Origin of the sequence: Pseudomonas sp. AB6 (genome assembly GCF_034314105.1) — a bacterium.
Lineage (GTDB): Bacteria > Pseudomonadota > Gammaproteobacteria > Pseudomonadales > Pseudomonadaceae > Aquipseudomonas.
In genome coordinates, this window is the sequence record NZ_JAVIWJ010000001.1 from 1,000,034 (window position 1) to 1,050,692 (window position 50,659).

A 50,659-nucleotide genomic window follows, 5' to 3' on the forward strand; every position below is an offset into this window, starting at 1 on the left:
AGTTGCTGCGCGAGCGGGTGCTTGCGCAATGATCGTACGCAACAGCGGCACTCAGCCGGTTGTTATCGAACAGGACGTAGTGCTTGCGCGGCAGCTGGTGCGTAAGTTGGCGCAAGATTGCGCAATGCGTTTGATCGACTTGACCAAAATGGTCACGGCGGTGAGTGAGTTGGCACGAAACACCATGGTGCATGGCGGCGGTGGGGACATGGAATGGCAGATTTTGGAGGACGGCTTGCGTACCGGCCTTCGTATAACATTCCGTGACGAAGGGCCGGGAATCCCCGACCTCAAGCTGGCTATGACCGATGGCTGGACTTCCGGCAACGGATTGGGCTTGGGGTTGACCGGGGCCAAGCGCTTGGTTGACGAGTTCGAGCTGGACACTACGCCGGGTGCAGGCACCCGGGTAACGATTACCCGATGGACCTAAACCTGCGCAGTTGTTTGACCGAGGTTCTGCTGGTGGAAGACAGCAGCCAGGTAGGTTTTGCCCGACGTACCGCACAGAAACTCGCTGAGCAGATTGGCTTTGATGCCACTGAGGCCGGGCGGGTTGCCCTGGTAGTTACGGAGTTGGCTAGCAATCTGCTCAAACATGCTGGCAGCGGCGAGCTACACCTGCGGATCTTACCCAGAGATCCTCATCAAGGGTTAGAGGTGCTGGCTATTGATCGCGGTCCCGGCTTCGATCTGCAAGCATGTCTGGCTGATGGATATTCCACCGGTGGCACTCAAGGCATTGGCCTTGGCGCTGTTTCCCGTCAGGCAGATGTGTTCGACGTTTATTCGGACTCCCGTGGCGCGGTCTTGTTAGCGCGTTTTTTCCGGCGTCTGGACAAGGCTGCAGATTATCGTATTGGCGTCAGTCAGCATTCATTACATAACGATTCTGCGTGTGGGGATGTGTGGGCGTTATCGTTTAAAGGGCCACGCATCAGCGCGTTGATTATCGACGGACTGGGTCACGGTGAGGACGCTCAAGTCGCAGGTTTTGCAGGTGCGTCTTCTTTTGCCCAGAATCCATTGGCTGACCCATTATTCTCGCTTGAAGATATGCACCACGCCATGCAAGGCACACGGGGTGGCGCCGTGGCCGTCGCCCAGTTCGATCAGGCCGACCAGAGGTTGCGGTTTGTGGGCATCGGTAATATCAGCGCCAGTATTGTCAGTGCGGAAAAATCCCGTGGGATGGCATCGCATCCCGGCATCGTTGGCCTGCGATACCGCAAAGCGCAGGTGTTTGAGTTTTCTGATGTCAGCGGGCATCTGTTGATCATGCACAGCGATGGCTTGCAGTCGCGCTGGAATCTCAGGGATTATCCCGGCTTGATGCTTCGTCATCCTGCGATTATTGCGGCTTTGCTACACCGCGATTACTGCCGCGGCCGAGACGACATCACGGTTTTGGTAGTTGCATTGGAGAACCCTCATGTCTGAAACCACGCCTATAGACAACAATGAAGCGATTCTGGAACTTCAACGATTACGCATTGAAGTGACGGCATTGCGTTCCGAACTGAATGAAACCAATCAGGGAGTGCTCGCCCTTTATGCTGAGCTGGACACTCAGGCGCAAGACTTGCGTCAGGCGTCGGATCTAAAGAGTCGTTTCCTCTCTTACATGAGCCATGAATTCAGAACCCCGTTAGGCTCGATTCTTAGCATTGCCAGCCTGCTGGCAGACGAGCTTGATGGCCCGCTTAGTCCCGAGCAACACAAGCAGGTCGGGTTTGTCAGCGCTTCGGCACGAGAGCTGAGTGACATGGTCGACGACTTGCTGGACTTGGCCAAAATTGAGGCCGGGCGCATTACTATTTCCCCGGCCTGGTTCGACATGCTCGATCTCTTTGCAGCCTTGAGAGGCATGTTTCGGCCCATCGTAGATAGAACTTCTGTAGACCTCGTTTTTGAGGAGCCGGTGGGCATGCCTCGGCTCTATACCGATGACAAAAAGCTTGCGCAGATCCTGCGTAACTTCATTTCCAATTCCCTCAAATTCACTGAGCGTGGTGAGGTGCGGGTGTCGACGCGGATGGAAAGCGAGACGCAGGTCCGATTTGCGGTCACCGATACCGGGATTGGCATTCCTGCTGAACTTCACAGTGCACTGTTCGAAGACTTCTCCCAACTCGACTCGCCGTTGCAAAAGCGTTTGCGTGGCACTGGCCTGGGGCTTTCTCTATGCAAGCGGTTTGCCGCGCTGCTTGGTGGCCATGTAGGTGTGGAAAGCCAGCCGGGCATAGGTTCTACATTCTTTGTGATCATCCCATTGGCGGTTGCCTTGGAGTCAAGCGATGGCACGTGAAATCAAGCTGCTCATCGTCGATGACAACGCGGCCACCCGCTACGCGTTGCGTCGGCGCATGGAACGCCATGGTTTTGTGGTGCTTGAGGCTGGGACCGGTACTGAAGGCCTTGCGCTAATTGCTTCTGAGGCGCCGGATGCATTGATACTCGACGTCAATCTGCCGGACATGAGTGGATTCGATATCGTCCGCCAGCTGCGCTCTGAGCCGCGCACGGCGCTATTGCCAGTGGTGCACGTGTCGGCCGCATCTGTGCAGACCGGCGACATCATTACGGGGCTCGAAGCGGGCGCGGATGCCTATCTGATTCATCCCATTGATCCCGATGTGCTGCTAGCGACGGTACGGACTTTACTGCGGGTGCGCGACACCGAGTATGCGCTACGGGAAAGCGAGGCGCGGTTCCGAGAGATTTTTGTCAACGTCTCAGCGCCGATTGCGGTGCTCGACGCCCAATTGCACATCTACGAATGCAACCATGCGTTCGCCCAGATCATTCAGCAGAACGCACCCGAGACGAGCATTCTTGACTGCTTTGCCGACGATCAAATAGCAATTGTTCAGGAGCTTTGTGAAGGCTTGGCCGCAGGTGAGCGTTGGAAAGGCACGTTAGGCATGCGTGTGAAAGGCGAAGTGCGGGAGACAGAATGGCAAATTTCACCCTATCGTGCCCCGGGCCTTAGCCTGGTATTTGTCGAAGACGTCACTGAGCATCGCCAGCGCGAGCGGTCGCACCTTGCCCAATTAAACACTGTCAACACGCAATTGGCTTACGAAGTCGCCGAACGTGTGCGTACCGAAGCACAATTGCTGCAAGTGCAGAAAATGGATGCCATTGGCAAATTGACCGGGGGTATCGCTCACGATTTCAACAATTTGCTCACGGGTATTATCACCGGCTTGGAACTGATCATAAGTCGAACTGAGCAAGCTAATCCAGCCAAGGTGATGCGCTATGCCGATGCCGCGCTGACCTCTGCGATGAGTGCCGCTGCACTGACTCATCGCCTGCTCGCTTTTGCCCGGCAACAACCGCTGGACACGCGTCCAATTGATATTAACGAGCATGTTCGCTCGCTTGAGGATCTGCTTCGACGCACCATTGGCAAGCGGATCACGTTGACCTTGGCGCTGACAGCGAAGTCGGCGGTGGCGTTAGCCGATGCCAGCCAATTGGAAAGCGCGTTGCTGAACCTGGTCATCAATGCCCGGGATGCGTTGCCGGACGGCGGCAACATCAGTATCACGACGTTTGCCGCACATGCTCAGGGTGATCCGAAGTTGGCGGACGGTGCTTACGTAGCGCTGACGGTTAAAGATGATGGTGTCGGTATTGATCACAGTGTGATCGACAAAGTGTTTGATCCGTTTTTCACGACCAAACCGATTGGCGAAGGCACAGGGCTAGGACTGTCTACAATTTATGGTTTCGCCCGGCAATCGGGCGGCGATGCCAATATTCGCAGTATTGCCGGCCGTGGCACTGAGGTGACGTTGATGATTCCGGCGGGAATCAACATAAGCGTGATGCCGGTGGAGCCCTCGACCGCAGGCGCGCGAGGCGCCGGTGAACATATTCTTATCGTCGAAGATACTGCCTCAGTTCGAATGTTTGTTAATGAGGTACTGGTTGACACCGGTTACCGTTGTACTCAGGTCGGTGATATTGAAAGCGCGCTGACATTGCTCATGAATGACAGTTCGATCGAGTTGCTATTGACCGACGTAGGATTGCCGCACATGAACGGGCGAGAGTTGGCCAACATTGCCCGTGGCTGGCGCCCCTCATTGCCGGTAGTCTTCATGACCGGCTACGCCGAAAACGCAGTCAACCGGCAGAGTTTTCTTGGCGAGAAGATGGACATGATCATCAAACCGTTTCAGCTCAGCGAGCTGCTCAATAAAGTTCGTAAAATGCTCGACGCTTGAAGTTGTAATGCGTCGCTAGGATTGCCGCGGGATGCACTTATCGATTGCCAGGGAAATTATTTTCCCGGGTTTGGAGGCGATATTAGTGGCTTGCCCATCCCTTTGCTTGCCGTTACGAGCCTCGCTGATTAGCGCAGGTATTAAGTGACCTTCAGGCAGATTTTTCCAGAAGCGCACAGGCAGATGCCCCTGCAAGACTTTAGGATTCAAGCGCGCCGGGTTGAAGATATGGCTGTAATACGTCAGCCATAAGTCGCCGCTGGGATCGTCGATGTTTTGCGCCAAATGCTGCCACCCAAGCGGGCAGCATCGGTGGCGAATCAACTGCTGGCCATCGAAATAAACTCCGTCCTGTGGCGTTGCAATCATCCAGCGCTGTTGTCCCATTCGACCGACAAAATGCGTACTGGCGCTGTGCAAGATGTCATGTGCCGGTTCGTGCCAAGCAACGTACTCAGGTAGTTCAACGGGTTCAATGGATAACGGACTTACGGGATTGTCGTCCCTATCAACCTGATACGGCACGGCGACAAAACGCAAAAATGCATGCAGGTGGTGCGCTTCTCGCTCAACTGTTTTAATCCGACGATGTAATTCGCTGCCCAATTTATCGCCCGCTAACATTGCCGTTCGATCCCCGTGACTGACCCGCCATAAAACTTCATACAGCAAGCTCCAGCGCTGCTCGCCACGGTAGCGCGCGGCGTTTTCCAAGAGCCCGATCAACGCCAAGGGGATACGCGCCAGAAAGGGGCCTTGATGCTCAGGAATCGGTTCATCGGTGGCAAAAAGATCGGCTGCGCTGTGCAGCGCCCAACTGACGCGGGCGGGATCGATTTGATGGCTGAGCAACCAGCGGGCTTGCCGTCGCCATGTGCTGAACACATCGTCGCAATCGAGGCTGATCATCCCCACAAGCCCATTTGTTGAGGTTGTGGCCGATCCTGCAATTGCTGACGCAACGACTGGCTGCTGCTATCGGCCTGGCTGGGATGGTAATCGCAGGTGATAAAAAAGGGCTTGGCTTTGGCCAGCACACAGCGCAGGCGGGCGAGGTCTTCGTAACGAATGCGACGCTGGCGACGAAGCTCTACCAGGCGTTTGGTGGTGCGAATCCCGATGCCTGGGATGCGCGCGATCATCGCGGGCTCAGCCCGGTTCAAGTCCAGTGGAAAGACCTCACGGTTAGCCAACGCCCATGCCAACTTTGGGTCGATGTCCAACGCTAGATCGCCGGGCCCTTGAAAAAGTTCGCCGGCGGTGAAACCGTAAGCACGTAGCAAAAAGTCAGCCTGATACAAACGGTGTTCGCGCATCAGCGGTGGGGCGGCCAACGGCACGCTCTTAGGGCTGTTGGGTATTGGACTGAATGCTGAGTAATAAACGCGACGCAGGCGGAAGTTGCCGTAAAGCGACTCAGCACTGTGCAGGATTGTTCTGTCGTCCGTGTCATCGGCTCCGACAATCATCTGCGTGCTTTGCCCGGCAGGAGCGAAACGTGGTGCGCGCGGTTCATTGCGCACCGTTTGTTCGCCGGTATAGATCGTCTGCATGGCGCGCTTAATCGACTCAACGTCTTTTTCCGGTGCCAAGGCCTTAAGGCCCAGATCGGTGGGTAATTCAATGTTGACGCTTAACCGATCCGCATACCGCCCGGCTTCTTCGATCAATAATGGATCGGCGTCGGGGATAGTCTTCAGGTGAATGTATCCACGAAACTCGTGCTCTTCGCGCAGCAACTTGGCGACCCGAATCAACTGTTCCATGGTGTAGTCCGCTGAGCGAATTATTCCGGAACTCAAGAATAAACCGCTCACGCAGTTGCGTCGGTAAAAGTCCAGGGTCAACGTCACCACTTCCTCGGGGGTGAAACGAGCACGGGGTACATCACTGGAACGGCGGTTGACGCAGTATTGACAGTCGTACAAGCAGAAATTGGTTAGCAGGATTTTCAGCAGCGAGACACAACGGCCATCTGGCGTATAGCTGTGGCAGATGCCCATGCCATTGGTGGCTCCGAGCCCGGACTTGCCCTGCGAACTGCGCTTGGGCGCGCCGCTGCTGGCACAAGAAGCATCGTACTTGGCAGCGTCAGCAAGGATGCTCAACTTTTCGATGAGATGCATGATGGGCTCTTATACTGGTTTTATATACAGTACAAGGTCGCGACATATCCCTCAAGGGGCGCAAGGGGAGGGATAGATACCGATCGTCTGATGCGTCGCGTTCCAGGACCTGCTTGCCTGCGGCCTTAGCAGTCACTGGGAGTCAAAAGTTCGGCGCCTTCTCGGGCAGATCACAACACGACGGGAGGCTTCCGTTCAGGGCGCTTTCATTAAAGCCGAACAAGCGGTTTTGTAGGATTCATGCTGGTATTTGTTCAACGACGCAGCGAGCTTGAAGTCGTGTTTCTTATGCTGCGAACTGACCGTCTGCGGTGATACCAAGGTCACGGTGCACTGATCTAGCAACTGCAAAATGCCTTCGATTTTGAACGTGGTGGGACCACCCGCGAATTCGCCTTTTTTGCTGCGCTTCTTGATTGCCAGGTGCTCAATGCCATTGTCACGAATGAACGCTTTGACCAGCCCTGCAAATGCTTTCACGTTCGATGACTCTTCATCGTCCTCAAGGGCAATTTTTTTGGTAGACAGAGGCAGGTGTTCGAGGGTGTTGTCGCGCAATATAGCGACAGCGAAAATCGCTTCGCTGCCTTTGATTTCAATGCCGCAAATTTTCATGTGGGGACTGCTCGAAGAGAAGGCCGCTATTTTCTTCTCTTTCTCCCGCAATGGCTAACTGATAAAAATCCCACGTGCCATGCCGGACGCGGCGACGAGGATAACAATGATCAGCCCCACTTGGATGTGGCTGATCCTCGAGTAGAGCATCGCTCGGTGGGTATCGATGTGCGCGCCCACTTTAAACGCGTTACGCCATTTGATCAGCGCCACCATCGGTGCGATTTCCAGCAAGATTATCGCCACAAAGGCAGCCATTTTCAGATGAAATAACGGTTGGTGAAGATAGTAGAACGTGCCTTTTTCAAATCCCCCGAAAGCACGTAAAGCTCCCGTCACAAGGAGCGTTGCAGCAGCGATACCCCAGAAATTATCCGCCACAAATACGTCCCGAAGCTTAGACGGGTTGGTCCTGCTCAAGCGCCGTAGAGAACGCCCGCGACTCAGTACTGCCCCGAGTGCAACCCCATATGCCAAGAGATGCAATGTTGCCAGGAACCATTTGAAGAGCATGGTTTTTCAACTCCATTCATTAACAAAAAGTACATCACCCCTCGAAGAGTGGGTAACTGAGTAGTAGCTCACCGTGTAAGTTTTTGCCCGATCCAAGTCCCACCAAGCATAGATTTTCCGACGCTGTTGGATGACAAATCAAACCGTTTGAAAGTTCATCCTTTGCTTGATCCGTGTAACCACTGTTCAAAGATAGATGCCCGACGTCTGTATGCAGGACCGCCCTGAAGGCCAGACGGGTGCGCAGTACGTAGCGCCCCACCTTCAGAGGCAGCGCTAGTCAGGTGGTAAGACAACTATTCTTTGGCCTGAATTCCGATCTGTTGCATGCTGAGGTTTTTTTCGTCTTTGTACAGTACCGCAACCTGAGGGGCCGGACCGCTTTTGCCCGTTTCCATCCACCTGCGCATACGGCCCGCGTCGGCGAAATGAGTGTATTTGCCGAAGGCGTCCAAAATCACGACGGATACCTGACGATTGGCCATGGTTGTCAGCAACACTAAGCAGTGGCCGGCTTGATTGGTGAACCCGGTTTTGGTGAGTTTAATGTCCCAATTGGATTTTTTAATCAGATGATCGGTGTTGTTGAACACCAGGCTGTAAGTCGGTTTGTGGAACGTGACGGTTTTATCGGGAGTAGTGCTCAGTTCACTCAACATCGGATATTGACGCGCGGCGAGTGCTAACTTGCTGAGGTCGCGCGCAGTGGAAACGTTATAGACCGATAACCCGGTAGGCTCTACATAGACCGTGTGCTTCATGCCCAAGGATTTGGCTTTGGCGTTCATCGCGATGATAAAGGCGTTGTAGCCACCTGGATAGCTGTGGGCCAAGCTCGCTGCGGCACGATTTTCCGATGACATCAACGCGATTAACAGCATGTTTTTGCGGTCAAGCTCGCTGCCAAGTTTGACGCGAGAAAACACACCTTTCATTTCCTTGGTATCGACAATGGACACCGGAATCATTTCATTCATGGGCAGCTTGGCATCAAGCACTACCATTGCCGTCATCAATTTGGTGACTGAAGCGATAGGTACGACCACATCAGGATTGTTGGCAAACAGCACTTTGTTGGTTTTCAAGTCGACCACCATGGCGCTTCCGGAAGCCAGATGAAGTTGTGATGGATCGCGTTCAAATGGAGCGGGTTCGTTTGCTGAAGCACTGTGGCAGAGTGCGGCGCCTGTACATACAAATAATAGGCTCAGAATAGAATGACGAATTTTCACGAGCAAGGCTCACTAATAATGGATATGCCGTTTAGCACGGGGTTTTCAATAAAATCCGTTGCAGTTTATGAGCAGCTCCTTGCGCTGTCGATATGTGTTGTGAGTTCAACAGTACTTAAAAGCAGCTATGCGCTTTTATAGACGAAAAATCTACAATTGCCGAACGGATTAGCAATATCCGTGGTGTCTGAAGAGCGCAGCGATTAGCATCCTTCGCCATTGGTACCAACGTGATCTCAACGATTCAGGAGTCAGGCTATGCCCAAGGGGCTTATCAGCAAGGATTACGTAGTACTGGTGACAGTCGCGGCGGTGGTTGCGGTACTTTTGCTCGGGATTGGCGCTTTTCAAAAAACCACTGACTGGGCTGGCTGGATTCAGGCCATTGGCCTCATTGTTGGTTTAATGATGGCCATCACTGTCCCGGCGATTCAGAAAAAGCAGCACGCGGGCACGGAGCACATACAAATGCGTGAGCGCGAAATAGGCTTTTCACGTCGGATGCAATACCTGTGCGCCGAATTAACCGAGTTATTAATAAAGATCAACGTCAATTTGGTTCACTTGCGGGCAACGGATCGGCATCGGCTGCAACACACCCTTCAGGACTACTTGCATCGCTTGTTTGAGTCTCACAAGCAAGATTTAAACGATGACCGCGTGGTGATTGCTCACGAACTGCGGCAAGTGGTCAACGAATTGGTTGATGAGCTTGAAAGTGGTCGGGCGGATCGTGGGGTGTTGATGAACCTGGACAAGCGTTTGCAGAAGTTGGTGCATAAGACTCAAGTTAACGCAACGATGGCGGAGCGGCTCTGATAAGGGTGCTTTTTTACGCAAAAAAAACCCGCATCAGGGATGCGGGTAAGGGATGTGCGGAGCAACGCACGATACAGGGGGCAACGTAATCGTTGAAAACCGGTTTGGAACGACAAACCTCTCAGGCGCTCAGTCGGTGTGCTTCAAACTTGGCTGACAACGCTTGCGCTGCTGTCAGTGATTTAAAAGGACCGTAGATGGGCTCACCGTTCTGCACCAAGTACCAGCAGACTAGCAAACCAAGCTCTCTCAGCGAGGCGGGTACTGCGCTGCCAATGACTGACATAATTTGGACCTGGTTCATAAGTGCCTCCATCAATCTATGGGGCTACTCTACGGCGCCATCGCTGGGAGCGATAATCACCGCTCTTGATAGTCAACATTGACGGTAAAGACATCTTTCATTTAAACCAACAGACGTCGCAAGGTCGATCAATCGACCACTTGATCGAGCATGTTCATGACTTCGTGTTCGCTGATGATCCCTTTTTCCACCAGATTTTGTGCAAGCAATGACAAGAATTTTGCGTTGCGGTGACCTTCGAGGCTCTTAAGTTCGGTGAGTGCGCAATACACTTTGTTCGATGTGCACAAACCCGCCGCGCGGTAGGGGTGCTGGGTAGGCATATGGGAAGTCCTTATTGTTATTGAAGGTGAAAGATCATTGGTCTTAATGAACCACTGACTTGAACCGTAATGTGTGACTTTTTTGACCGGTTCAGAATTCACTGCACGATTAGAATAATGACTGACTCCTGTCTACGCGCTGTCTTGGCAACGACCTCCATCAAGTAAATTTGGACGCAAAAAAAGCCCCGCCCTTTGAGGGGCGGGGTCAGAAACAGAGCCGTTAGTCGCGGTCGTAGCCACGGCCGTAATAACCATGCGGATGACCATAATACCCGCGGGGTGGACTGTAATATTCAGGGCGATAATAACCAGGGCCACGCTCTATAACGACCGGTTGGTAGTAGACCCGAGGCGGTGGAGCTTCGTAATAAACCGGCTGCGGCGCATAAACCGGTTGTGGTTGGACATAGACAGTCCGCGGTTGAGAGGCGACGACGCTACCCACTACAGCACCAACAACTGCGCCTACCGCAAGACCCGGACCCCAACCACCACCACCATGGGCTGACGCCTGGGTAGCGATAGCGAGGGCACCTATTAACAGGGCAACCTTGGGGATTTGACGAATCATGACTATTCCTCGACTTTCAATCCCGTTGTCGCGAGCTTGCATTACTCTCAAGCACTGCCACGGGATACTTCTAAGACAGTGGTTTCGTAGTAATCTGCGAAACGCGTGAGTAAATATTGTGTAAGTGTGCCTGACGGCTATTATCGCGCTCCCACAGAGGTTAGCAATCGGAAGTCGACAAGCCGCTTAGTTATTCCAGTTTCGACAAGCGCTCTTCCAAGGCGGCTATCCGCGCTTCCAATTCATCAAACCGTTCTGCGAAAGCAGGAATGTTTCCACCTCCCGACCGTTCAGGCTGGTTGCTTCGCGCTGCAAGAATTGTGTCGATATCATCAGGGTCACCCAGCGTATGCACGTAACGATCTTCTCGCTGGCCGGATTGACGCGGCAGCAGCACGGCCAATCCACGGGCGATCAAGCGTTCCAGCTGATGGACGACTTGTTCCACGTCTTCGAATTCATGCATGCGGTTGCTGCGTGTCATCAGTTCATTGACGGTTTGCGGACCCCGCAAGAACAATAATCCGCTAAGCGTTACTTGAGCCGGTACCAGTTCCAAGGCTCTGTCGACCCGGTGCTCCCAGCGGTCGGCTCGGCTGCCCATCACTAACCGAGTCAGCCCTTGACCTTCAAGGGCTCGAAGGCTTTGGCCGACTTGGCCCGGGGTCAGATTCATTACCGGTTCACGGCTGGTTTTCTGGTTACAAGCGGTTACCACAGCGTTGAGCGTGAGGGGATAGGTCTCGGGGTTAGTGGCCTTCTTTTCAATGAGGCAGCCTAGGATGCGGATCTCCGCACTGTTTAGTTGCAGCTTATCGGCAGAGTCGGTGGATACAGGCTCAGTAGACATGGTGCGTTCCCTAGGCGTTCAAAGGCCACTAGCCTAGGGGCTCGGCGATACAAAAGACAAGCCGCTTCGCGGCCCTCCATGACTATAATCACTTACCTTAAACCCAGGACCTGCCATGACTATCTCCCTGTACGCAACTTCCATCCCGGTTTTCAAGCAAATGCTTTCCGCGTTGAGCGACGTTCTGGCCAAGGCTGACGCGCATGTCACCACCAAATCCATCGAGCCTGACGCGCTGCTGCAAGCGCGCTTGTTTCCGGATATGTTCCAGCTGGTTCGCCAAGTGCAAATCGCTGTGGATTTCGCCAAAGGCGTCTCGTCTCGTCTGGCTGGCATTGACGCACCGAAGTTTGACGACTCGGAAAAAACCTTTGCCGAGCTGCATGCCTTGATTGCAAAGACCCTCGCGTTCATTGCCACTATAGAACCTGAGCAAATTAACGGTCAGGAAGATCGCGAAATCATCACTCGCCCCGGAACGCCAAAAGAAAAGCGCTTCGACGCCCAAACCTACCTGTTGGGTTATGGCCTGCCGCAGTTCTTTTTCCACATCACCACGGCCTACGCGATCCTTCGCCACAACGGCGTTGAAGTCGGCAAGCGCGACTATATGGGTTCGTATTGATTGGTTTTGTACTGATTCGTTGAACAGGCTGCATCGCTAGCGCCAAACCGCTGCCTGAGCCATTCATGCAGCGGTTTTTTATTGCACGGTTTTAGCCGCGCGACACTCTGTTACTATTCGTTTTCCCCTGCGTACCCTACAGATCTTCGCTGCTGAATGATCCGTGTCGCCGTTCTGGAGTGTTCATGTTGTTCCCTATTCTGCTGTTGTCTGCTGCCGGTTTTACCGTGCTGACCACAGAGTTCATCATTGTTGGCCTATTGCCTGCCATCGCGCGTGATTTGGATGTCAGTGTCTCGCAAGCGGGCCTGTTGGTAACGTTGTTTGCGTTCACTGTGGCCGCTTTCGGGCCTTTTCTGACCGCTTACTTTTCGCGTTTTGAGCGCAAGCGGCTGTTCGTCATCATTCTGATCATGTTCAGCCTTTCGAACGTGCTGGCGGCGCTGGCGCCCAACATTGGGGTTATGGCCTGTGCTCGGTTGATTCCCGCGTTGGGGTTACCGGTATTCTGGGCGCTAGCGAGCGAAACGGCTGTCGATATTGTTGGCCCGGAATACGCCGGACGCGCCATCGCCAAGATCGGGTTCGGTATCGTCTGTGCGACGGTGTTTGGCATTCCGGTAGGCACTTTGATCTCCGATGCATTTGGCTGGCGCAGCGCATTCGCGATCTTGGCGGTGGTGGCGTTTGCCAAGGCGCTTCTGCTGTTGATTTACCTACCCGTCACCCATAAACACGTCGCGCCAGCGTCCTTGTGGACTCAGTTCAAGATTCTGCGCAGTCCATTGATGCTCGGGCATGTGTTGTTGTCGGTGCTGGTGTTCAGCGGCATGTTCACGGCGTACACCTACTTGGCGGACATGCTCGAACGGTTGGCCGGTTTCAACGGCACAGTGGTGGGTTGGTGCCTGATGGGCTTCGGCGCTGTGGGCCTGCTAGGCAATTCCCTGGGCGGGCGCATGGTGGATCATCACCCGTTGATTGCCAGTCTGGTGTTTAGCGTATTCATGGTCACTGGCATGGTGGCCGTTGTGCCGAGCATGCATTCAATCCTGGGCCTGGCCTTGGCCTTGGGGGTTTGGGGCATTACTCAAGCAGCGTTGTTTTTGGTCAGCCATGTACGGCTGATGAAGGCCGCGCCCCAGGCGCCAGCCTTTGCAGCGTCGTTAAATATTGCCGGGGCCAATTTGGGTATCGGCTTAGGGGCGATCATCGGCGGTCGTGTGATTGACCATCTCGGGCTTGGCAGTCTGGGGTTCGCTGCCGCCGGGATTATCGTGGTGTCGATCCTATTGGCGTCGTGGATGATGTTCTTCAAACCGGTGCCGGTCTGTGCTTAGCCGGGCGCAGTAAATAGCTCGCGTCGAGCACTTTCGGTTATGGCGACAATGCCGGGGTGTTTCACTTTGCGCTCAACGGAAATCGCATAAAAAGACTCGGTCACCGCGTCGGTGTGGCCAATCAACTCCACGCCGTATTGAGACTTAACCTCGTCTGCGATCACGCTCGGTGCGATGAAAATGCCGCTGCCGGATTTGCCGAAGGCTTTCATCAGGGCGCTGTCATCGAACTCACCCACAATGCGCGGGCGAATGTTTTGCTCGGCGAACCAGCGCATCAGGCGACTGCGAACCACCGTCTCTTGTCCTGGCACCAATAGCGGTGCGCCTTGCAAGCATGTGGGAAAGTCGGTGCCATAGTGCTCGGCTAGCGCTTTAGTTGCGAAAAAACTGATGCCGCACTCGCCCAGTTTTTGGCTGTAGCCTTTAATGTCCAGGTGCGAAGGCATTGGGCTGTCGGAAATGACCAAGTCGAGGCGCTGAATAGCCAAGTCAGCCAGCAAACGATCAAGCGTGTCTTCGCGGCAAGTAATGCGAATGGGCTCTGTCAACTCCATCGTGGGTGCAATCAGCCGGTACACGATTGATTTGGGCACCACGTCTGCAACACCTATACGAAACAGTATCTGTTGCTCATCCGGCTGAGCGCGAAGTAGGGCTTCCAGTTCCCCGCCGAGCTGAAACATTTGTTCGGCGTAGGGCAGGGCGAGGCGCCCGGCCTCGGTTAACTCTAACTGCCGACCCACCCTTCGAAACAAATCCATGCCATAGGTCTGTTCGAGCAAGCTAATCTGCCCGCTGATCGTCTGGGCAGTCAGATTCAGTTGCTCTGAAGCGCGCACTACGCTGCCAGTTTTCGCCACTACCCAAAAGTAATGCAATTGTCGGTAATTGAGCATGAGATAGCCGATTCGTAAAAACCGAAGTATACGCGGTGAAAATACGAATTTTACTGATGTGTCACTTTTCCTAGAATGCGCGCTGTTGTTACGCCTTGAGTCGAGGCATCCGGGCACCTCAATCAATGTTTTAGGCTGAATCAGGGTTCTCATACATGGAATATCTTTTACAACTGGCTTCTAGTCCCACCGCTTGGATTGCGCTGGCAACATTGGTGGTGATGGAAATCGTATTAGGTATCGATAACCTGATTTTTATCTCGATTCTGACCAACAAATTACCCGAACATCAACGCGCCAGAACACGGCGCATCGGGATCAGTATGGCGTTGATTCTGCGCTTGGCATTGCTCAGTACTGCCGCGTACATCGTGCGGCTAACTGCGCCGGTGATTGAGGTGTTCGGCCAGGTTTTTTCTTGGAAAGACATGATCCTGATTGCGGGCGGCTTGTTTTTGCTATGGAAAGCTACAACTGAAATCCACCACAGCGTCGCTCACAAAACCGACGATGAAGCAGTCAGCAGTCCGGGAGTAACGCTTGGCTTCGCTGCCGCTATTGGGCAAATATTGTTACTGGATATGGTTTTTTCCATCGACAGCATCATCACCGCTGTGGGCATGACCGAGCATTTACCGATCATGATGATTGCTGTAATCGCTGCGGTGGTTGTGATGCTGGTTGCTTCCGAACCGCTGGCAAAATTCATCAACGACAACCCGACCATTGTGATGCTGGCTTTAGGCTTCTTGATCATGATTGGTATGACGTTGATTGCCGACGGCTTTGGCATGCACATACCCAAAGGCTACATTTATGCCGCCATGATGTTCTCGGCGGTGATCGAGGGTCTGAACATGCTGTCGCGTAAAGCAAAGAAGTGAACTGAACAGGGCCGCGAACTAATGCGAGGTAATGGGATGACTAGTCGCGGTGGAGGATTTTTTCACGGACGCGGGTTTGGCGCGAGGATGATGGTGGCGAGAAACTCGCATCAACCCCCATAGCATGGCAGATGCGATAGCTAACCATGCTGCAACCAGCATTACGATTGTCATTCCCAGGCTCATACATCCCCCGATGTGGTGACGGTCTGCGTCTAACTAATCGACAGTCTAGAACAAGCAATGTTTCTGTCTGTTGACCAATGGTCTTAGGCGTATGACTGATTTGGTCTATCCAAGGAGAAAATGGGCGCAAATCGAGCTATACCCCAGACAGTGAGCATCCTATGATCAGTGTCCAAGCGGGGTCGCGAGTTGCCCGGCGCTAGTTTTTAAGCGAGTGAACATTTTGCCGGTTTTACCTCAATTTCATGCCAATCCCTCCCGTCGCGTTAGTCTGGTATTGGTTTTTATGCTGTCCTTGACAGCCTGCGCCAGCGGCGTGACACCGGCGATGAAGCGGTTGCCCGATAGGGTCGAGCTTAACTCGGTGCCTTTCTTCAAGGGCAATGTCTATCAAAGCGGGCCGGGAACTCTGGCCGCCATGTTGTCGCAGCAAGGTGTAATTATTACCCCTGGGCTGTTGGATAAACCGCTGCAGTTACCGGGAGGTGAGGCCAACCTTGAGCGCAACATGCAAAACCTGGCGCGGGAATATGGTTTTGTTGTGTATCCGCTGGACGGCGAATTAGACGCGCTACTGGCTCAAGTGTCCGCCGGATTCCCGGTCATGCTACGTATAACTGAAGGTTCCGCCTGGTGGTCTAAACCTCGATACGCCTTGTTAATTGGCTACAACCGCAATAAGCAGACGGTATTGCTGCACGCGGGCATGGACCGTCGACTGTTGATGAGTTTCAGCAGCTTCACATCGGCCTGGAACGACGCCGGTCACTGGGCGGTGCTGATCCAAGGGCCACGGCAGCTCCCGGCACAGGTCGATCAGCAACGTTGGTTGAACGCGGCAAAAGCGTTATCGCAGGCTGGGCAAGAACAAGCAGCGGGCGAAGCGACCAAGGCGTTAAAGGCTCAATAGTCATTTCTCGCTTTTAGAAAGCGGCGCACTGAGCGCCGTTTTTTTGTGCGGTTTAAACTCCCAACTTGTCTCGCAGCGAGTAATACAACGCGCCTAAGGCTGTAAGGGGAGTGCGTAATAATTGCCCGCCTGGAAACGGATAGTGAGGCAATCCAGCAAAGGCATCGAACCTTTCCGCTTGACCGCGCAACGCTTCAGCCAACACCTTGCCGGCAAGGTGGGTGTATGTCACCCCGTGGCCGCTACAACCCTGGGAATAGTAAATGTTGTCGCCGATTCGCCCGACTTGGGGCAAGCGCGATAGGGTCAGCAGGAAGTTTCCGGTCCATGTGTAATCAATCTTAACGTCCTTGAGCTGCGCAAAAGCTTTCAACATCTTGGGCCGGATAATCGCTTCAATGTTCCTCGGGTCCCGAGCGCCATACGAGACACCACCGCCGAAAATCAGGCGTTTATCGGCAGAGAGGCGGTAATAGTCCAACAAATAATTACAGTCTTCAACGCAATAGTCCTGCGGCAATAAACTCTGGGCCAGCTCGGCGCTTAGGGGCTCGGTGGTAATCACCTGACTTGCGCAAGGCATCGATTTGGCTGCCAACTCTGGCACCAGATTGCCCAAATAGGCGTTACCCGCGACGATGATAAAACGTGCCCGGACCCTACCTTGCTCAGTATGAACGGCAGGTTGCGGACCGCGTTCGATCCGAATTGCCGCTGATTGTTCGTGAATGACACCCCCCAATGATTCAACTGCCGCCGCCTCGCCCAAGGCCAAATTGAGGGGGTGGATATGCCCGCCGCTCATATCAAGCAGGCCACCGACGTACAGCTCACTACCGATAACTTGACCGATGCGGCGTTTGTCCATCAACTCCAGCTGAGTATGCCCGTAGCGCTCCCAGAGTTTTTGCTGCCCCTTCAGATGCGCCATTTGCTTATCAGTGACTGCCGCAAATACGCTGCCGTCTTTTAGATCGCAATCTATCTGGTACTGGGCCACCCGCTCGCGAATTATCGCACCGCCCTCAAACGCCATCTGCCCGAGTAACTGAGCCTGCTTGGGCCCCACCGTGCGTTCGATCACATCGATGTCACGGCTGTAGCTGTTAACAATTTGGCCGCCGTTGCGCCCTGACGCACCGAAGCCAACTTTGGCAGCCTCCAAAACGGTAACCCGGAAACCATGCTCCAGAAGAAACAGCGCACTGGAAAGCCCGGTGTACCCGGCGCCAATGATGCAGATATCGGTCTCTACATCTCCCTCCAGGCGAGGACGCACAGGCGCGGCGTTTGCCGATGCGGCGTAATAAGACTGTGGATAAGGAGTGTTCGTCATCCTGCAACCTCTGTTTTATATTTTTTACGGGTGCCCAGATCGTACCTCAGAAGAAAAACTGTCACCAGCCAGCGATGAAATCAGCTTCTTTGAGGCGGTTAAAAAAAATACGCGTATTCAGGGAGTTAGCGTGCAAAAAGAGGTTGACACACATTGATATTTCCGTAAAATGCCGACCCACAGCAGGCACGTAGCTCAGTTGGTTAGAGCACCACCTTGACATGGTGGGGGTCGTTGGTTCGAGTCCAATCGCGCCTACCAAACAAAATCCGCTCTGCTGGGCGGTCTATAAAGGGGTTCACCGAAAGGTGAGCCCCTTTTTGTTGTGCGCCTGGCATGACGCCGTGCACGGAAGGGTAATCAGCTTGACTCCGATGGACACACTGGAGCTTGACACATCCTGCACGAGAAAGTGTTAGCCAGAGGCAAGGTGTCGCGGGTGATCGCGAATCTGGAGAAAGTCCAAGGCAAATGCTCGCATTATTTGAGAGGAAGAACGCGGACAGCTACCTCAGCAAGGCCATCTTCCGACCAGTCGCTTGACCAAATAGCCTCTCAAGCTCATCAAGATGTTGAGGACTTATCGCCTTCAAGCAAGCAAGCCCTAGCACAAAGCCTTCCGCGATACCCCCAGCCATTGTTGCATCAAGCATTCCTGTGGCTTGTTCAATACCTTCGATAATATCGGCGGCGGCGCGTTTTATTTCCGCTGGGATGTTCATTTCTTCGAGGGTCACGGCAGCCACCTGATCATCAATCACGGTCTAATATTTGAAATAATTTTGGGGTCACGGACGCGGTGATCTATGCATCAGTCAGATTTGAACAGCGTAGTTATCAACTGCTTTATATCCATCTGAACATCCTTGGGCAAGCCGTCCAGTTCATGCAAAACTTTGGTTTCTATGGCCGATATCCCATCAGCGGCTTGTACTTTTTTCACGCCAGTGACGACATACAGTATGTCGACTCCGGAATCAGCAATTGACGAAAGGTAAGTGGCATTGGGGAAGCGTTGGCCTCGTTCATACATGCCTTGAGAATTGGGCTCAATCCCGCCGATTACGCCCAGCTCTGTCTGGGAAAGACCGAGCCGTTTGCGTTCTTCTTTTAAACGAGTACCGATACCATTCATTTGAGCTCCGAAGGAGTTTTTCTATATCCATTCGAGGTTAAAGCTACACCTCGTGGTGGGCGATTAGTATTTTATCTGACAGTTACCGTTGGAATAATTCATAAGAGAGCGGTTAAGCACCAATCGTCCACGATACCGAACGGCCAGATCTTGTGGCCTCTCCAATGACTAGTGCTTGGCTCCCAGGCCTGATGGAGGACCGCTATGAATAATGAAATTAGAGTCATCAGACGACGAAACCGCGGAATACACGTTGTCGTCACCTACCAATCGTTCAAACCTCACAACTCGCGCACGCTTGGTGGTCTGTGCCACGATGAAAGCGTTCGGTGGGGAAGGAGATAGGTTTTGAGCAAATTCCAGCACTGTGAAAGGAATATCGATGGCCGAGACTTTGCTGTCGGTGATATTCATGGGCATTTCAGTCGGCTGCGCGATGCATTGCACTTTATTGGTTTTGATTCGACGGTGGATCGTTTGTTTAGCGTCGGTGATCTTGTCGATAGGGGACCAGAAAGTAAGGAGTCGCTTGAATGGCTGGCAAAGCCATGGTTTTTTGCAGTGCAGGGCAACCATGAGGCACTGGCCATTCAGCATGTGCGGCAGCAAAGTATCGACTATCAAATGTATCGCGCTAGCGGAGGCGCTTGGTTTCTTAAGCTTTCTCCCAGTCTTCAACGGCAGTTTGCGGCTTGTTTTGCGGACATGCCGATTGCCATTGAGGTTGAAACTTCGACTGGGCTTGTTGGAATCGTCCACGCGGATTGTCCACTGCCTACATGGGAACGACTCCGAAAAATATTGCCCGAACAGGGCGCGGATCAACAGCAGATCGAAGATCATTGCCAATGGTCCCGTGAACGTCTTCAGAATATGAATACTGCGGGTATTCCAGATATTCGTGCCTTACTGGTTGGACACAGTCCTTTACGCAAGGCGCAGTGGCTGGGTAATGTCTTTTATATCGACACCGGCGGCTGGCGTTCGGATGGTAGTGGGCATTTCACGTTGGTAGACCTTGCGACGCTGGAGCCCGTTGCGGTCAAAGCGTCGGAGCTTGATGGGAGGTCGCTTTGAAGGCTGACCACATTCAGTCAATACAGACTACAGTTCAGGTGTCATAAATTAAGGATTGGCGATGAATTGCTTGATTTGTAATGTCGTAGCACAGCGCATTAAAACCTGGGGCGATTGGGTTGAGCTTGATTGCCCTGAGTGCGGTCATTTTCGTATTAGTGGTGCACTTTTTGCCGAGATGAAGACCAAAGGGCAGACGTTTGATGTTAATAGGGCGCGCCTTTTGCTCAGCCAGCAACGCGCTGAGGTTGTTGACGATCAGGCTCCTCTGATTGATTGTTCGGATAGCCAATTGGTGATCGTGTAATTTGCTTTTTCCAGCCCTCGCCCCGGCGCTGCCCTCATATAGAGGCGATCACCGCGCCTCTGCGAGTAGCTCGTGGTAATCCGCGCGCCCGCCCTCGCTTTCAATGGCGACGTGGCTCAGATCCTCACTGGCTGGATTGAGAACACGCCCACGTTGCCTTTTTTTGGTTCGTTGTTTTTTACAAGAGGACGAACCAAATAGTCCCTTTGGTCAGACCGTCCAATTAATTTAACTTTGAAATAAATGCGCCAATTAACGGCATAAGGCCCCTTCCATGAGGCCTGTGGAGCTGTTTGCCACGCGCTATTCAGGGATTTGAGAACTTAGATCTCCAACTTAGTCAGACACTCGTTTTATTGTTCAACTCCGTAAGCAAAGTGCGCGTATGGTTATGAGTGATATTCCTCTTTAGGTAAACCCAAATGAATCATCTCGGTTCGCGGTTGAAAGAAGAGCGCAAGACGCTAGGGCTCTCTCAACATGATTTCGCCGCAATCGGCGGCGTTGAAGCCAACGCGCAAGGTAAATACGAAAGTGGTCAGCGTACACCGCGATCCGATTACCTGGCGGCTTTGAGTTTCAAAGGCGTTGACGTACTTTACTTATTGTCTGGGCGCCGAACGCCGCTGCGTATCGAAAGCCTGACTGAGGCTGAACGGGTCGTTATCCTGCATTACCGCGCGCTCACGGGCGTCGACCAAGACGCGATTAGTCAGCTGGCTTTGTCGTTGTCAGAGTGCCTTACAGATTGATGGCGTAAACCTGATGTGATGTCGTCACCGATCACCTGCTCAACCCAATTTTCTCCCTCCTTGTTGATTATTTATAAATGAACCATATATGCTTCGTATATTGATTGCGAGGTGTAGAAATGGGGCTGGTAAAAATCTCAGAACAAATGCATGCCAATGCGCGAGCTGCTAGTGCAGCGTTGAGTCGTTCTATTAATGCACAAGCCGAACATTGGATGAAGGTCGGGATGATGGCGGAACTGCATCCTGGATTGAATTACAGCGATATTTGCCAACTGCTCATTCGTGCCGGACACGCGGGTGGCAGCGTATTATCGACGACTCCATTCGACCTGGCTGCTCAGAGCGGCCAATCTCAGGAAGCGCTGCGATGAGCCCTAGCATCAGCATCAAGACTGAGGCAGATCTGGTTCAGCTGCGAATCGCCGGTAGATTGGCCGCAGACGTACTTGCAATGATTGGTCGCCACGTGAAAGCCGGCGTCAGCACCGAAGCGCTGGATGATATTTGCAACGACTTCATCATTAACGAGCTAAAAGTCATTCCGGCCAATGTCGGCTACCACGGCTTTACAAAAACCACCTGTATTTCTCCAAATACGGTGGTGTGCCATGGCATTCCGTCCTCTTCAGACATCCTCAAGGATGGCGACATCATTAACATCGATGTAGCGGTAATCAAGGATGGCTGGTTTGGCGATACCAGCCGTATGTATTTCGTGGGCGAAGTCAGCTCGTTGGCACGGCGTCTGGTAGAAACCACCTATGAAGCGACCCGCGCCGGTATTCTCGCCGTTCGTCCCGGAGCAACACTGGGCGATATCGGTTATGCCATTCAAAGTGTTGCGCACCGCGAAGGTTTTAGCGTAGTTCGCGACTATTGCGGGCACGGCATCGGTCGTAACTATCATGAGGACCCGCAGGTGCTGCATTACGGCAGTGCCGGGCAGGGAATGAAACTGAAGACCGGGATGGTGTTCACCATTGAGCCGATGATCAATGCAGGAAAACCCGGAACTAAAATATTGCCTGATGGCTGGACAGTACTGACCCGCGATCAATCCCTGTCTGCTCAGTGGGAACACATGGTCGCGGTGACAGACACCGGCTTTGAAATTTTGACCCCGTGGCCAGAAGGAACTGGCGAATATGCGGCCATTTAGTACGTTGTTAGCATGAGCGCTTCCATTGCACTTCAGTAACACCTAATCCTTCGGCTTGCTGGAGTGCCAAGCGAAGGGGGCCTGCGGCGATTTGGCTGCAGGCGCTTACGATCCCCGCGTGAAGCGTCGCGATGTGCAACGCTTCGCTTTCACATAAATGGGCGGCGTTATGAGTAAAGTGCCTCTGCTCTGCGTTGAACACATAATAAATTTCAAATTCCTTTTGCTGGTCCATCAATGTGCCTCCGTCAGTTAACGTCCACAATGTGGCATGTCGATAACTTCAAGCAGCTAAGGCGCAGTTGCTGTCGCTCGAAAAAACGTTTCTACAGGGCCTTTTTATCCGACTTCTTGGTCGTAGAGAAATTGCACTAATTTGAACGATATTGAATGAACTTCCGATGAGTGGAAATACCGAGAGGTGCGGGTGGCATTCTCAAGATTTGATCTGCTTTTTTGGAGCTGACTTACAACGTCTCCCAGCGTCCGGTGTTACAGTGCCGTCTCAATTTATACGAGGAAGTCGCATGTCACTGCTTGATGATGAACAAGACATTTGGGATATGTTTGCAGCCTCGGCCTTGACCGGTTTGATCAGCCGTGGCGTCGTCGAGCCAGTTGACGCAGCAGAATTGGCCGCTGACTACGCATCGGAGCTGATGATCCAGCGCTCTCTGCGCATCCAGGCTGAAGAGGATGCAGCCGACGCATCGTAAGGTGTCATCCGGCTCCTTCAAAAGTCCGCACTTTATTTATAAGTGCGGACTTTTTGCGTCGATCGAGCGCTCCGGCGGTCAGCCGCAGGATTTCAGATTCACCGGCCCGACGAATTCATTACCTCGTCCCATCACACAAGCCACTCGCTGATTGCGCTGACTTTCCCAAGCCTCCACCGGATACGTTTTGTTCCAGGCTTCGTATAGTTGACGATCCTGTTTCGACAGGGGCAGGGCGTATTGCTTGCTCATATAAAAATAGGTCCGAGCGATCATTCCGCGAATCGACGGTCGAGGCATGACCTTCTTGGCTTTGAAATCGACTTGAGTCAGGCAAGAACCGTATTGCCCTGATTGGACGGGAAGCCAGCCAAAACTGAAGTTGCTTCGATCGCCATTGACCTCACCAATGCTCGGCACCAGATTGTGCAAATCGGCTTCAGCGTTCTGGTAGACCGGATCGTTCTTGGTGCAGTTCTTTCGTCCACCGTTTTGCCAGCATTGGCGCAAATGGCCGATCTGCCAGGCAGGCATGATGTGTTCCCATTCAATACGCTTGGCACGGCTGACATTTTTACGCGGCACATAACCGCACCCGGCAATATCAACTCGGTGACCATTGTATTTGCAGCCGCAATAAAACTCGGTTGATTGCGGCGCATAAAGCCCCCAGGCAATTTTTTTTGCTTCGTTGAAAGTGTGGGGGGGATCCGCGTGGGCGGCAATGGAAAAACTTAATACCAATAAAGTAACGACTCTAAAAAGCATGCCTCAATCTTCCTTCGGTACCGTCCAGAAAATCTGTACGCCACCGTCATCGCGGTAGGCGAGGGTGACGTTATCGTTCTCGGCTATTTCACTTAGTAGTTGATTCCAATCATCTTCCAGTTCTTCTGGCTGACGGATAATTAGTGCCGTTCTCGATTTTTGCGCGTTGGTTGAATTGATTATCTTCTGAACTCTAGTCCCAAGCTGTTCATAGGCGCTGACGGCTTTGGGTGCTGTTGCAGTTGATCTTGCCAACGAGGAATCCTCCGATATGCTGTATGTTCATACAGTATTTCACTGTGAGGTTTTTCGCAACCGGTGATGCAGCTAATCTAGCGAGGACATTTATGGGCAGCAATGAACCCGCGTAATAAATAAGAGCATCGCTGTAAAGACCCGAGAGGCGAGGGTTGACAAATGGTTCCACCGTTCTATAGTCCATTCACGCAAACGTTTGCGTCTTTCGCTAACACTGCAAAAAAATAATCATAAGATCGGAGTGAACCCATGAAGCTGCCATTCGCTGCTCGTCTTCTCGCTGTCGCCATGCTCACCGCCGCCTCGGCGATCCTCCCGCTTTCCGTCGCCCATGCTCAGACCCCTGAAAAACCAAAAGTTGCGTTGGTGATGAAATCATTAGCCAACGAGTTTTTTCTGACCATGGAAGATGGAGCAAAGGCCTACCAGAAACAACATTCGGCTGATTTCGACCTGATATCTAACGGTATTAAAGATGAATCCGACACCACTGCGCAGATCTCTATCGTCAACCAAATGATCGTGCAGAAAGTCAACGCACTGGTCATCGCGCCCGCCGACTCTAAAGCGTTGGTTGCGGTCATAAAGAAGGCTCAAGACGCCGGTATTACGGTGATCAACATCGACAACCAACTCGACCCGCAAGTACTGAAAAGCAAAGGGATGAGTGTGCCGTTCGTAGGGCCTGATAATCGCAAAGGCGCTCGTATAGTGGGTGACTACTTGGCCAAACAGCTGAAGCCAGGCGATGAGGTCGGGATTATTGAAGGTGTATCAACCACCACCAACGCTCAGCAACGCACCGCTGGCTTCAAGGATGCGATGGACGCTTCGGGGATGAAAATCGTCTCCACGCAGTCGGGTAACTGGGAAATCGATAAAGGCAATGCTGTCGCGTCGGCCATCCTCAACGAGTACCCGAACGTGAAGGCACTGTTGGCAGGTAACGACAGCATGGCATTAGGCGCTGTTTCTGCTGTGCGCGCGGCGGGCAAGGCTGGCAAAGTGCAAGTGGTCGGTTATGACAACATCAATGCGATCAAGCCAATGCTCAAAGACGGCCGGGTGCTGGCGACGGCGGATCAGTTCGCTGCCAAGCAAGCTGTATTTGGTATCGAAGCAGCTTTGAAAATCATCAAAAATGGTAAGGCCGACAGCGCCAGCGACCGAATTGAAACGCCCGTCGAGTTGGTTACTAAGCCGTAATACTCTGCAATAGTCGTTCTTCTGCAATAAGAGCGCCTGCCATAGCGGTGGGCGCCTGGAGATTTCCATGTCAGCGTCTGCTCAGGCGACTGTTCTATCGGTCAGTGGTGTTGGCAAAACCTACGCTCAACCTGTACTCGGCAACATCAACCTGACGCTGATGCGCGGTGAAGTGTTGGCGCTAACCGGCGAAAATGGTGCAGGTAAAAGCACGCTGTCGAAAATTATTGGCGGGCTGGTAACGCCGACTACCGGGCAGATGCATTTTCAGGGTCAAGCTTACGCGCCCGCCAGTAGAACCCAGGCAGAACAGCTTGGGGTTCGCATGGTCATGCAAGAGCTGAACTTGTTGCCGACGTTGTCCGTGGCGGAAAACCTGTTCCTTGATAACCTGCCAAGCCGTGGCGGCTGGATCAATCGCAAGCAATTGCGTGCTGATGCGATTCAGGCCATGGCCCAGGTCGGATTGGATGCGATCGATCCAGACACCTTGGTCAGCGAGCTGGGAATTGGCCACCAACAAATGGTCGAGATTGCCCGCAACTTGATTGGCGATTGCCATGTACTGATTCTCGACGAACCGACGGCGATGCTGACGTCGCGTGAAGTCGAAATGCTCTTTGAACAGATCACCCGCCTGCAAGCACGCGGCGTGTCGATCATTTATATTTCCCATCGGCTGGAAGAGCTGGCCCGTGTCGCACAACGGATTGCTGTATTGCGTGACGGCCAGTTGGTCTGCGTCGAGCCAATGGCTGATTACAACAGTGAGCAACTGGTCACGTTGATGGTTGGACGCGAGCTGGGAGAGCATATTGACCTGGGCCCTCGCCATATTGGCGAGGTGGCCTTGTCGGTCAGGGGTCTGGGACGCTCGAACAAGGTGATGGACGTTTCGTTCGATGTGAAAAGTGGTGAGATTTTCGGGATCTCCGGATTGATCGGGGCGGGTCGCACGGAGCTTTTAAGGCTGATCTACGGCGCAGACCTCGCGGATACTGGCACCTTGGCGTTAGGGTTTCCTTCGCGACCGGTGACCATTCGTTCACCGGTCGACGCAGTTAAAGAAGGTATCGCGCTGATTACCGAAGACCGCAAGGGTGAAGGTTTACTGCTCACTCAATCGATCAGCGCCAACATTGCTCTGGGCAACATGCCGTCAATTTCCAAAGGTGGCGTGGTTAACGGCCGCGATGAAATGCAATTGGCTCAGCGTCAGGTCGATGCTATGCGTATTCGAAGCTCCGGTCCCACTCAATTGGTCTCAGAGCTGTCGGGCGGCAATCAACAGAAAGTCGTTATCGGTCGTTGGTTGGAGCGTGACTGCAGCGTGATGCTGTTCGATGAGCCTACACGCGGTATCGACGTCGGCGCCAAGTTTGATATTTATGCGCTGCTGGGCGAATTGACTCGTCAGGGCAGGGCGCTGGTAGTGGTCTCCAGTGATTTGCGCGAGCTGATGCTGATTTGTGACCGTATCGGTGTGTTGTCCGCCGGCCGCCTGATCGATACATTCGAGCGCGAGACCTGGACCCAGGACGAACTGCTTGCCGCCGCGTTTGCCGGCTATCAAAAACGTGATGCGCTGCTCAATGAGGCCGCGCCCAGGAACCATTCATGAAAACCTCTACCACCACGCCCCCTTTGAATCAGACAATGCCATCGCCCGGAAAACGCAGCGGTAATTACTACGGTCTTGGCACTTATCTGGGGCTGGCGGGCGCGTTAGTCGTCATGATTGTGCTGTTTTCCGTCCTCAGCGATCACTTTCTGTCTTACGAAACATTCAGCACTCTAGCCAATCAGATTCCGGACTTGATGGTATTGGCGGTGGGCATGACTTTTGTCCTGATTATCGGGGGCATCGACTTGTCGATCGGCTCGGTCTTAGCCCTGGCAGCGTCCGCTGTCAGCGTCGCTATCCTTGGTTGGGGCTGGGGCGTTGTGCCCGCTGCGCTGCTGGGAATGGTCTGCGCCGCCATTGCCGGGACTGTTACCGGCTCGATCACAGTGGCTTGGAAAATCCCATCTTTTATTGTCTCCCTCGGTGTACTGGAGATGGCCCGTGGCGTTGCTTATCAGATGACCGGCTCGCGCACCGCGTACATTGGAGACGCGTACGCCTGGCTGTCGAACCCGATTGCTTTCGGAATATCGCCTTCGTTCATCATTGCGCTGGTCGTCATTTTCATTGCCCAAGCGGTGCTGACTCGTACTGTCTTCGGTCGTTACCTGATCGGGATCGGCACCAACGAAGAAGCGGTCCGTCTGGCCGGGATCAATCCAAAGCCCTACAAAATTCTGGTGTTTTCGCTGATGGGGCTGCTGGCTGGCGTTGCGGCGCTGTTTCAAATTTCGCGTCTGGAAGCCGCCGATCCAAACGCGGGCTCTGGCTTGGAGTTGCAAGTGATCGCTGCGGTTGTCATTGGCGGTACTAGTTTGATGGGTGGCCGTGGATCAGTGATCAGTACCTTCTTCGGCGTCTTGATTATTTCGGTACTGGCCGCCGGGTTAGCGCAAATCGGCGCTACCGAGCCAACTAAACGCATTATTACCGGCGCGGTGATAGTCATCGCAGTGGTGCTTGATACCTACCGCAGCAACCGCGCACGTAGGCAAGCTTGATATGTCGACTATCAAGGATGTAGCTGCACTGGCGGGGATTTCCTACACAACGGTATCCCATGTTCTGAACAAAACCCGCCCAGTCAGTGACCAAGTGCGGATCAAGGTTGAGGCTGCCATCATTACCCTCGACTATGTGCCCAGCGCCGTCGCCCGGTCGCTCAAGGCCAAGGCGACTTCGACCATTGGCCTGTTGATTCCCAACGGCAGCAACCCGTATTTTGCCGAGCTGGCGCGGGGTATCGAAGACTATTGCGAGCGCAATGGGTTTTGCGTGATTTTATGTAACGCTGACGACAATCCAGACAAGCAGCGCAGTTACTTGCGTGTACTGCTGGAGAAGCGCGTCGATGGTTTGATCGTCTCTTCTGTGGGGGGCGGTATCGGTATGGACGAAGGATTGTTGGCTGTGCGCACGCCGATGGTGGTGGTCGACCGTGATCTGGAAGGCACTGTAGCTGATTTGGTAAGAATCGATCATGAACTGGGGGCGTATCTGGCCACCTGCCATCTTTTGGAGTTGGGTCATAGGCATATCGCATGTATCTGTGGGCCTGCGAAGACTAGTGTGGCGCAAATGCGCCTTGCTGGTTATCGCCGGGCAATGCTTGAGGCTAAGGTGGCCGTGCCGGATGAATGGGTGGTGGAAAGTGATTTTACTAGTCCGGGCGGATATCAAGCGGCTGTTGGCTTGTTGGATCACAACCCGCCAACGGCCATTTTTGCGGGTAACGACATGATTGGTTTCGGTGTGTTGCGAGCGGCAGCCGAGCGCAATGTCCATGTGCCTAGCGACCTGTCAGTGATTGGGTTCGATGACATCCAGATGAGCCGCTTCGTTTATCCGGCACTGACAACGGTCGGACAATCGATTTTGCAACTAGGTGAAATGGCCGCGCAGATGCTGCTGCGGAGGATCTCAGCGCCAACCGGTACCGCCGTAGAGCAGCGCATCGTTGCTCCTAGCATTGTTATTCGTGAGTCCACAGCTGCGCCAACCAAAATTTTCGACGCTTTTCGTTGAACAGATAGCCGCTGAAACAGATTAAAGAGTGCTGACGCATGCAAGCAAACGTAGTGGTAGTAGGCAGCCTGAACATGGACTTGGTCACTCGGGCAGAACGCTTGCCGCGCGCCGGTGAAACGCTGGCAGGTGAATCGTTCATCACTGTGCCGGGAGGTAAAGGCGCCAATCAAGCGGTCGCCGCGTCGCGGCTAGGCGCCCACGTTGCGATGGTGGGATGCGTCGGTGAAGACGCTTATGGCGAACAACTGCGTGCCGCGCTAGTGACTGAGCAGATCGATTGCACAGCGGTGACAACCGCGATCGGTATTTCCAGTGGCGTCGCGCTGATTGTGGTAGACGCCAGTAGTCAGAACGCGATTGTCATCGTGGCTGGCGGCAACGGTCGATTGACCCCCGAGGTAATGGCGGCCTTTGACGCCAAACTGGCCGAAGCGGACGTGATTATCTGTCAGCTTGAAGTACCGATGGATACCGTCGCTTACACCCTCAAGCGCGGTCGAGAACTGGGCAAGATCGTAATCCTCAATCCGGCTCCAGCCACAGGTCCATTACCAACTGCTTGGTTTCCGATGATCGACTATCTGATTCCCAACGAGAGCGAGGCCGCAGCGTTGAGCGGGCTGGCGGTGGATTCTCTGACATCTGCCGAAAAAGCCGCGAGCACACTGCTAAAGGCAGGCGTTGCAAGGGTCATCATCACTCTTGGGGCTCAGGGATTGTTGTTTGCTGACGGTCAATGCTTTCAACATTTTCCAGCGCCCAAGGTCCAACCGGTTGACACCACGGCGGCGGGAGACACCTTCGTTGGTGGTTTCGCAGCGGCTTTGGCGCAGGGCAAGAGCGAGGCGCACGCCATCGAGTTTGGTCAGATTGCTGCCGCGTTGTCGGTCACGCGGGCGGGAGCACAACCCTCCATTCCCACCTTTAATGACGTCCAGAGTTTCTATCTGCCATGAAAAAGACACCCCTGCTCAATATCGCTCTGTCGCGGGTAATCGCTTCGTTGGGGCATGGCGACATCCTGATGATTGTCGACGCCGGAATGCCGGTGCCGTCGGGCATCGAGTTGATCGATCTGGCGCTGACGCCAGGTATTCCCGATTTTGCCAGTGTGTTGCGGATCGTTCTGACAGAAATGCAGGTCGAGAGCCATGTGATTGCCGAGCAGATGCTGGATAAACAACCTCCGGCGTTAGTCGTTGTTGAGGGTTTGCATCTTCAAGGCGGCTTGGGTCAGCAGTGTTTGGTCAGTCATGAAGAACTTAAAAAGCTGAGCCGTTCTGCGCGAGCCATCGTGCGTACCGGTGAATGCCAGCCGTATACCAATATTGCTTTAGTCGCAGGCGTTACCTTCTAACGAGGCGTTAAGCGCTTAGCGCGTTTGAATAGGGAATTTCACATGCCACGCTATACCTATTACCTGCAGCAACTTGTTCGGAGTGTCGTGCTTTTGTCCTTACTCAGTGTTACCGCTGTGCAGGCGGCCGAAAAACGCAACCTGATCATCGATACCGATCCGGGCGCAGACGACTTAGTGGCGCTGCTTCTGGCATTGGCATCGCCTGAAGAACTGAACGTACTGGCGATCACCACGGTGGCTGGCAATGTGCGTCTGGATAAAACTTCACGCAATGCCCGGTTAGCCCGCGAATGGGCAGGGCGCGAAGAAGTGCCGGTCTACGCAGGCGCACCCAAGCCCTTGTTGCGTACGCCGATATACGCTGAGAACATTCATGGTCAAGAAGGCCTGCCTGGTGTTGCGGTGCATGAGCCCAAGGTGGGGCTGGCCAAAGGCAATGCGGTGGATTATCTGATAGAAACCCTGAGCAAAGCGCCGCCGCACAGTATTACCCTGGCGTTACTTGGCCCCGAGACCAATCTGGCGCTGGCATTGGTACAAGCGCCGGAAATTACTCAGGGCATTAAAGAGGTCATTGTCATGGGCGGCGCGCACTTCAACGGCGGCAATATCACGCCGGTTGCAGAGTTCAACATGTTTGCCGATCCCCACGCTGCTCAGATAGTGCTGGCCAGCGGCGTCAAGTTGACCTACATCCCGCTGGACGTCACCCATAAAATTCTCACCAGCGAGCTGCGGCTTAAGCAGATCGAGGCGTTAAACAATCAGGCGGGCAAATTAGTGGGCGATATTCTTAACGAATACGTCAAAGCGGACATGGTGCACTACGGCCTGCCGGGTGGGCCGGTACATGACGCCAGCGTGATTGCTTACTTACTCAAACCTGAGCTGTTCTCCGGTAAGCAAGTCAATCTGACTATCGACAGTCGCGAGGGTATTACGTTCGGCCAGACCGTGGTTGACTGGTACGACACGCTCAAACAAGACAAAAACGTATTCTGGGTTGAGAACGGCGATGCCCAAGGTTTTTTTGATCTGCTGACTACGCGACTGGGTCGTTTGAAGTAACACAGCTGGTTTCCTGAATGCGGTCGGCGAAAATGTCGTTGGCTAGCGACCTTTACTCATCAGTGTGTCCCGCCGGGTATCTCTCGAAAACTTGGCTGATAAATACTTGGGCGCTTTCGGTGCCCAGTTCTTTAACCAGCAGGTCTATGCCGATAATTGCCATTTCTTCGGCGCTACCGGGGCTATACGAGCATTGTCCCTGAGGCCATTTGGCCTTGATGTCAGCGTCGATTGATACGATTGCCATTTCTATCTCATTGATTCCAAAAAAAGGCTCGCGCAGCTATTTCGCAGCAATACCGCACGCTAAAGCGGGTCAGTAAAGCATCTTGACCATCATTTGACACTCAGACTTAGGCATGAAGCGAGGTTCATGCCAGACTTATTGAAAAGTTATGAGGTTGCCGACGTGCAAATTAATCTGAACAACCCTGCCAGTTTCACTTTAGATGCCGTGCGCCAACTGATCGCCGCAGGCAACGATGATGTTCACAACCAATTGCGCGTGACCAAGACCGGTAGCGCTTATATCTCGTCGTCGGCGGTAGGCGGTGTCGATATAGACGGCTTGCTGTTCCGCCTCGAAACATGGTCGGCGGGCTCCGGATGTGTAGGACCTATCCCCGCCAGCGATGCGGTGTGGGTCATGCAGATATTCAATGCGCTGAAGGACAATTGGGCTAATCCAAGGTTTGATTATGTGGATGTGTATTGAACACGTTTAGACACGATTGGATTGCGCGTCGGATAACCGGCTGAGGCAGACTCCCACCGAAAACCGTTTATTAGAAAGGAGGTTATATGCCTTGGAAGTTCGCACCGTTGGGGTGTCTCATCGCCGCAGCCGCACTGGCCGGGTGCAGCACTCAACCAGAACCGGTTCAGGCACCGGAAGCTGAGGTTGGGCACAGCAACTGCAACGCTGCCGCCGCTAATTTCGCGGTCGGCAAGAAAGCATCCCCCGAACTGTTGGAGCAGGCTCGGATCAAGGCCGGGGCCTGGAGCGTTCGATTGCTAAAGCCCGATACCATCGTGACGCTGGATTACCGTTCGGACCGTTTGAATCTCAATGCCGATGACTTGGCGACAATTAATCGCGTCAATTGCGGCTAATGCTGGACGGGGCGCTTCTGTTTTGCCCATAAAAAACCCCGTCACGTGGACGGGGTTCTTCACAAACTCAAGAGCTTGGCTCGGGCAGATTACTCGCCGCGAACCTGAGCAGCTTGCATGCCCTTCTGGCCTTTCTCAGCCACGAACGAAACGGTCTGGCCTTCTTTCAGACTTTTGAAACCGTCGCTTTCGATAGCTTTGAAGTGTACGAACAGGTCGTCACCGCCACCCTGAGGAGTGATAAAGCCGAAGCCTTTTTCATCGTTGAACCATTTTACGGTGCCGGTTTGGCGATTAGACATGGTGTATCTCCAAGAACATAATTTTTCAGTAGTACTGTGCTGCTCAGGCCAACTGGGCACACCGAGGTATCATAGTCGAAATGTTTGGGTGTAGAGCGTTTTCGCACCATTGTTTACACACGCAATACACCTTAGGTAGGAGGCATTCCTGTTGAAAGCCCCGATCTACGGGGCTTTTACCCCATTTAGACAGCTTTAAAAAAATCCACTTTCGCTGTAAAAAAGTGAAAAAAAGCTATAAATCGGTCGGGTATTGCTCCTTTCGACCGCTAAATATTCTATTTTCGCGGGCACGCCGTATCGACTTCTTTCAGCAACTTCGCACGTGCAGCGCGGCCTGTTTCCGTTTGGTCATCAAGTGCCTTCATTTCGGCGGGGCTGAGTTTTTTCTCGGCGGTATCCGCCCCGCAGTCACAATGCGCCTGAGCTGAGGCCTGGCCGAGATTTTTGCTAGCAATACCAACGCAGTCATTAACGAATTGAGCGCGTCCACCACCTGGCCAAACGGCTTGAGCGGCGTGAGCGGCTAAAGGCAGCAGCATCGCGAGGGACGCGGCGAGGGTGAATAAGCGATAAGCGCGCATGCTTGAATACTCCTTGTGATGAGAGGGGCGTGTCACAACGTCACCCTATCTCTGAGGGTGATTTACCTCCTCTAGTTCAGTAAACGACTTTTTTCAGTTGTCTTCGGCGATTTGAGTTACATCGAAGCGTCCTTTATGGACATGTTGTGATAGCATGCGCGGCTGAATATCTAAGAGTGGCGGGTAAATGCTCAGCTGGTCTTTGTAATCGCTTTATTGGCTACATCCCCATTTTTCACTCCAGTCACTTTGGTTCGGTTAAACGGTTGGCCTTCGGGCTCCTGCCACTGTGAGGCAGGAATACCGCCGAATCTTGTACTGGCTCATCCCAACCCACGTGACCTTTGGTAGGGGTCACCACTAGGAGAGGAGGCGCCATGCCAACCATTACCCTTCCCGACGGTAGTCAGCGTTCGTTCGATCACCCGGTTTCAGTAGCCGAGGTAGCACTTTCAATTGGTGCGGGCCTGGCTAAAGCCACCGTGGCCGGTAAGGTCAACGGCCAACTGGTCGACGCCAGCGATCTGATTGAAGGCGATGTAAGCCTGCAAATCATCACCCCCAAGGATCAAGAGGGGCTGGAGATCATTCGCCACTCTTGCGCTCATTTGGTAGGGCATGCAGTCAAGCAGCTGTACCCAACGGCCAAAATGGTTATTGGGCCCGTGATCGACGATGGCTTCTATTACGATATCGCTTACGAGCGTCCTTTTACGCCTGACGATTTGGCAGCGATTGAGCAGCGTATGCTGCAACTGATTGAAAAAGATTACGATGTAGTCAAAAAAGTCACCGCACGCGCGGAAGTGATTGAGGTTTTCACTGCTCGCCACGAAGACTATAAGCTGCGTCTGGTGGAAGACATGCCCGAGCAACAGACCATGGGCCTGTATTACCACGAAGAATACGTTGATATGTGTCGCGGCCCGCATGTGCCGAATACACGTTTCCTCAAGTCGTTCAAGCTGACCAAGCTGTCTGGCGCCTACTGGCGTGGCGATGCGAAGAACGAACAGTTGCAGCGCATTTACGGCACTGCCTGGGCAGATAAAAAGCAACTGGCTTCTTATATACTGCGAATTGAAGAAGCTGAAAAGCGCGATCACCGCAAGATCGGCAAGCGCCTTGGGCTGTTCCATACCCAAGAAGAAGCGCCGGGCATGGTTTTTTGGCATCCGAACGGCTGGACCCTTTATCAAGTGCTTGAGCAGTACATGCGCAAAGTGCAGCGGGAAAACGGTTATCTGGAGATTAAAACTCCCCAGGTGGTCGATCGTTCCCTTTGGGAGAAATCCGGTCACTGGGCCAATTACGCCGAAAACATGTTTACCACGCAGTCTGAGAACCGCGACTACGCCATTAAGCCGATGAACTGCCCGTGCCATGTGCAGGTATTCAATCAAGGTCTGAAGAGCTATCGCGAATTGCCGATGCGTTTGGCGGAATTTGGCGCATGCCACCGCAATGAGCCATCAGGTGCTTTGCACGGCATCATGCGGGTACGTGGTTTTACTCAGGATGACGCGCACATCTTCTGTACTGAAGAGCAAATGCAGGCCGAGTCGGCTGCGTTCATCAAATTAACGCTGGATGTCTATGCGGATTTCGGTTTCAAGGATATCGAACTCAAGCTGTCGACCCGTCCTGAAAAGCGCGTAGGTTCAGATGATTTGTGGGATCGTGCAGAAAAAGCACTGGCTGCCGCACTCGACATCGCTGGTTTGCCGTATGATCTGCAACCCGGCGAGGGAGCCTTTTATGGTCCCAAGATAGAATTTTCGTTGAAAGATTGTCTGGGTAGGGTATGGCAATGCGGTACGTTGCAGCTCGATTTCAACCTGCCAATCCGCTTGGGTGCCGAGTATGTTTCGGAAGATAACAGCCGCAAGCACCCGGTCATGTTGCACCGTGCAATTCTCGGTTCCTTCGAGCGTTTCATCGGCATTTTGATCGAGCATTACGAAGGTGCTTTCCCGGCCTGGTTGGCACCTACTCAGGCAGTGATCCTCAATATCACTGATAAACAGGCAGATTTTGCCCTTGAAGTAGAAAAAACTCTGTCTGAAAGCGGGTTTCGTGCCAAGTCTGACTTGAGAAATGAAAAGATCGGCTTTAAAATCCGCGAGCATACTTTGCTCAAGGTTCCTTATCTCTTGGTTATTGGAGATCGAGAAGTCGAAATGCAAACTGTCGCTGTGCGGACACGTGAAGGCGTAGACCTGGGTTCAATGCCGGTCGCGCAATTCGCTGAATTTCTCGCTCAAGCGGTTTCCCGGCGTGGTCGCCATGATTCGGAGTAATTATTATTAAGCGTGAAATGAGACAAGATAAACGAGCTGCACCGAAGGCCCCGATCAACGAGAATATCTCAGCACGCGAGGTTCGGTTAATTGGCGCTGACGGCGAGCAGATTGGCATCGTCTCGATTGATGAAGCGCTTCGTATTGCTGAAGAAGCCAAGCTCGATCTGGTAGAAATTTCTGCCGACGCAGTACCTCCAGTTTGCCGTGTGATGGATTACGGCAAATCGATCTTTGAGAAGAAGAAGCAGGTTGCTGCAGCGAAGAAGAACCAGAAGCAGGTCCAGGTAAAAGAAATCAAGTTTCGTCCAGGGACGGAGGAAGGGGATTACCAGGTAAAACTGCGCAACCTGGTACGTTTCCTGAGTGATGGGGACAGGGCCAAGGTGTCGTTAAGATTCCGTGGTCGTGAGATGGCCCACCAGGAGCTGGGGATGGAATTGTTGAAGCGGGTTGAAGGTGACTTGCTTGAATACGGTTCGGTCGAACAGCATCCTAAGATGGAAGGACGCCAACTGATTATGGTCATCGCCCCGAAAAAGAAGAAGTAACCACCAGGGCACGGCAGGCCTTACGGTTATGTTTATCAACTGAATGCGGAGTACCGAACATGCCAAAGATGAAAACGAAAAGTGGTGCAGCTAAGCGGTTTTTGAAAACGGCTAATGGCATCAAGCACAAACACGCTTTTAAGAGCCACATTCTGACCAAGATGTCCACTAAGCGTAAACGTCAATTGCGCGGTAGCAGCTTGCTGCATCCGTCCGACGTCGCGAAAGTGAAGCGCATGCTGCGTCTTTGCTAATCCTGGTCAAGAATAGAGGAAGTAACTCATGGCTCGTGTAAAGCGTGGCGTTGTCGCCCGTAAACGTCACAAAAAAATTCTGAAACTTGCTAAAGGCTACTACGGCGCGCGTTCACGCGTATTCCGTGTTGCCAAACAAGCGGTAATCAAGGCAGGCCAATACGCCTACCGTGACCGTCGTCAGAAAAAACGTCAGTTCCGCGCTCTGTGGATTGCTCGTATCAACGCTGGTGCTCGTGTTAACGGTCTGTCTTACAGCCGTTTCATCGCCGGTCTGAAAAAAGCCTTCATCGAGATCGACCGTAAGGTTCTGGCTGATCTGGCTGTGAACGAAAAAGCTGCGTTTGCTGCGATTGTCGAGAAAGCTAAAGCCACTTTGGCCTAAGTCCCCGACAATCACTGAGCCCGGTTTCCGGGCTTAGTGTTAAACGTCATAAATAGGGGAAGAGCCTTTTAAGCTCTTCCCCTATTTCGTATCTGGAGTCTGTACATGGAAAACCTGGATGCGCTGGTCTCTCAAGCACTTGAGGCCGTGCAACACGCTGAAGACATTAATGCCCTGGAGCTAATTCGGGTTCAGTTCCTTGGCAAGAAAGGCGAGTTGACTCAGGTGATGAAGACCCTGGGGAATTTGCCGGCTGAAGAGCGTCCGCAAGTCGGTGCGCTGATCAACATCGCCAAGGAGCGCGTTACAGAGGTTCTCAATGCGCGTAAAGCATCGTTGGAGCAAGCGGAGCTTACCGCCAAGCTCGCGGCTGAATGCATTGATGTGACCCTGCCGGGCCGTGGACAAATCTCGGGAGGTTTGCACCCGATTACCCGAACGCTAGAACGGATCGAGCAATTCTTCACTCATATTGGCTACGGCATTGCCGAAGGTCCGGAAGTCGAAGACGATCACCACAATTTCGAGGCGCTCAACATCCCCGGCCACCACCCGGCTAGGGCGATGCATGACACCTTTTATTTCAATGCGAACATGCTGTTGCGCACCCACACCTCACCGGTGCAAGTGCGAACCATGGAGACGCAAAAGCCGCCTATTCGCATCGTCTGCCCAGGCCGGGTTTACCGCTGTGATTCGGATATAACTCACTCGCCGATGTTCCATCAGGTTGAAGGGTTGTTGATAGACCGCGACATCAATTTCGCCGACCTGAAAGGCACCATTGAAGAATTCCTGCGTGTGTTCTTCGAAAAAGAATTGGCGGTGCGTTTCCGCCCCTCCTTTTTCCCATTTACTGAACCGTCGGCAGAAGTCGATATTCAATGTGTGATGTGCAGCGGCAAAGGCTGCCGTGTTTGCAAGCAAACCGGCTGGCTGGAAGTCTTGGGTTGCGGCATGGTCCATCCCAACGTACTGCGGATGTCCGGCATCGACCCCGAAGAGTTCCAGGGCTTTGCATTCGGCATGGGCGTAGAGCGTTTGGCCATGCTGCGTTACGGCGTTAATGACTTGCGTCTGTTCTTCGACAACGACTTGCGGTTCCTCGCGCAATTTCGCTAGGTCGCACGTTCGTAACGAATCTTTCAGGAGAGCAGGATGAAATTCAGTGAACAATGGCTGCGCGGCTGGGTAAGCCCGCAAGTATCCCGCGACGAACTGGTCGCGCGTCTATCAATGGCCGGTCTTGAGGTCGACAGCGTTACGTTGGCCGCCGGCGAATTCACCGGCGTGGTAGTCGGCGAAGTGCTGAGCACCGAGCCGCACCCGGATGCTGACAAATTGCGCGTTTGCCAAGTCAGCAATGGCGTCGAAACCTTTCAAGTGGTGTGTGGCGCGCCGAATGTGCGCCCTGGCTTGAAAGCTCCGTTCGCCATGATTGGGGCTAAGCTGCCCGGCGACTTCAACATCAAAAAGGCCAAGCTGCGCGGCGTTGAATCCAACGGCATGCTGTGTTCCGAGTCTGAGCTGCAAGTGGGCGAAGGTAATGATGGGTTGATGGAGCTGCCTGCTGATGCGCCAGTGGGGCAGGACATTCGTGTCTATCTCCAACTGGAGGACGCGAGCATCGAAGTTGATCTGACGCCCAACCGTGGAGATTGCCTGTCGGTGGCAGGTCTGGCACGTGAGGTGGGGGCGTTATACGCCGCTGAGGTCAAACGCCCGGTAGTGGCTGTTGTGCCTGCTGTACACGATGAAGTGCGTCCAGTCGAAGTATTGGCCACTGCGGCCTGCCCTCGTTATTTAGGGCGCGTAGTGCGTAATGTCGATTTGTCCCGGCCAACGCCGCTGTGGATGGTCGAACGCCTTCGTCGTTCCGACGTGCGCAGCATTGATGCCGCCGTCGATATCACCAACTACGTGATGCTTGAACTCGGTCAACCGCTGCACGCATTCGACCTCGCCGAAATTAACGGTGGCATTCGTGTGCGAATGGCCGAAGAGGGCGAGAAGCTGGTTCTGCTGGATGGTCAGGAAGTCAGCTTGCGGGCAGACACACTGGTCATTGCCGACCACGACCGCGCCTTGGCCATTGCCGGCATCATGGGCGGCGAGCACAGCGGTGTCAGTGCCAAAACAAAAGATGTCTTCCTGGAAGCTGCGTTTTTCGATCCGATCATGGTCGCTGGCAAGGCTCGTTCCTACGGGCTGCACACCGATGCTTCGCACCGCTACGAGCGTGGCGTTGACTGGCAACTGGCCCGCGAGGCAATGGAGCGCGCCACAGGCCTGTTGCTGGAAATCACTGGCGGCGAGCCAGGCCCGATCATTGAGGCGGTCAGCGAGAAAGACCTGCCATCGATAGACCCTGTTGTCCTGCGTGCCGACCGCATCACCCAGATGCTCGGTATGGAAATGGACCCGGTTGAAGTCGAGCGTTTGCTCGTCGGCCTAGGCCTTAAAGTGGCCTCCGATACCGTGGGCCAATGGCTCGTTGAAGTGCCGAGTCATCGATTCGACATCAGCCTGGAAGTCGACCTGATTGAAGAGTTGGCCCGCTTATATGGTTACAACCGTCTGCCGGTTCGGTACCCGCAAGCGCGTTTGGCACCGCAAGCCAAAGCTGAAGCGCAAGCTGATCTGCCGCTTCTGCGTCGTTTGTTGGTGGCACGCGGTTATCAAGAAGCGATTACATACAGTTTTATCGATCCCAAGTGGTTCGAACTGTTTAACCCCGGCGTCGAGCCGCTATTGCTGGCCAACCCGATCTCGGTCGACATGGCTGCCATGCGTTCTTCGTTATGGCCAGGTCTGATCAAGGCGTTGCAACACAACCTCAATCGTCAGCAAGACCGCGTGCGCATGTTCGAAAGCGGTCTGCGATTTGTCGGCCAATTAGATAGTTTGAAGCAAGAACCTATGCTCGCTGGCGTCATCTGCGGCAGCCGTCTACCTGAAGGCTGGGCTCAAGGTCGGGACACCGTTGATTTCTTCGACGTCAAAGCGGATGTTGAAGCAGTGCTTGGCTTTGCCGGTGCCCTTGACGCGTTTACTTTCACATCAGGTCAGCACCCTGCGCTGCATCCTGGTCAGACCGCTAGAGTCGAACGTGATGGCCGCGAAGTCGGGTTTATCGGCGCTTTACACCCTGAGCTGACAAAAACCTTGGGTCTTGATCGTCCCGTGTTCGTCTTTGAATTGCTCCTGGCCGAAGTCGCCTTGGGTCGCTTGCCGAAATTCCAAGAGCTTTCACGCTTCCCGGAAGTTCGTCGCGATCTCGCCCTCGTTGCTGATAGCGACGTCGCAGCGAGTGCAGTATTGGATGTAATCCGTGAAAATGCAGGCGAATGGCTTACAGACCTCAGGCTATTTGACGTGTATCAAGGTAAAGGTGTTGATCCACATAGAAAAAGTCTTGCTGTCGGCTTGACCTGGCAGCATCCATCACGCACTCTTAATGACGATGAGGTAAATGCGACGACGCATAATATCCTCACCTCTCTCGAGGAAAGGTTAAACGCCACGTTAAGGAAGTAGCGTATGGGGGCTCTGACTAAAGCTGAGATGGCCGAACGCTTGTATGAAGAGCTAGGCCTGAACAAACGGGAAGCCAAGGAACTGGTTGAGCTTTTCTTTGAGGAAATCAGGCACGCATTGGAAGATAACGAACAGGTCAAATTGTCCGGTTTTGGCAACTTTGATCTGCGCGATAAACGCCAGCGGCCTGGTCGAAATCCAAAGACGGGAGAAGAAATCCCGATTACGGCTCGCCGTGTGGTCACCTTTCGTCCAGGGCAGAAGTTGAAGGCCCGAGTTGAGGCTTATGCTGGAACCAAGTCATAACGACGAGCTACCGCCCATTCCAGGCAAACGCTACTTCACTATTGGTGAAGTCAGCGAGCTCTGTGCGGTAAAACCGCATGTGTTGCGTTATTGGGAGCAGGAGTTTCCTCAACTCAACCCGGTCAAGCGTCGCGGAAATCGCCGGTATTATCAGCGCCAAGACGTACTGATGATCCGGCAGATCCGCGCCTTGCTTTACGACCAAGGCTTCACCATTGGCGGTGCGCGCTTGCGCATGTCCAGCAATGAAGCCAAGGACGACACGACCCAGTACAAACAAATGATCCGTCAGATGATTTCCGAACTGGAAGATGTATTGGGCGTTCTTCGCAAGTGATTGGCGGTTGCATGCTTTATTAATTCAAAGACTTGGGCTATATTCCTGATCCTCTTTCGCAGATGCGAAAACAGATTCACGCCTAGTCGGGGCGTAGCGCAGTCCGGTAGCGCACTAGCATGGGGTGCTAGGGGTCGAGTGTTCGAATCACTCCGTCCCGACCATATAATTCAATAACTTAGCCCAATGTTCACAGCATTGGGCTTTTTCATTTGCGTGAGTATTGCGTGACTCGTCGGTTTTTCATGCCTTCCTCCTTTGCAAAATCGTCAGTACCGGCCCGCGAGAGTCGGTGGTTGAAACTTTGTTAGCGGCCTCTACCAGTTGCCAGATTTCGGCGCCTGAGTAATGGCTGGTGACGCTTCCGTTCTTGTGGCCCAATAGCGACTTGCGGTCCTCTTGGTTTACACCTGCAGCTTTTAGGCGGCGACCATATGTGTGCTTTAGGTCGTGGATTCGGACTGAAAGATAACCGGGGTGTGCAGGGCGAAGGTATTTCTCTTGCCAGAGCTTCGCTGCTCGCACCCTGGCCTTTCTCCATGCGGAATTATTCATCCGCAGCATGCAGGCTTCTTTCTTGTCCTTCCCGGGAATGCCATACGGGAAAACATACACCTTCCCAATTCCTCGCTGCGCTTCGATGATTGATTTCGCTACGTCATTCAAAATGACCAGCCGATCATCGCCATTCTTTACACCAGACCGTTCGTGTCTCCCGCCAAAATCCTCCGGTATCAGGAAAACGCTGGCACCTACCTCTGGCACCAAAATCTCCCAATCCCAGCGCAGCCGACAAACCTCTTGCTCCCGACAACCTGTATTCACCTTGAACAAGGTCATTGTCTTCAAGTGATCGGGAAGCTGAGAGATCAGGATCGTTTGCTCTTCCCATGACATCGGGTAGGGCTTGCGCGAGCTCTTCTTTTCTTCCAGCTTCGTCAGCATCGGCACCGAATCAAGCCAAGGACGCCGTTCGTCATCCCGCCATTTTCGCGCGCACAGGGACAAAACTCTGATGACGCGCTCGATAGTTATGTTGATAGTCCGGTTCGCCTGCCCCGGCTTTACCTTGCCGTCCTTCGTTATGCTCGGCGCCTTCTTGTCCTTGATGTACTGTTCAAGCGCCTGATCATCAATGTGGGTAATTGGCACGTCACCTATATAAGGGTGAAGCCCTTTCAGGTGATGCGCCGTCAGCTTGATCGAAGGCTGATCCTTGAACTCGATCAGATATTTGGCTGCAGCGTCCTGCCACAGGCGCAATTTTCGAACGCCGTACACCTTCTCCTGCCTGATCTCGTTAAGCCGGTGAATCAGGTAAGTTTCTGCTTCTTGCCGGTCACCAGTTCCAGTGCTCTCGTAAAGTCGCTCCCCGTCGATTTTCTTGTCAATGTGCCAGAGGCCTTTCCTTTGGGAGAGACCGGTAATTGATTTTCGCGCCATGGTGTTGCTCCTTTTAGGCGCTCGCTGCGGGGCAATTGTTGCTCCGTTGCGCCAGTTTTATCAATTGCCATTGCCAAGACGTACGCGGTTGCCCAGTCATCTAGCTGCTGACGATCAAAGCCAACACCGCGCTCGCCGATGGGGAATTCGTTTACAAAGGGGCGAACGGTCTTGTTGAATTCATCTCGGCACATGCCTAAATAGGCGTGCGCATCACCGGCCCGGATAAAGCGCGGCTGAAACTGCAGAGAGCCCATTGGCTGCCTCGCTGATGGCTTATCCGCCCTATGGCGGCAGAAGGTTAGGATTTGGCTGGAAACCATTCGGTCTCATATTCGAACTGGGTAACGCGCTCAACTTCCAGGCTTGGAAGGCGTCGGCGGAACGTCTCTGTTCCGTATGGCTTCTTCACGTAATCGGCGGCTTCCTCCATGAACGACTCTTTGTAGATGCGGAGAAGGTGGTCGGCAGCCTTCTCGTATTGATCCTCTTGGTAATTACCTTGGGCCAATCCACCACTGCACACACGCCAAATGACACGCTGTGGCAGCGCCTCGGCAGCCTTTATTTTCTCGGACATAAGATCTCGGGCGAACCTAATCTGATCCAAGGTCAGCGTTGCAACCCAATCTGTCGTGCCGATACTCATAGCGTGACCGTGTACACACTTTATTTCAGGCATAGCGAATCTCCGGCCCGCTACTCAGCAGGCATTCAAAGGTTAATGACTTGTATGCAAGCGTTCGACTCGGGTTCGGATGCTATGTATTTTTCGCTTGCTCATGCGGCCTCCTACTTTTTCCAGAGGAGCTTTTATCCAGCACAGGAAAATCAATGTCGTAATCCGCGATTAGTCGTAACATGAGCTCGCCCCCAATACCCATTTGACGCGCCGCCTGTCTGCGACTTACCCCCAGGTTACGCATTGCCTTGATGCGCTCGACGTTGCGAGCATCGACGGCCGGGTCTATTCGGCAAAGGGTCACATTTTTGTGCCCGTTGTTGGGCGCCGGTCTAAATGCGAAGCCATGCTCGATACCTGCCCTTCCGACAGTCGACACGCTGGTTCCGACCGACTTGGCTGCTTCGGTCTGCGTCATCGTTCGAGACATTATGCGAAGCTTTTCGACAAGCAAGGCTTTGGCATCGGAAGCCGCCTTACTTTTCCAGAAGGTCTTACCGGCAGGTAGCGCGGGCGCCTTCGGGATTGGCAGCGCCCGCTCAATACCCTTGCCAGGCGGAGCGAAGCTGCCGTATGTGACAGGCTTCGGCACATACCCGAATGCCTGCGCCTGTTGAATCTGGCCGCCACGGCTCAAGAACTCGTTTACGGCAGAGGCAAGGCGGGCCGACTCGATACTGTTTTGCCGGACCATGCTGAGTACGTTGCTGATCATGCTGGCTACCTCGGCAGAGTTTTGTAAGTTTCTTCGACCAGCTCCAGGAACAGGCCGCGCCGATCTTCAAGGCGCAGCAGTTCTTCTCTGAAGTCGTCGCGATCTTGTCGATAGGTGATCAACTGCCCGGATTCGGGGAAGTCAGAGCAATAACTTGTGAAGTCCACCCAGTCGCGACCAGTGCAGTCGAGGTGACCGACAAGTTGCCAGCGGTACGAAGGGTCGAATGAGCCCCGGCGTAGCGTGTCGTAATGTACTGCGGCAATTACCGACTTGATTTCAAGTACGCCGTCATGACCTACAAGTCCGTCCGGGGAGTCGCCATATTCACCAAGATCGAAGAATCCGCCGTTCGTTACATCAACGAATCGCTCTTCCTCGTACATCATCCGAGCGATGGGCTCTTGTTCGTGCCCGCGCTCCATTTCAGCGTTCTTGAATCCGAATTCAGCCTTTCGACCGGTGATCCGCTCAAGGGCAATCTGGAGTGCGTAACGCTTGGCTGGGTCGCCAAATGGCTTGCCATCGTTCGCCATGAAGCATGCGAAGTTCGACGCAGTGGCCTTGCCGGTGCGGAGCGCAGTCCATGCATCGGTATTCTGCGGAACGTCATGCCAGATGCGTGAGACTTTGTCGACTGGGGCAGGCTTTGGCTTAAGAAGCGACACGTTCATTTGCGCACTCCTCGATCAATTGTCGCTGATGTTCGTCGGTGATCGACACGCGGGACAGGACAGCATCAAGGTTGCCGTCGCGCAGATAGGCAGCCTTGGCGTTATTCCAGCCCTTCTCCTTATCTGGCGTTACCCATGCGATGACAGGGGCTTTAGGGCTGATGCGCAGGCCCTCCATGACTTCGCGACCGAACTTCACATTCGAATCCACGTAGACGATGATTGCCAAGTTTTTCCAGTCCTCAATGAACGGTGAGCCAGATAGGACTTTCATCGTCTTGCTGTTGGTCACGTTGAGGATCATCGGCTTGAGTTTTTCACCCGGTCGAATCTCACGCTCAACGAAGTAGGCGGTGTTGAAGAGGTCTTTGGTCTTCTTCGTCTTGTCCAGTTCAAGCTTGACGTGCGATACCGTAAAGGTCATTTGCCCAACGATGTCCGCACTGCTTAGGTAGGGGCTGTTGAACGCTTTCTTGAAGTGGGTTTTGGTTTCAGTGGTCATGCCTCACCTCTAGCCCTGCTCAGGGCTGTGCGTACTTGCTCGATCCAGGCATCGCCATCTGTGGCGTCCGAACAGAATCCGGGGAATGCCTCAAGAGCTGCAAGAAGCTCCGGTGCGGAGGTTATTAACCGTGCATCCGCTTGATCTTCCGCATCATCTTCCGGATGAAAGCGGTAGTCCGGAATTTCGCAGATGACCTTATTATTTCGGTTGCAGAAAATCTCACAACCCTTACGAAGCTCCAGCGTTATTGGATGGCGAGTTTCGTACTCGCTCAGAATCCATGGGCCAGGCCTGTTCTTTTGTTCGGACATGACAATTCCTTCTGCGCGAATTCCGCAGCCTAAATAATTGATTTACGGTTGGTTAAAAATGACTGCCAGAGAGCCAGCGGCGTAGATGCTGGCGACTATTGCGAAGATGATCCAGAAGAGCGTGCGGTGTAGGCGCTGGCGGGTGGTCATGCTGACAACTCATGAGCTCTTTGCTGTTCTGGCGCAAAATCACCACGAAGCGGCATTAGCTTCCATTCGCAAATTGGACCGCGATCCACGTAGCCGGCATAGCGAGTTTCCAAAGGCTGTCCATCTGCTTCGATAACCCATACTTGCCCGCCTTTGAAGTTGCGGTAGGTCACGCCGTCCCAGTCATACAAATCTGGGCACCCAAGGCTTTCAATGAGTCTCACGACGCGGCCAACATTAGAGTCTCTAGCCTTTCGATCTACGATGAGCGCCAAGTCTCCCGCCTTAAATGTTTCGCTCATGACACCCTCGCAATCAGCATGCCGCGCCGCTCGGTGATGCGAATCCTGCCGGGCAATTTAGAGACGTAAAAAAAGCCCTGGAAATTCAGGGCTTCAACAAGTGCGGCGCGGTTCCTTGCGATGATCGTCATACATGTGCTCCCGACCGAAAAGCGCTTATCCGGCGCACTCGTTCGCAATAGTGTTTGAATTCGTCTGCGGTAATCACGAAGACGGACAGGTAAGCGATGGCCAGCGTTTCAGCGACGGTGCAATCCGGCCGAACCTGCCCGGTCGCGATGTTCTGAATAGCTGCCTCGATGGCGTCTACTGCGGTTTCGTGAGGATTCACAGCTCACCATCCTCCATCTGAGCCGTCAGACCGTCTTTTGCTAGCGGCTTTAGCAGGGTCTCGGCGATCTGCCCGCGCATTCCATGTGGATGATCGCTGTATCCGATCAGCTCTTCTGCCTGGGATCGCGTCTTGCTGCCGCTGATACCGCCCAGAATCAGATAGCCCAGCGCCGAGGTGGTTATCTTGCAGTCCGCAAGGCGTGCGTTTACGTGCTCATCCACAGCTAGCGCGAACTGGGCGTAAGTAACGCCTTGCTCGGAATGCATGTCCCGCTTGAACAGAATGTCATTGCCTAGAATCAGGCTGTCCACAGCCTCAGCCACCCATTCGCTTATGGTTCTATCGCTCCAACTATCATCTGGCGGCAGCATGTTGTCGTGCCGCGATTGCGCTCGTTGCATTGTTGTTTGCATGACTGCCTCCATAGGCGGTTATTCGGTTGGTGTCAGCGGCGATACGAGTCGAGCAACTGCTGGTGAAGCGACTTGACCTCGCTCTCAAGCTGCCTAACGCGAGCTCCGACGATTTCCTCGCACATCAAATCGCAGAGAGGCTTGACCATTCCTTCATAGCTGTTCAAGTGGATGTAATGCTCACGCCCGTAGCTATCGCCGACCTTGACCATTGTTTCGCTTAGTCGCTCAAGCTTCCCGGAGATAAGGTTTCGAACGACGCCATCAACACGACTGCCGATGTTTGATTCGGTGTCGGTCTCTACATGCGGTAAATACTCGCAATACAGATCGCCCATAACGCCATCGATGACGGCCTTGGCTTGATCCTTGAGCTTGGTCATAGCTGCCAGCAGCAACTCTTCGCGATGTTCTTCAGGTGTCTTGATTTCCATGCTTTCTCTCTCCATTCATTAACCAACCAAAACTATTCGCTCAGCCGCATGCCGCTCGCTAGTTGCCATTGGGCGCAAGGGAAGGGCTGACGATTAAATTCGGGACAATAAAAACCCGGCCTAAACCGGGTCTGCGCTGATGCTTGGCTCTAAGGTCAATCGGAATTCGCGATCTGGAAAGTCCTTCTCGAATTCGCTTAGGATTCCATGGGCCAATTCTGGGCAGTTTCGAGGAAGTCCGTGTTTGGGTTCGCTGGTTGTCTCGATCCTTTTCCCGATCATGCAGGCCACATAGGTCCAGCCGTCATCGGTCATGACTTGAAGCTTTTGCATGTGATAACTCCTATTGCTCGCTCACTGGGCAGGCAGTGGCCACCTATTGAAATAGGTTGCAAGCCTCGGAGCTGCCCGATGCGCATCTAGACTGACCACTATTTAGTTGAGTAGTGGTCCCGGATAGGCTTGCGGTGGTGCGGGGGTGATGTAGATGCCCGGTGCTGGTCTCCGGGTTGCGGATCATATTGTCGGCCCACGAAGTCCTACTGTTACCCGCGTTACTAGCTGCTAATCAGCCTTGGCATTCACCTACATCGGGGAATGATCTGACCGGGATTCGAACCCGAAAGACTTATGTCGATTTCAGCAGCGCTACCTTGTCGACTGCACCCTGCACGCAGGGCGGCCCTGTACCAAACGAGCCAAACGTCAGATCATTCCCCGATGCAGCCTCGTTAGAGGTGATCGGTTTCGGTTATGCGGTGGCTTTCAGGATGGCGGTGCGAGCCTTTGCATATTTCTTGTTTGCGCCGGGCGATGTTCCCGACCCAGCTTCAAGCTCAACTAAAGCAGCCAGAAGTTCGGGCGCCGCGGCTATCAGCTTGGCGTTATCCTCGTGATTCCGCTCCATTCGCAGCGTACTCAGACGGCAAATAGAGTCGCCGCCTGTGCTTGGATTGATCACAAATCCATTAGGGGTATGAATGGCCACCCAAGGCCCCGGCGTAAATTTCAACTCACTCATCATTCATTCCTCTGTATTGCAATAGTCGGCATCAAGCGCGAACCGGGCGATGTTCGCGATGGGCGACTCGTTCGTTTCCTGATAGATGCGATCCAGTGCAGCCTTCAGCTTTTCGAGCTGACCGCTCTGAATGGTGATTTTCTTCTTCGCCACAAGGTGAGCCATATATAGCGCGCCCTGTTCCTTGCGGGTCATGCTCATTGAAACAGTTACGTCACTCATATCCCTTACCCCTCTATTCGTGAATGGCCGGGTGAGCGGGGGCGATGAACTCCCGGCTTACTGCTGACATCATCCTTATACTGCCGTCAGGGGCTAGCGAGGCCTTGCCCAGCGTATGGAATGCCTTACCAGTAAGTGGCGACCCCATCGGCATCGAGAGATAAACAACGCGAGAAAGCAGGCCTAATACCATTTCCTGATCGCAGATCGTTTCTTCAAACGCCTCCATCACTTCGTCCCAAATATCGTCGCCAGCCTTTTCGCGGGCTTCGTACTTCTCTGGATAGGCAGCAACCATAAGTTCGAATTGTTCGAGGTCGCTGAGTTGCTGAATCCTTTTCGGCATATAGCTCATTTGAATTACTCCCGTTAATTTCCAATACAGCCAGCTACCTAGCTGCATGAGAAATGTGTGGGTTAGCTGGGCGTAGGCTCGTCGAGCCGGGGTCCGTTTCTGCCAGTCCGCGACGGCGGTTCTTCCTCCGGCTCAATTGTTATTAGCCAGTTTCGCTTGCCCATCTCTGCAACTGCAGCCTCAGCAATATCGAATGCCCGTGTAACCACTTCCTGAGCAGTAAGTGGTCTGCCTTTTGATCGGCCAGCCTCATCAAAGCCATCCGTGGTAGCTGCCACCATGCCGTGCGCATGAAGCAAGTTAAGGGCGATCCTTGCTTCGAGGTTTTCAATATGGGATTGCTGCACCTCTGGCTGAATACCGAAACGCGATTGTTTTGCGGTGTACTCAATTTTCATCTTCCATCCCTCCACTTGAATTCAACAAAGACCCCGGCTGGGCAGGGGCTTTAGTAGGCGAGCCCGGTCAGATAGTTGCCGAGACCTTGATTGCCGCTGCGCAAGCCTGAATGGCGTCTTTCGCTGCCAGCTCGATGTTCTTGGCGATGACCTTGTTCACGTCGTTGATCGCGTTCTTCGCGCTCTTTTCAAGCGTGTCCTTGATGTACAGCTTCATCAGGACGGTTAAGCGGGGGCCAGATTCGCGCCAGTTGTAGCTGTCTTTCGACTCGTCGCGGGAGTGGCCGTTGAAGTCGACCTTCTCGCTCATATACACCTCAGCCCGGCTGGCGATGTATTCCTTAAAGGTCATCGGCTCGCCCTTTGGTTCGCCGTAAGCGTTGGTCTTCATCATGTTCGCGGCTTCGATTATTTCGCCGACGCGGGGCAGGACATGCTCGGCAGCCAGCGCGGCGATCTTCAGATCCACCGCTTCCTGAACGCGCTTCTCGACCTGCTGCTTGAACTTGGAGGCGTATGACGATTCGTCCCCCTCATCATCAAAGCCGGTGGAGTAGAGAAGAGCGTGAACCGCCTGCTCGACAATTCGCGCCTGAAGGTCTGCCGCGCTTACGCCGAGTGCTTCTAGTGTTTTGATGTCCATCTGCGTATCTCCGTGTGTTCGTTCGATTTTCCAGATACGCCTGTTGCCAAGCGCATCGAGGAAATCTGTTGTCTCCACCACACGCATCGCCCGATTCATATCTCTGGCCGGCGTCACACATTTCGTGATCGATGATCTTCCGGCTGGCTTGTGTGGTTTCGCGTACTCGCATTCAGGAGTACGGCCAGTTCCAGCGCTGGCATGGCATCAACTATTTGTTGGCTCGCGCTTACCGAATGATCTCGGGGTAGTCGATGGCGAGGATCTTGGATTGTTAAAGAGCGAAGACCTTAATGAGGCCCTATCGCTGCTTCGGTGGTTTGTCGCGGCGATGTGGTGAATATGTACTAATGGTTCACAGTGGTCAAGTACCAAAAGTACACATTTTCCATGCAAGCGTAAAAAAGCCCGCACAGTCGGCGGGCTCATCTATCGGTTAGGCATCAGTCAGGAGGATCGCCCTCCGGCCTATGGCGCGAAACCAGCTCAACTAGCTGTTCGGCTATGAAATCAGAATTATCAGTCAGTACCTGGAGGTGGGCGGCAATGCGCTCCGAAACCTCAGTCGATCCACGCTGACCAATCCAGATGCCAATCTCTTCGACTGCTGCGGCGGCGGCATTGATGTTTTGGTTGAGACGGAAGAGTAGGGCGGGGGTAGGGTCGTCGGGTAGGGACATGGCATTTTCTCCATAGAGAAGAAAAGCGTAGCAGCCCAAATCGCAGGCAACAAAAAGCCCGACGGTTGGCCGAGCTTGGGGGGAATCGAGACTAAATTACTTACTTTCGGTTGGTCCGGCCGCCTGAGTTTGCTTGATCAAGAGCAGTAAATCCTGCGTTTCCTTGAGCATCTGCGCATTACCTTGCTGTATTTTTTGCGACTCCTGCCCGGAAGTGAATATCCCGGAAGCACTGCTAATAATCGTGGAGTTCACACCCCATACACCAAGCACAATTGCCACCCCGATGGTCAGCATTCCGGCCAAGGCTGCGCGATTTGATTTTCTGACCTCGGTAACGCTTTCGGTGATCTTTGATTCGAAGCCGTCAACCTTAAACTCTACCCCGCCGATCTTTGTAACGATGCTGTCCAGCTTAGCGTCGATAACCTTATCCCTATCTTCCAGTCGCCTAGACATTCCTTCAAACCGCT

The 50,659-nt window shown here is 53.5% G+C and carries 71 protein-coding genes, 2 tRNA genes and 1 pseudogene (2 of these 74 cut by a window edge); 34 read left to right on the forward strand and 40 right to left on the reverse strand.

What is annotated here, in order from left to right; translation table 11 throughout:
• The 5 genes and pseudogenes from RGW60_RS04725 to RGW60_RS04745 form a co-directional block, all read left to right on the forward strand.
• Positions 1 to 32 (forward strand): annotated as a pseudogene (locus tag RGW60_RS04725) (STAS domain-containing protein) (it extends 318 nt beyond the left edge of the window).
• The gene (locus RGW60_RS04730) at positions 29 to 433 is read left to right on the forward strand and encodes an anti-sigma regulatory factor (protein WP_322202611.1); all 405 of its coding nucleotides are present in this window, start codon (positions 29 to 31) and stop codon (positions 431 to 433) included. The pseudogene RGW60_RS04725 and the gene RGW60_RS04730 overlap by 4 nt, the downstream one beginning before the upstream one ends.
• On the forward strand, positions 424 to 1,440 hold the full coding sequence (locus RGW60_RS04735; RefSeq protein ID WP_322202613.1) for an ATP-binding protein: 1,017 nt from the start codon (positions 424 to 426) through the stop codon (positions 1,438 to 1,440). The genes RGW60_RS04730 and RGW60_RS04735 overlap by 10 nt, the downstream gene beginning before the upstream one ends.
• On the forward strand, positions 1,433 to 2,308 hold the full coding sequence (locus tag RGW60_RS04740) for a sensor histidine kinase (RefSeq protein WP_322202615.1): 876 nt from the start codon (positions 1,433 to 1,435) through the stop codon (positions 2,306 to 2,308). Before RGW60_RS04735 ends, RGW60_RS04740 begins: the two co-directional genes overlap by 8 nt.
• Complete coding sequence (locus RGW60_RS04745) at positions 2,298 to 4,238, forward strand: response regulator (protein ID WP_322202617.1); 1,941 nt, start codon at positions 2,298 to 2,300, stop codon at positions 4,236 to 4,238. Before RGW60_RS04740 ends, RGW60_RS04745 begins: the two co-directional genes overlap by 11 nt.
• A gap of 15 nt (positions 4,239 to 4,253) precedes the next feature.
• Here the strand turns inward: RGW60_RS04745 and RGW60_RS04750 are convergent, their stop codons facing one another.
• The 5 genes from RGW60_RS04750 to pbpG all read right to left on the reverse strand — a co-directional run bounded on the left by RGW60_RS04750 (position 4,254) and on the right by pbpG (position 8,724).
• Entirely contained in the window at positions 4,254 to 5,147 is an 894-nt protein-coding gene (locus RGW60_RS04750; RefSeq protein WP_322202619.1) for a TIGR03915 family putative DNA repair protein, read from the reverse strand.
• On the reverse strand, positions 5,144 to 6,364 hold the full coding sequence (locus tag RGW60_RS04755) for a putative DNA modification/repair radical SAM protein (RefSeq protein ID WP_322202621.1): 1,221 nt from the start codon (positions 6,362 to 6,364) through the stop codon (positions 5,144 to 5,146). The genes RGW60_RS04750 and RGW60_RS04755 overlap by 4 nt, the downstream gene beginning before the upstream one ends.
• Before the next feature lie 195 nt (positions 6,365 to 6,559).
• Positions 6,560 to 6,979, reverse strand: a complete 420-nt coding sequence (locus tag RGW60_RS04760) for a DUF3010 family protein (protein ID WP_322202623.1) — start codon at positions 6,977 to 6,979, stop codon at positions 6,560 to 6,562.
• Between the two features lie 54 nt (positions 6,980 to 7,033).
• A complete protein-coding gene (locus RGW60_RS04765) occupies positions 7,034 to 7,492 on the reverse strand; it encodes a DUF2214 family protein (protein WP_322202625.1) in 459 nt (152 codons plus the stop codon).
• Between the two features lie 296 nt (positions 7,493 to 7,788).
• The gene (gene pbpG, locus RGW60_RS04770; RefSeq protein WP_407074065.1) at positions 7,789 to 8,724 is read right to left on the reverse strand and encodes a D-alanyl-D-alanine endopeptidase; all 936 of its coding nucleotides are present in this window, start codon (positions 8,722 to 8,724) and stop codon (positions 7,789 to 7,791) included.
• A 258-nt stretch (positions 8,725 to 8,982) separates the two neighbouring features.
• Here pbpG and RGW60_RS04775 point away from each other — a divergent pair, with 258 nt between their 5' ends.
• Positions 8,983 to 9,543 carry a hypothetical protein gene (locus tag RGW60_RS04775; RefSeq protein WP_322202629.1) on the forward strand — a complete coding sequence of 187 codons (561 nt, stop codon included), beginning with the start codon at positions 8,983 to 8,985 and terminating at the stop codon, positions 9,541 to 9,543.
• A gap of 121 nt (positions 9,544 to 9,664) precedes the next feature.
• Here RGW60_RS04775 and RGW60_RS04780 read toward each other — a convergent pair whose 3' ends face one another.
• From RGW60_RS04780 to RGW60_RS04795, 4 genes are all read right to left on the reverse strand, one after another.
• Positions 9,665 to 9,847, reverse strand: coding sequence for a hypothetical protein (locus RGW60_RS04780; protein WP_322202631.1), 183 nt, complete (start codon positions 9,845 to 9,847; stop codon positions 9,665 to 9,667).
• A gap of 128 nt (positions 9,848 to 9,975) precedes the next feature.
• On the reverse strand, positions 9,976 to 10,170 hold the full coding sequence (locus RGW60_RS04785) for a hypothetical protein (protein WP_322202633.1): 195 nt from the start codon (positions 10,168 to 10,170) through the stop codon (positions 9,976 to 9,978).
• Positions 10,171 to 10,393: 223 nt separating this feature from the next.
• On the reverse strand, positions 10,394 to 10,744 hold the full coding sequence (locus tag RGW60_RS04790) for a hypothetical protein (RefSeq protein ID WP_322202635.1): 351 nt from the start codon (positions 10,742 to 10,744) through the stop codon (positions 10,394 to 10,396).
• Positions 10,745 to 10,934: 190 nt separating this feature from the next.
• Positions 10,935 to 11,594, reverse strand: a complete 660-nt coding sequence (locus RGW60_RS04795) for a YceH family protein (protein WP_322202637.1) — start codon at positions 11,592 to 11,594, stop codon at positions 10,935 to 10,937.
• Positions 11,595 to 11,709: 115 nt separating this feature from the next.
• Between RGW60_RS04795 and RGW60_RS04800 the strand changes: the two genes are divergently transcribed.
• Complete coding sequence (locus RGW60_RS04800; RefSeq protein WP_322202639.1) at positions 11,710 to 12,219, forward strand: DUF1993 domain-containing protein; 510 nt, start codon at positions 11,710 to 11,712, stop codon at positions 12,217 to 12,219.
• A 185-nt stretch (positions 12,220 to 12,404) separates the two neighbouring features.
• Positions 12,405 to 13,559, forward strand: a complete 1,155-nt coding sequence (locus RGW60_RS04805) for an MFS transporter (protein ID WP_322202641.1) — start codon at positions 12,405 to 12,407, stop codon at positions 13,557 to 13,559.
• On the opposite strand, the gene nhaR is transcribed toward RGW60_RS04805, so the two are convergent.
• Complete coding sequence (nhaR, locus tag RGW60_RS04810) at positions 13,556 to 14,458, reverse strand: transcriptional activator NhaR (protein ID WP_322202643.1); 903 nt, start codon at positions 14,456 to 14,458, stop codon at positions 13,556 to 13,558. The two genes, RGW60_RS04805 and nhaR, sit on opposite strands and share 4 nt — an antisense overlap.
• Before the next feature lie 155 nt (positions 14,459 to 14,613).
• On the opposite strand from nhaR, the gene RGW60_RS04815 reads away from it, so the two are divergent.
• Both RGW60_RS04815 and RGW60_RS04820 read left to right on the forward strand, forming a co-directional pair.
• The gene (locus RGW60_RS04815; RefSeq protein ID WP_322202645.1) at positions 14,614 to 15,342 is read left to right on the forward strand and encodes a TerC family protein; all 729 of its coding nucleotides are present in this window, start codon (positions 14,614 to 14,616) and stop codon (positions 15,340 to 15,342) included.
• Positions 15,343 to 15,814: 472 nt separating this feature from the next.
• Positions 15,815 to 16,438 (forward strand): peptidase C39 family protein, encoded by a 624-nt coding sequence (locus RGW60_RS04820; protein ID WP_322202647.1) that lies wholly within the window; start codon positions 15,815 to 15,817, stop codon positions 16,436 to 16,438.
• 52 nt (positions 16,439 to 16,490) lie between these two features.
• On the opposite strand, the gene RGW60_RS04825 is transcribed toward RGW60_RS04820, so the two are convergent.
• Complete coding sequence (locus RGW60_RS04825) at positions 16,491 to 17,774, reverse strand: FAD-binding oxidoreductase (RefSeq protein ID WP_322202649.1); 1,284 nt, start codon at positions 17,772 to 17,774, stop codon at positions 16,491 to 16,493.
• A 184-nt stretch (positions 17,775 to 17,958) separates the two neighbouring features.
• On the opposite strand from RGW60_RS04825, the gene RGW60_RS04830 reads away from it, so the two are divergent.
• Positions 17,959 to 18,035, forward strand: a tRNA-Val gene (locus tag RGW60_RS04830).
• 245 nt (positions 18,036 to 18,280) lie between these two features.
• Here the strand turns inward: RGW60_RS04830 and RGW60_RS04835 are convergent.
• Positions 18,281 to 18,511 (reverse strand): hypothetical protein, encoded by a 231-nt coding sequence (locus RGW60_RS04835; protein ID WP_322202651.1) that lies wholly within the window; start codon positions 18,509 to 18,511, stop codon positions 18,281 to 18,283.
• Positions 18,512 to 18,585: 74 nt separating this feature from the next.
• A complete protein-coding gene (locus RGW60_RS04840) occupies positions 18,586 to 18,909 on the reverse strand; it encodes a helix-turn-helix transcriptional regulator (protein ID WP_322202653.1) in 324 nt (107 codons plus the stop codon).
• A 348-nt stretch (positions 18,910 to 19,257) separates the two neighbouring features.
• Between RGW60_RS04840 and RGW60_RS04845 the strand changes: the two genes are divergently transcribed.
• Entirely contained in the window at positions 19,258 to 19,986 is a 729-nt protein-coding gene (locus RGW60_RS04845; protein WP_322202655.1) for a metallophosphoesterase, read from the forward strand.
• A 34-nt stretch (positions 19,987 to 20,020) separates the two neighbouring features.
• Here RGW60_RS04845 and RGW60_RS04850 read toward each other — a convergent pair whose 3' ends face one another.
• Complete coding sequence (locus RGW60_RS04850; RefSeq protein ID WP_322202657.1) at positions 20,021 to 20,278, reverse strand: hypothetical protein; 258 nt, start codon at positions 20,276 to 20,278, stop codon at positions 20,021 to 20,023.
• A 437-nt stretch (positions 20,279 to 20,715) separates the two neighbouring features.
• Between RGW60_RS04850 and RGW60_RS04855 the strand changes: the two genes are divergently transcribed.
• The 3 genes from RGW60_RS04855 to map all read left to right on the forward strand — a co-directional run bounded on the left by RGW60_RS04855 (position 20,716) and on the right by map (position 22,207).
• Positions 20,716 to 21,045: a helix-turn-helix transcriptional regulator gene (locus RGW60_RS04855; protein ID WP_322202659.1), complete on the forward strand. Its 330-nt coding sequence runs from the start codon at positions 20,716 to 20,718 to the stop codon at positions 21,043 to 21,045.
• A 119-nt stretch (positions 21,046 to 21,164) separates the two neighbouring features.
• On the forward strand, positions 21,165 to 21,419 hold the full coding sequence (locus RGW60_RS04860; protein WP_322202661.1) for a ParD-like family protein: 255 nt from the start codon (positions 21,165 to 21,167) through the stop codon (positions 21,417 to 21,419).
• Entirely contained in the window at positions 21,416 to 22,207 is a 792-nt protein-coding gene (map, locus tag RGW60_RS04865; protein WP_322202663.1) for a type I methionyl aminopeptidase, read from the forward strand. The genes RGW60_RS04860 and map overlap by 4 nt, the downstream gene beginning before the upstream one ends.
• A gap of 7 nt (positions 22,208 to 22,214) precedes the next feature.
• Here map and RGW60_RS04870 read toward each other — a convergent pair whose 3' ends face one another.
• A complete protein-coding gene (locus RGW60_RS04870) occupies positions 22,215 to 22,442 on the reverse strand; it encodes a DUF6555 family protein (RefSeq protein WP_322202665.1) in 228 nt (75 codons plus the stop codon).
• A 292-nt stretch (positions 22,443 to 22,734) separates the two neighbouring features.
• Between RGW60_RS04870 and RGW60_RS04875 the strand changes: the two genes are divergently transcribed.
• Positions 22,735 to 22,923, forward strand: a complete 189-nt coding sequence (locus RGW60_RS04875; RefSeq protein ID WP_322202667.1) for a hypothetical protein — start codon at positions 22,735 to 22,737, stop codon at positions 22,921 to 22,923.
• A gap of 78 nt (positions 22,924 to 23,001) precedes the next feature.
• Here the strand turns inward: RGW60_RS04875 and RGW60_RS04880 are convergent, their stop codons facing one another.
• Together RGW60_RS04880 and RGW60_RS04885 are read right to left on the reverse strand one after the other, a co-directional pair.
• Entirely contained in the window at positions 23,002 to 23,691 is a 690-nt protein-coding gene (locus RGW60_RS04880; protein ID WP_322202669.1) for an endonuclease I family protein, read from the reverse strand.
• Positions 23,692 to 23,694: 3 nt separating this feature from the next.
• Positions 23,695 to 23,946, reverse strand: coding sequence for a DUF1654 domain-containing protein (locus tag RGW60_RS04885; RefSeq protein WP_322202671.1), 252 nt, complete (start codon positions 23,944 to 23,946; stop codon positions 23,695 to 23,697).
• 252 nt (positions 23,947 to 24,198) lie between these two features.
• On the opposite strand from RGW60_RS04885, the gene RGW60_RS04890 reads away from it, so the two are divergent.
• The 7 genes from RGW60_RS04890 to RGW60_RS04920 all read left to right on the forward strand — a co-directional run bounded on the left by RGW60_RS04890 (position 24,199) and on the right by RGW60_RS04920 (position 31,235).
• Positions 24,199 to 25,155 carry a sugar ABC transporter substrate-binding protein gene (locus RGW60_RS04890; protein WP_322202673.1) on the forward strand — a complete coding sequence of 319 codons (957 nt, stop codon included), beginning with the start codon at positions 24,199 to 24,201 and terminating at the stop codon, positions 25,153 to 25,155.
• A 67-nt stretch (positions 25,156 to 25,222) separates the two neighbouring features.
• Positions 25,223 to 26,776, forward strand: a complete 1,554-nt coding sequence (locus RGW60_RS04895; RefSeq protein ID WP_322202675.1) for a sugar ABC transporter ATP-binding protein — start codon at positions 25,223 to 25,225, stop codon at positions 26,774 to 26,776.
• Between the two features lie 35 nt (positions 26,777 to 26,811).
• Positions 26,812 to 27,780 carry an ABC transporter permease gene (locus RGW60_RS04900; RefSeq protein WP_322206845.1) on the forward strand — a complete coding sequence of 323 codons (969 nt, stop codon included), beginning with the start codon at positions 26,812 to 26,814 and terminating at the stop codon, positions 27,778 to 27,780.
• Between the two features lies 1 nt (position 27,781).
• On the forward strand, positions 27,782 to 28,804 hold the full coding sequence (locus RGW60_RS04905) for a LacI family DNA-binding transcriptional regulator (RefSeq protein WP_322202677.1): 1,023 nt from the start codon (positions 27,782 to 27,784) through the stop codon (positions 28,802 to 28,804).
• A 38-nt stretch (positions 28,805 to 28,842) separates the two neighbouring features.
• Positions 28,843 to 29,763 (forward strand): ribokinase, encoded by a 921-nt coding sequence (gene rbsK / locus RGW60_RS04910; protein ID WP_322202679.1) that lies wholly within the window; start codon positions 28,843 to 28,845, stop codon positions 29,761 to 29,763.
• Positions 29,760 to 30,164, forward strand: a complete 405-nt coding sequence (gene rbsD, locus RGW60_RS04915; RefSeq protein WP_322202681.1) for a D-ribose pyranase — start codon at positions 29,760 to 29,762, stop codon at positions 30,162 to 30,164. The genes rbsK and rbsD overlap by 4 nt, the downstream gene beginning before the upstream one ends.
• Positions 30,165 to 30,206: 42 nt before the next feature.
• On the forward strand, positions 30,207 to 31,235 hold the full coding sequence (locus RGW60_RS04920) for a nucleoside hydrolase (RefSeq protein ID WP_322202683.1): 1,029 nt from the start codon (positions 30,207 to 30,209) through the stop codon (positions 31,233 to 31,235).
• Between the two features lie 52 nt (positions 31,236 to 31,287).
• On the opposite strand, the gene RGW60_RS04925 is transcribed toward RGW60_RS04920, so the two are convergent.
• Positions 31,288 to 31,482 carry a hypothetical protein gene (locus tag RGW60_RS04925; RefSeq protein ID WP_322202685.1) on the reverse strand — a complete coding sequence of 65 codons (195 nt, stop codon included), beginning with the start codon at positions 31,480 to 31,482 and terminating at the stop codon, positions 31,288 to 31,290.
• A 162-nt stretch (positions 31,483 to 31,644) separates the two neighbouring features.
• Between RGW60_RS04925 and RGW60_RS04930 the strand changes: the two genes are divergently transcribed.
• Together RGW60_RS04930 and RGW60_RS04935 are read left to right on the forward strand one after the other, a co-directional pair.
• On the forward strand, positions 31,645 to 31,950 hold the full coding sequence (locus RGW60_RS04930; protein WP_322206846.1) for a hypothetical protein: 306 nt from the start codon (positions 31,645 to 31,647) through the stop codon (positions 31,948 to 31,950).
• A gap of 86 nt (positions 31,951 to 32,036) precedes the next feature.
• Complete coding sequence (locus RGW60_RS04935) at positions 32,037 to 32,348, forward strand: I78 family peptidase inhibitor (RefSeq protein WP_322202687.1); 312 nt, start codon at positions 32,037 to 32,039, stop codon at positions 32,346 to 32,348.
• An 89-nt stretch (positions 32,349 to 32,437) separates the two neighbouring features.
• Here the strand turns inward: RGW60_RS04935 and RGW60_RS04940 are convergent, their stop codons facing one another.
• On the reverse strand, positions 32,438 to 32,650 hold the full coding sequence (locus tag RGW60_RS04940) for a cold-shock protein (RefSeq protein WP_003234260.1): 213 nt from the start codon (positions 32,648 to 32,650) through the stop codon (positions 32,438 to 32,440).
• A 278-nt stretch (positions 32,651 to 32,928) separates the two neighbouring features.
• Positions 32,929 to 33,234: a hypothetical protein gene (locus tag RGW60_RS04945; protein ID WP_322202689.1), complete on the reverse strand. Its 306-nt coding sequence runs from the start codon at positions 33,232 to 33,234 to the stop codon at positions 32,929 to 32,931.
• A 377-nt stretch (positions 33,235 to 33,611) separates the two neighbouring features.
• On the opposite strand from RGW60_RS04945, the gene thrS reads away from it, so the two are divergent.
• The 9 genes from thrS (at position 33,612) to RGW60_RS04990 (ending at position 41,068) form a co-directional block, all read left to right on the forward strand.
• Positions 33,612 to 35,534, forward strand: a complete 1,923-nt coding sequence (gene thrS, locus RGW60_RS04950; RefSeq protein ID WP_322202692.1) for a threonine--tRNA ligase — start codon at positions 33,612 to 33,614, stop codon at positions 35,532 to 35,534.
• The gene (gene infC, locus RGW60_RS04955; protein WP_296251578.1) at positions 35,534 to 36,085 is read left to right on the forward strand and encodes a translation initiation factor IF-3; all 552 of its coding nucleotides are present in this window, start codon (positions 35,534 to 35,536) and stop codon (positions 36,083 to 36,085) included. The genes thrS and infC overlap by 1 nt, the downstream gene beginning before the upstream one ends.
• A gap of 59 nt (positions 36,086 to 36,144) precedes the next feature.
• Positions 36,145 to 36,339, forward strand: coding sequence for a 50S ribosomal protein L35 (gene rpmI / locus RGW60_RS04960; RefSeq protein ID WP_003442181.1), 195 nt, complete (start codon positions 36,145 to 36,147; stop codon positions 36,337 to 36,339).
• A 28-nt stretch (positions 36,340 to 36,367) separates the two neighbouring features.
• Complete coding sequence (gene rplT / locus RGW60_RS04965; protein WP_322164815.1) at positions 36,368 to 36,724, forward strand: 50S ribosomal protein L20; 357 nt, start codon at positions 36,368 to 36,370, stop codon at positions 36,722 to 36,724.
• Positions 36,725 to 36,829: 105 nt separating this feature from the next.
• Positions 36,830 to 37,846 (forward strand): phenylalanine--tRNA ligase subunit alpha, encoded by a 1,017-nt coding sequence (gene pheS / locus RGW60_RS04970; protein WP_322202694.1) that lies wholly within the window; start codon positions 36,830 to 36,832, stop codon positions 37,844 to 37,846.
• Between the two features lie 36 nt (positions 37,847 to 37,882).
• A complete protein-coding gene (pheT, locus tag RGW60_RS04975) occupies positions 37,883 to 40,261 on the forward strand; it encodes a phenylalanine--tRNA ligase subunit beta (RefSeq protein WP_322202696.1) in 2,379 nt (792 codons plus the stop codon).
• Between the two features lie 3 nt (positions 40,262 to 40,264).
• A complete protein-coding gene (gene ihfA / locus RGW60_RS04980) occupies positions 40,265 to 40,567 on the forward strand; it encodes an integration host factor subunit alpha (protein WP_002553164.1) in 303 nt (100 codons plus the stop codon).
• Positions 40,548 to 40,904 carry a MerR family transcriptional regulator gene (locus RGW60_RS04985; protein WP_322202699.1) on the forward strand — a complete coding sequence of 119 codons (357 nt, stop codon included), beginning with the start codon at positions 40,548 to 40,550 and terminating at the stop codon, positions 40,902 to 40,904. Before ihfA ends, RGW60_RS04985 begins: the two co-directional genes overlap by 20 nt.
• Before the next feature lie 87 nt (positions 40,905 to 40,991).
• Positions 40,992 to 41,068, forward strand: a tRNA-Pro gene (locus RGW60_RS04990).
• Between the two features lie 79 nt (positions 41,069 to 41,147).
• On the opposite strand, the gene RGW60_RS04995 is transcribed toward RGW60_RS04990, so the two are convergent.
• The 20 genes from RGW60_RS04995 to RGW60_RS05090 all read right to left on the reverse strand — a co-directional run.
• The gene (locus tag RGW60_RS04995; protein ID WP_322206847.1) at positions 41,148 to 42,332 is read right to left on the reverse strand and encodes a tyrosine-type recombinase/integrase; all 1,185 of its coding nucleotides are present in this window, start codon (positions 42,330 to 42,332) and stop codon (positions 41,148 to 41,150) included.
• Positions 42,218 to 42,604: a hypothetical protein gene (locus tag RGW60_RS05000; protein ID WP_322202701.1), complete on the reverse strand. Its 387-nt coding sequence runs from the start codon at positions 42,602 to 42,604 to the stop codon at positions 42,218 to 42,220. Before RGW60_RS05000 ends, RGW60_RS04995 begins: the two co-directional genes overlap by 115 nt.
• Positions 42,605 to 42,648: 44 nt before the next feature.
• Complete coding sequence (locus RGW60_RS05005; RefSeq protein ID WP_322202703.1) at positions 42,649 to 43,029, reverse strand: hypothetical protein; 381 nt, start codon at positions 43,027 to 43,029, stop codon at positions 42,649 to 42,651.
• Between the two features lie 79 nt (positions 43,030 to 43,108).
• A complete protein-coding gene (locus RGW60_RS05010) occupies positions 43,109 to 43,744 on the reverse strand; it encodes a hypothetical protein (protein ID WP_322202705.1) in 636 nt (211 codons plus the stop codon).
• A gap of 5 nt (positions 43,745 to 43,749) precedes the next feature.
• The gene (locus tag RGW60_RS05015; RefSeq protein ID WP_322202707.1) at positions 43,750 to 44,418 is read right to left on the reverse strand and encodes a lambda exonuclease family protein; all 669 of its coding nucleotides are present in this window, start codon (positions 44,416 to 44,418) and stop codon (positions 43,750 to 43,752) included.
• Positions 44,399 to 44,920 (reverse strand): hypothetical protein, encoded by a 522-nt coding sequence (locus tag RGW60_RS05020; protein WP_322202709.1) that lies wholly within the window; start codon positions 44,918 to 44,920, stop codon positions 44,399 to 44,401. Before RGW60_RS05020 ends, RGW60_RS05015 begins: the two co-directional genes overlap by 20 nt.
• Positions 44,917 to 45,234: a hypothetical protein gene (locus RGW60_RS05025; protein WP_322202712.1), complete on the reverse strand. Its 318-nt coding sequence runs from the start codon at positions 45,232 to 45,234 to the stop codon at positions 44,917 to 44,919. The genes RGW60_RS05020 and RGW60_RS05025 overlap by 4 nt, the downstream gene beginning before the upstream one ends.
• A 146-nt stretch (positions 45,235 to 45,380) precedes the next feature.
• Entirely contained in the window at positions 45,381 to 45,686 is a 306-nt protein-coding gene (locus RGW60_RS05030) for a hypothetical protein (RefSeq protein ID WP_322202713.1), read from the reverse strand.
• Positions 45,683 to 45,817: a hypothetical protein gene (locus RGW60_RS05035; protein ID WP_322202715.1), complete on the reverse strand. Its 135-nt coding sequence runs from the start codon at positions 45,815 to 45,817 to the stop codon at positions 45,683 to 45,685. The genes RGW60_RS05030 and RGW60_RS05035 overlap by 4 nt, the downstream gene beginning before the upstream one ends.
• The gene (locus RGW60_RS05040; protein ID WP_322202717.1) at positions 45,814 to 46,017 is read right to left on the reverse strand and encodes a hypothetical protein; all 204 of its coding nucleotides are present in this window, start codon (positions 46,015 to 46,017) and stop codon (positions 45,814 to 45,816) included. The genes RGW60_RS05035 and RGW60_RS05040 overlap by 4 nt, the downstream gene beginning before the upstream one ends.
• Positions 46,014 to 46,433, reverse strand: a complete 420-nt coding sequence (locus tag RGW60_RS05045) for a hypothetical protein (RefSeq protein ID WP_322202719.1) — start codon at positions 46,431 to 46,433, stop codon at positions 46,014 to 46,016. The genes RGW60_RS05040 and RGW60_RS05045 overlap by 4 nt, the downstream gene beginning before the upstream one ends.
• Positions 46,434 to 46,465: 32 nt before the next feature.
• The gene (locus RGW60_RS05050; protein ID WP_322202720.1) at positions 46,466 to 46,867 is read right to left on the reverse strand and encodes a hypothetical protein; all 402 of its coding nucleotides are present in this window, start codon (positions 46,865 to 46,867) and stop codon (positions 46,466 to 46,468) included.
• A gap of 120 nt (positions 46,868 to 46,987) precedes the next feature.
• Positions 46,988 to 47,200 (reverse strand): hypothetical protein, encoded by a 213-nt coding sequence (locus tag RGW60_RS05055; protein WP_322202722.1) that lies wholly within the window; start codon positions 47,198 to 47,200, stop codon positions 46,988 to 46,990.
• A 418-nt stretch (positions 47,201 to 47,618) separates the two neighbouring features.
• A complete protein-coding gene (locus RGW60_RS05060; protein ID WP_322202724.1) occupies positions 47,619 to 47,888 on the reverse strand; it encodes a hypothetical protein in 270 nt (89 codons plus the stop codon).
• Between the two features lie 3 nt (positions 47,889 to 47,891).
• Positions 47,892 to 48,110 carry a hypothetical protein gene (locus tag RGW60_RS05065; protein ID WP_322202726.1) on the reverse strand — a complete coding sequence of 73 codons (219 nt, stop codon included), beginning with the start codon at positions 48,108 to 48,110 and terminating at the stop codon, positions 47,892 to 47,894.
• A gap of 13 nt (positions 48,111 to 48,123) precedes the next feature.
• Positions 48,124 to 48,465, reverse strand: coding sequence for a hypothetical protein (locus RGW60_RS05070; protein ID WP_322202728.1), 342 nt, complete (start codon positions 48,463 to 48,465; stop codon positions 48,124 to 48,126).
• Positions 48,466 to 48,527: 62 nt separating this feature from the next.
• Positions 48,528 to 48,863, reverse strand: coding sequence for a hypothetical protein (locus tag RGW60_RS05075; RefSeq protein ID WP_322202730.1), 336 nt, complete (start codon positions 48,861 to 48,863; stop codon positions 48,528 to 48,530).
• A gap of 67 nt (positions 48,864 to 48,930) precedes the next feature.
• On the reverse strand, positions 48,931 to 49,605 hold the full coding sequence (locus tag RGW60_RS05080) for a hypothetical protein (protein WP_322202731.1): 675 nt from the start codon (positions 49,603 to 49,605) through the stop codon (positions 48,931 to 48,933).
• A gap of 344 nt (positions 49,606 to 49,949) precedes the next feature.
• Positions 49,950 to 50,186: a hypothetical protein gene (locus tag RGW60_RS05085; RefSeq protein ID WP_322202733.1), complete on the reverse strand. Its 237-nt coding sequence runs from the start codon at positions 50,184 to 50,186 to the stop codon at positions 49,950 to 49,952.
• A gap of 96 nt (positions 50,187 to 50,282) precedes the next feature.
• A protein-coding gene (locus tag RGW60_RS05090) for a hypothetical protein (protein ID WP_322202734.1) crosses the window boundary here: on the reverse strand, positions 50,283 to 50,659 show its end. 379 nt of this gene lie beyond the right edge of the window; 377 of the gene's 756 nt are visible here — the last part of the coding sequence; its start codon lies off the right edge, out of view — the gene reads right to left on this strand; it ends in the stop codon at positions 50,283 to 50,285.

Coding starts and splice junctions, on each gene's coding strand:
- rplT (WP_322164815.1), top strand. CDS start 36,368: ATGGCTCGTGTAAAGCGTGGCGTTGTCGCCCGTAAACGTCACAAAAAA.
- RGW60_RS04825 (WP_322202649.1), bottom strand. CDS start 17,774: ATGACGAACACTCCTTATCCACAGTCTTATTACGCCGCATCGGCAAAC.
- RGW60_RS05005 (WP_322202703.1), bottom strand. CDS start 43,029: ATGCCTGAAATAAAGTGTGTACACGGTCACGCTATGAGTATCGGCACG.
- RGW60_RS04840 (WP_322202653.1), bottom strand. CDS start 18,909: ATGAATGGTATCGGTACTCGTTTAAAAGAAGAACGCAAACGGCTCGGT.
- RGW60_RS04905 (WP_322202677.1), top strand. CDS start 27,782: ATGTCGACTATCAAGGATGTAGCTGCACTGGCGGGGATTTCCTACACA.
- RGW60_RS04895 (WP_322202675.1), top strand. CDS start 25,223: ATGTCAGCGTCTGCTCAGGCGACTGTTCTATCGGTCAGTGGTGTTGGC.
- RGW60_RS04795 (WP_322202637.1), bottom strand. CDS start 11,594: ATGTCTACTGAGCCTGTATCCACCGACTCTGCCGATAAGCTGCAACTA.
- RGW60_RS04925 (WP_322202685.1), bottom strand. CDS start 31,482: ATGGCAATCGTATCAATCGACGCTGACATCAAGGCCAAATGGCCTCAG.
- rpmI (WP_003442181.1), top strand. CDS start 36,145: ATGCCAAAGATGAAAACGAAAAGTGGTGCAGCTAAGCGGTTTTTGAAA.
- RGW60_RS05035 (WP_322202715.1), bottom strand. CDS start 45,817: ATGACGATCATCGCAAGGAACCGCGCCGCACTTGTTGAAGCCCTGAAT.
- RGW60_RS05060 (WP_322202724.1), bottom strand. CDS start 47,888: ATGAGTGAGTTGAAATTTACGCCGGGGCCTTGGGTGGCCATTCATACC.
- RGW60_RS04890 (WP_322202673.1), top strand. CDS start 24,199: ATGAAGCTGCCATTCGCTGCTCGTCTTCTCGCTGTCGCCATGCTCACC.
- RGW60_RS04805 (WP_322202641.1), top strand. CDS start 12,405: ATGTTGTTCCCTATTCTGCTGTTGTCTGCTGCCGGTTTTACCGTGCTG.
- RGW60_RS04945 (WP_322202689.1), bottom strand. CDS start 33,234: ATGCGCGCTTATCGCTTATTCACCCTCGCCGCGTCCCTCGCGATGCTG.
- RGW60_RS05015 (WP_322202707.1), bottom strand. CDS start 44,418: ATGAACGTGTCGCTTCTTAAGCCAAAGCCTGCCCCAGTCGACAAAGTC.
- RGW60_RS04815 (WP_322202645.1), top strand. CDS start 14,614: ATGGAATATCTTTTACAACTGGCTTCTAGTCCCACCGCTTGGATTGCG.
- RGW60_RS05045 (WP_322202719.1), bottom strand. CDS start 46,433: ATGCAAACAACAATGCAACGAGCGCAATCGCGGCACGACAACATGCTG.
- RGW60_RS05025 (WP_322202712.1), bottom strand. CDS start 45,234: ATGTCCGAACAAAAGAACAGGCCTGGCCCATGGATTCTGAGCGAGTAC.
- RGW60_RS04735 (WP_322202613.1), top strand. CDS start 424: ATGGACCTAAACCTGCGCAGTTGTTTGACCGAGGTTCTGCTGGTGGAA.
- RGW60_RS05010 (WP_322202705.1), bottom strand. CDS start 43,744: ATGATCAGCAACGTACTCAGCATGGTCCGGCAAAACAGTATCGAGTCG.
- RGW60_RS04985 (WP_322202699.1), top strand. CDS start 40,548: ATGCTGGAACCAAGTCATAACGACGAGCTACCGCCCATTCCAGGCAAA.
- RGW60_RS04745 (WP_322202617.1), top strand. CDS start 2,298: ATGGCACGTGAAATCAAGCTGCTCATCGTCGATGACAACGCGGCCACC.
- RGW60_RS04875 (WP_322202667.1), top strand. CDS start 22,735: ATGTCACTGCTTGATGATGAACAAGACATTTGGGATATGTTTGCAGCC.
- RGW60_RS05000 (WP_322202701.1), bottom strand. CDS start 42,604: ATGGGCTCTCTGCAGTTTCAGCCGCGCTTTATCCGGGCCGGTGATGCG.
- RGW60_RS05020 (WP_322202709.1), bottom strand. CDS start 44,920: ATGACCACTGAAACCAAAACCCACTTCAAGAAAGCGTTCAACAGCCCC.
- RGW60_RS04760 (WP_322202623.1), bottom strand. CDS start 6,979: ATGAAAATTTGCGGCATTGAAATCAAAGGCAGCGAAGCGATTTTCGCT.
- thrS (WP_322202692.1), top strand. CDS start 33,612: ATGCCAACCATTACCCTTCCCGACGGTAGTCAGCGTTCGTTCGATCAC.
- RGW60_RS04780 (WP_322202631.1), bottom strand. CDS start 9,847: ATGAACCAGGTCCAAATTATGTCAGTCATTGGCAGCGCAGTACCCGCC.
- RGW60_RS04740 (WP_322202615.1), top strand. CDS start 1,433: ATGTCTGAAACCACGCCTATAGACAACAATGAAGCGATTCTGGAACTT.
- RGW60_RS04785 (WP_322202633.1), bottom strand. CDS start 10,170: ATGCCTACCCAGCACCCCTACCGCGCGGCGGGTTTGTGCACATCGAAC.
- RGW60_RS05055 (WP_322202722.1), bottom strand. CDS start 47,200: ATGCAAAAGCTTCAAGTCATGACCGATGACGGCTGGACCTATGTGGCC.
- RGW60_RS04860 (WP_322202661.1), top strand. CDS start 21,165: ATGGGGCTGGTAAAAATCTCAGAACAAATGCATGCCAATGCGCGAGCT.
- RGW60_RS04750 (WP_322202619.1), bottom strand. CDS start 5,147: ATGATCAGCCTCGATTGCGACGATGTGTTCAGCACATGGCGACGGCAA.
- pheS (WP_322202694.1), top strand. CDS start 36,830: ATGGAAAACCTGGATGCGCTGGTCTCTCAAGCACTTGAGGCCGTGCAA.
- RGW60_RS05075 (WP_322202730.1), bottom strand. CDS start 48,863: ATGAAAATTGAGTACACCGCAAAACAATCGCGTTTCGGTATTCAGCCA.
- RGW60_RS05065 (WP_322202726.1), bottom strand. CDS start 48,110: ATGAGTGACGTAACTGTTTCAATGAGCATGACCCGCAAGGAACAGGGC.
- RGW60_RS04790 (WP_322202635.1), bottom strand. CDS start 10,744: ATGATTCGTCAAATCCCCAAGGTTGCCCTGTTAATAGGTGCCCTCGCT.
- RGW60_RS05050 (WP_322202720.1), bottom strand. CDS start 46,867: ATGGAAATCAAGACACCTGAAGAACATCGCGAAGAGTTGCTGCTGGCA.
- RGW60_RS04920 (WP_322202683.1), top strand. CDS start 30,207: ATGCCACGCTATACCTATTACCTGCAGCAACTTGTTCGGAGTGTCGTG.
- rbsD (WP_322202681.1), top strand. CDS start 29,760: ATGAAAAAGACACCCCTGCTCAATATCGCTCTGTCGCGGGTAATCGCT.
- pheT (WP_322202696.1), top strand. CDS start 37,883: ATGAAATTCAGTGAACAATGGCTGCGCGGCTGGGTAAGCCCGCAAGTA.
- RGW60_RS04775 (WP_322202629.1), top strand. CDS start 8,983: ATGCCCAAGGGGCTTATCAGCAAGGATTACGTAGTACTGGTGACAGTC.
- rbsK (WP_322202679.1), top strand. CDS start 28,843: ATGCAAGCAAACGTAGTGGTAGTAGGCAGCCTGAACATGGACTTGGTC.
- RGW60_RS05070 (WP_322202728.1), bottom strand. CDS start 48,465: ATGAGCTATATGCCGAAAAGGATTCAGCAACTCAGCGACCTCGAACAA.
- RGW60_RS04755 (WP_322202621.1), bottom strand. CDS start 6,364: ATGCATCTCATCGAAAAGTTGAGCATCCTTGCTGACGCTGCCAAGTAC.
- RGW60_RS04870 (WP_322202665.1), bottom strand. CDS start 22,442: ATGGACCAGCAAAAGGAATTTGAAATTTATTATGTGTTCAACGCAGAG.
- RGW60_RS04765 (WP_322202625.1), bottom strand. CDS start 7,492: ATGCTCTTCAAATGGTTCCTGGCAACATTGCATCTCTTGGCATATGGG.
- RGW60_RS05080 (WP_322202731.1), bottom strand. CDS start 49,605: ATGAATCGGGCGATGCGTGTGGTGGAGACAACAGATTTCCTCGATGCG.
- RGW60_RS04940 (WP_003234260.1), bottom strand. CDS start 32,650: ATGTCTAATCGCCAAACCGGCACCGTAAAATGGTTCAACGATGAAAAA.
- RGW60_RS04730 (WP_322202611.1), top strand. CDS start 29: ATGATCGTACGCAACAGCGGCACTCAGCCGGTTGTTATCGAACAGGAC.
- nhaR (WP_322202643.1), bottom strand. CDS start 14,458: ATGCTCAATTACCGACAATTGCATTACTTTTGGGTAGTGGCGAAAACT.
- RGW60_RS05030 (WP_322202713.1), bottom strand. CDS start 45,686: ATGAGCGAAACATTTAAGGCGGGAGACTTGGCGCTCATCGTAGATCGA.
- RGW60_RS04800 (WP_322202639.1), top strand. CDS start 11,710: ATGACTATCTCCCTGTACGCAACTTCCATCCCGGTTTTCAAGCAAATG.
- RGW60_RS04820 (WP_322202647.1), top strand. CDS start 15,815: ATGCTGTCCTTGACAGCCTGCGCCAGCGGCGTGACACCGGCGATGAAG.
- RGW60_RS05085 (WP_322202733.1), bottom strand. CDS start 50,186: ATGTCCCTACCCGACGACCCTACCCCCGCCCTACTCTTCCGTCTCAAC.
- ihfA (WP_002553164.1), top strand. CDS start 40,265: ATGGGGGCTCTGACTAAAGCTGAGATGGCCGAACGCTTGTATGAAGAG.
- RGW60_RS04935 (WP_322202687.1), top strand. CDS start 32,037: ATGCCTTGGAAGTTCGCACCGTTGGGGTGTCTCATCGCCGCAGCCGCA.
- RGW60_RS04855 (WP_322202659.1), top strand. CDS start 20,716: ATGAATCATCTCGGTTCGCGGTTGAAAGAAGAGCGCAAGACGCTAGGG.
- map (WP_322202663.1), top strand. CDS start 21,416: ATGAGCCCTAGCATCAGCATCAAGACTGAGGCAGATCTGGTTCAGCTG.
- RGW60_RS04880 (WP_322202669.1), bottom strand. CDS start 23,691: ATGCTTTTTAGAGTCGTTACTTTATTGGTATTAAGTTTTTCCATTGCC.
- RGW60_RS04900 (WP_322206845.1), top strand. CDS start 26,812: ATGCCATCGCCCGGAAAACGCAGCGGTAATTACTACGGTCTTGGCACT.